53 protein-coding genes (1 of these 53 cut by a window edge) are annotated in these 57334 nt (G+C 70.3%); 23 read left to right on the forward strand and 30 right to left on the reverse strand.

Annotated features, from left to right (window positions below):
• The first annotated feature begins 147 nt into the window (after positions 1–147).
• From tatC to DEJ01_RS06220, 4 genes are all read left to right on the forward strand, one after another.
• The gene (tatC, locus tag DEJ01_RS06205) at positions 148–900 is read left to right on the forward strand and encodes a twin-arginine translocase subunit TatC (RefSeq protein WP_110863923.1); all 753 of its coding nucleotides are present in this window, start codon (positions 148–150) and stop codon (positions 898–900) included.
• Positions 897–3335: an RNA helicase gene (locus tag DEJ01_RS06210; protein WP_071244709.1), complete on the forward strand. Its 2439-nt coding sequence runs from the start codon at positions 897–899 to the stop codon at positions 3333–3335. Before tatC ends, DEJ01_RS06210 begins: the two co-directional genes overlap by 4 nt.
• A gap of 11 nt (positions 3336–3346) precedes the next feature.
• Positions 3347–4939 carry an apolipoprotein N-acyltransferase gene (lnt, locus tag DEJ01_RS06215; protein WP_258375653.1) on the forward strand — a complete coding sequence of 531 codons (1593 nt, stop codon included), beginning with the start codon at positions 3347–3349 and terminating at the stop codon, positions 4937–4939.
• 110 nt (positions 4940–5049) lie between these two features.
• Positions 5050–5400 (forward strand): RNA polymerase-binding protein RbpA, encoded by a 351-nt coding sequence (locus DEJ01_RS06220; RefSeq protein ID WP_027465636.1) that lies wholly within the window; start codon positions 5050–5052, stop codon positions 5398–5400.
• Positions 5401–5472: 72 nt separating this feature from the next.
• Here DEJ01_RS06220 and DEJ01_RS06225 read toward each other — a convergent pair whose 3' ends face one another.
• Positions 5473–6675: an SPFH domain-containing protein gene (locus DEJ01_RS06225; protein ID WP_111054244.1), complete on the reverse strand. Its 1203-nt coding sequence runs from the start codon at positions 6673–6675 to the stop codon at positions 5473–5475.
• A complete protein-coding gene (locus DEJ01_RS06230; RefSeq protein WP_071244706.1) occupies positions 6672–7145 on the reverse strand; it encodes an NfeD family protein in 474 nt (157 codons plus the stop codon). Before DEJ01_RS06230 ends, DEJ01_RS06225 begins: the two co-directional genes overlap by 4 nt.
• 154 nt (positions 7146–7299) lie before the next feature.
• Here DEJ01_RS06230 and DEJ01_RS06235 point away from each other — a divergent pair, with 154 nt between their 5' ends.
• From DEJ01_RS06235 to DEJ01_RS06255, 6 genes are all read left to right on the forward strand, one after another.
• A complete protein-coding gene (locus tag DEJ01_RS06235; RefSeq protein WP_111054243.1) occupies positions 7300–8061 on the forward strand; it encodes an SDR family oxidoreductase in 762 nt (253 codons plus the stop codon).
• Positions 8062–8071: 10 nt separating this feature from the next.
• Complete coding sequence (locus DEJ01_RS06240; RefSeq protein WP_111092508.1) at positions 8072–8524, forward strand: NUDIX hydrolase; 453 nt, start codon at positions 8072–8074, stop codon at positions 8522–8524.
• 91 nt (positions 8525–8615) lie between these two features.
• On the forward strand, positions 8616–11009 hold the full coding sequence (locus DEJ01_RS06245; protein ID WP_220038666.1) for an excinuclease ABC subunit UvrA: 2394 nt from the start codon (positions 8616–8618) through the stop codon (positions 11007–11009).
• 123 nt (positions 11010–11132) lie between these two features.
• Positions 11133–11399, forward strand: a complete 267-nt coding sequence (locus DEJ01_RS06250) for a DUF4190 domain-containing protein (protein WP_111039357.1) — start codon at positions 11133–11135, stop codon at positions 11397–11399.
• Between the two features lie 126 nt (positions 11400–11525).
• Entirely contained in the window at positions 11526–11681 is a 156-nt protein-coding gene (locus DEJ01_RS18075; RefSeq protein WP_181438370.1) for a hypothetical protein, read from the forward strand.
• 201 nt (positions 11682–11882) lie between these two features.
• The gene (locus DEJ01_RS06255) at positions 11883–12530 is read left to right on the forward strand and encodes a copper resistance protein CopC (RefSeq protein ID WP_111092509.1); all 648 of its coding nucleotides are present in this window, start codon (positions 11883–11885) and stop codon (positions 12528–12530) included.
• A 15-nt stretch (positions 12531–12545) separates the two neighbouring features.
• Here the strand turns inward: DEJ01_RS06255 and DEJ01_RS06260 are convergent, their stop codons facing one another.
• Both DEJ01_RS06260 and DEJ01_RS06265 read right to left on the reverse strand, forming a co-directional pair.
• Positions 12546–13577: an alcohol dehydrogenase catalytic domain-containing protein gene (locus tag DEJ01_RS06260; protein WP_111092510.1), complete on the reverse strand. Its 1032-nt coding sequence runs from the start codon at positions 13575–13577 to the stop codon at positions 12546–12548.
• A gap of 93 nt (positions 13578–13670) precedes the next feature.
• Positions 13671–17147, reverse strand: coding sequence for an SdrD B-like domain-containing protein (locus DEJ01_RS06265; protein ID WP_111092511.1), 3477 nt, complete (start codon positions 17145–17147; stop codon positions 13671–13673).
• A gap of 181 nt (positions 17148–17328) precedes the next feature.
• Here DEJ01_RS06265 and DEJ01_RS06270 point away from each other — a divergent pair, with 181 nt between their 5' ends.
• Positions 17329–17769, forward strand: a complete 441-nt coding sequence (locus DEJ01_RS06270; RefSeq protein ID WP_111045967.1) for a GNAT family N-acetyltransferase — start codon at positions 17329–17331, stop codon at positions 17767–17769.
• A 30-nt stretch (positions 17770–17799) separates the two neighbouring features.
• Here DEJ01_RS06270 and DEJ01_RS06275 read toward each other — a convergent pair whose 3' ends face one another.
• Positions 17800–18480 (reverse strand): SDR family NAD(P)-dependent oxidoreductase, encoded by a 681-nt coding sequence (locus tag DEJ01_RS06275; RefSeq protein WP_111092512.1) that lies wholly within the window; start codon positions 18478–18480, stop codon positions 17800–17802.
• Positions 18481–18582: 102 nt separating this feature from the next.
• Between DEJ01_RS06275 and DEJ01_RS06280 the strand changes: the two genes are divergently transcribed.
• Entirely contained in the window at positions 18583–19416 is an 834-nt protein-coding gene (locus tag DEJ01_RS06280; protein ID WP_181438371.1) for a helix-turn-helix domain-containing protein, read from the forward strand.
• Here DEJ01_RS06280 and DEJ01_RS06285 read toward each other — a convergent pair.
• Positions 19403–20623, reverse strand: coding sequence for a beta-ketoacyl synthase (locus tag DEJ01_RS06285; RefSeq protein WP_111092514.1), 1221 nt, complete (start codon positions 20621–20623; stop codon positions 19403–19405). The genes DEJ01_RS06280 and DEJ01_RS06285 overlap by 14 nt on opposite strands.
• A 54-nt stretch (positions 20624–20677) precedes the next feature.
• Here DEJ01_RS06285 and DEJ01_RS06290 point away from each other — a divergent pair, with 54 nt between their 5' ends.
• The gene (locus DEJ01_RS06290; protein WP_111092515.1) at positions 20678–21256 is read left to right on the forward strand and encodes a TetR/AcrR family transcriptional regulator C-terminal domain-containing protein; all 579 of its coding nucleotides are present in this window, start codon (positions 20678–20680) and stop codon (positions 21254–21256) included.
• A 62-nt stretch (positions 21257–21318) separates the two neighbouring features.
• Here the strand turns inward: DEJ01_RS06290 and dhaM are convergent, their stop codons facing one another.
• From dhaM to dhaK, 3 genes are all read right to left on the reverse strand, one after another.
• A complete protein-coding gene (gene dhaM / locus DEJ01_RS06295; protein ID WP_111092516.1) occupies positions 21319–22053 on the reverse strand; it encodes a dihydroxyacetone kinase phosphoryl donor subunit DhaM in 735 nt (244 codons plus the stop codon).
• Positions 22050–22676 carry a dihydroxyacetone kinase subunit DhaL gene (dhaL, locus tag DEJ01_RS06300; protein WP_111030104.1) on the reverse strand — a complete coding sequence of 209 codons (627 nt, stop codon included), beginning with the start codon at positions 22674–22676 and terminating at the stop codon, positions 22050–22052. The genes dhaM and dhaL overlap by 4 nt, the downstream gene beginning before the upstream one ends.
• Before the next feature lie 116 nt (positions 22677–22792).
• Positions 22793–23794, reverse strand: a complete 1002-nt coding sequence (gene dhaK, locus DEJ01_RS06305; protein ID WP_111092517.1) for a dihydroxyacetone kinase subunit DhaK — start codon at positions 23792–23794, stop codon at positions 22793–22795.
• 316 nt (positions 23795–24110) lie between these two features.
• Between dhaK and DEJ01_RS06310 the strand changes: the two genes are divergently transcribed.
• Both DEJ01_RS06310 and glpK read left to right on the forward strand, forming a co-directional pair.
• Complete coding sequence (locus DEJ01_RS06310) at positions 24111–24836, forward strand: MIP/aquaporin family protein (protein ID WP_111030103.1); 726 nt, start codon at positions 24111–24113, stop codon at positions 24834–24836.
• A gap of 83 nt (positions 24837–24919) precedes the next feature.
• Entirely contained in the window at positions 24920–26431 is a 1512-nt protein-coding gene (gene glpK, locus DEJ01_RS06315) for a glycerol kinase GlpK (RefSeq protein WP_071403832.1), read from the forward strand.
• Positions 26432–27350: 919 nt separating this feature from the next.
• Here the strand turns inward: glpK and trpD are convergent.
• Positions 27351–28406: an anthranilate phosphoribosyltransferase gene (gene trpD, locus DEJ01_RS06320; RefSeq protein ID WP_111030102.1), complete on the reverse strand. Its 1056-nt coding sequence runs from the start codon at positions 28404–28406 to the stop codon at positions 27351–27353.
• A gap of 70 nt (positions 28407–28476) precedes the next feature.
• Between trpD and DEJ01_RS06325 the strand changes: the two genes are divergently transcribed.
• The 5 genes from DEJ01_RS06325 (at position 28477) to DEJ01_RS06345 (ending at position 33859) form a co-directional block, all read left to right on the forward strand.
• Entirely contained in the window at positions 28477–29115 is a 639-nt protein-coding gene (locus tag DEJ01_RS06325) for a heme-copper oxidase subunit III (protein ID WP_027465617.1), read from the forward strand.
• Between the two features lie 21 nt (positions 29116–29136).
• On the forward strand, positions 29137–29946 hold the full coding sequence (locus DEJ01_RS06330; RefSeq protein WP_071403834.1) for a cytochrome c: 810 nt from the start codon (positions 29137–29139) through the stop codon (positions 29944–29946).
• Positions 29947–29979: 33 nt separating this feature from the next.
• The gene (locus DEJ01_RS06335; RefSeq protein WP_111092518.1) at positions 29980–31044 is read left to right on the forward strand and encodes a ubiquinol-cytochrome c reductase iron-sulfur subunit; all 1065 of its coding nucleotides are present in this window, start codon (positions 29980–29982) and stop codon (positions 31042–31044) included.
• Positions 31044–32732, forward strand: a complete 1689-nt coding sequence (locus DEJ01_RS06340) for a ubiquinol-cytochrome c reductase cytochrome b subunit (RefSeq protein WP_111092519.1) — start codon at positions 31044–31046, stop codon at positions 32730–32732. Before DEJ01_RS06335 ends, DEJ01_RS06340 begins: the two co-directional genes overlap by 1 nt.
• Before the next feature lie 167 nt (positions 32733–32899).
• On the forward strand, positions 32900–33859 hold the full coding sequence (locus DEJ01_RS06345) for a phosphodiesterase (protein ID WP_111045986.1): 960 nt from the start codon (positions 32900–32902) through the stop codon (positions 33857–33859).
• Between the two features lie 587 nt (positions 33860–34446).
• On the opposite strand, the gene DEJ01_RS06350 is transcribed toward DEJ01_RS06345, so the two are convergent.
• Genes DEJ01_RS06350 through DEJ01_RS06365 form a run of 4 tightly spaced genes read right to left on the reverse strand, consistent with a single transcriptional unit; the run spans position 34447 to position 38593 of the window.
• On the reverse strand, positions 34447–36000 hold the full coding sequence (locus DEJ01_RS06350; protein ID WP_071403837.1) for a stealth conserved region 3 domain-containing protein: 1554 nt from the start codon (positions 35998–36000) through the stop codon (positions 34447–34449).
• A 48-nt stretch (positions 36001–36048) separates the two neighbouring features.
• Complete coding sequence (locus DEJ01_RS06355) at positions 36049–36480, reverse strand: DUF6804 family protein (protein WP_111030098.1); 432 nt, start codon at positions 36478–36480, stop codon at positions 36049–36051.
• The gene (locus DEJ01_RS06360; protein WP_071403838.1) at positions 36480–37064 is read right to left on the reverse strand and encodes a GDSL-type esterase/lipase family protein; all 585 of its coding nucleotides are present in this window, start codon (positions 37062–37064) and stop codon (positions 36480–36482) included. Before DEJ01_RS06360 ends, DEJ01_RS06355 begins: the two co-directional genes overlap by 1 nt.
• Positions 37061–38593, reverse strand: a complete 1533-nt coding sequence (locus DEJ01_RS06365) for an SDR family oxidoreductase (protein WP_258375654.1) — start codon at positions 38591–38593, stop codon at positions 37061–37063. Before DEJ01_RS06365 ends, DEJ01_RS06360 begins: the two co-directional genes overlap by 4 nt.
• Before the next feature lie 43 nt (positions 38594–38636).
• Between DEJ01_RS06365 and deoC the strand changes: the two genes are divergently transcribed.
• The 3 genes from deoC to DEJ01_RS18080 all read left to right on the forward strand — a co-directional run bounded on the left by deoC (position 38637) and on the right by DEJ01_RS18080 (position 41211).
• On the forward strand, positions 38637–39368 hold the full coding sequence (deoC, locus tag DEJ01_RS06370) for a deoxyribose-phosphate aldolase (protein WP_111092521.1): 732 nt from the start codon (positions 38637–38639) through the stop codon (positions 39366–39368).
• Positions 39369–39488: 120 nt separating this feature from the next.
• A complete protein-coding gene (locus DEJ01_RS06375) occupies positions 39489–40442 on the forward strand; it encodes an ROK family protein (protein WP_110860105.1) in 954 nt (317 codons plus the stop codon).
• A gap of 196 nt (positions 40443–40638) precedes the next feature.
• Positions 40639–41211 (forward strand): hypothetical protein, encoded by a 573-nt coding sequence (locus tag DEJ01_RS18080; protein WP_181438372.1) that lies wholly within the window; start codon positions 40639–40641, stop codon positions 41209–41211.
• A 320-nt stretch (positions 41212–41531) separates the two neighbouring features.
• On the opposite strand, the gene DEJ01_RS06385 is transcribed toward DEJ01_RS18080, so the two are convergent.
• The 16 genes from DEJ01_RS06385 to DEJ01_RS06460 all read right to left on the reverse strand — a co-directional run.
• Entirely contained in the window at positions 41532–43856 is a 2325-nt protein-coding gene (locus DEJ01_RS06385) for a bifunctional (p)ppGpp synthetase/guanosine-3',5'-bis(diphosphate) 3'-pyrophosphohydrolase (RefSeq protein ID WP_228513657.1), read from the reverse strand.
• Between the two features lie 69 nt (positions 43857–43925).
• Positions 43926–44273, reverse strand: a complete 348-nt coding sequence (locus DEJ01_RS06390) for a rhodanese-like domain-containing protein (RefSeq protein ID WP_071403840.1) — start codon at positions 44271–44273, stop codon at positions 43926–43928.
• Positions 44273–45277, reverse strand: coding sequence for a protein translocase subunit SecF (gene secF / locus DEJ01_RS06395; RefSeq protein ID WP_071403841.1), 1005 nt, complete (start codon positions 45275–45277; stop codon positions 44273–44275). The genes DEJ01_RS06390 and secF overlap by 1 nt, the downstream gene beginning before the upstream one ends.
• Positions 45277–47028 carry a protein translocase subunit SecD gene (gene secD / locus DEJ01_RS06400; protein WP_111045997.1) on the reverse strand — a complete coding sequence of 584 codons (1752 nt, stop codon included), beginning with the start codon at positions 47026–47028 and terminating at the stop codon, positions 45277–45279. Before secD ends, secF begins: the two co-directional genes overlap by 1 nt.
• A gap of 91 nt (positions 47029–47119) precedes the next feature.
• Positions 47120–47521, reverse strand: coding sequence for a preprotein translocase subunit YajC (gene yajC, locus DEJ01_RS06405; RefSeq protein ID WP_051596726.1), 402 nt, complete (start codon positions 47519–47521; stop codon positions 47120–47122).
• Positions 47522–47611: 90 nt separating this feature from the next.
• The gene (ruvB, locus tag DEJ01_RS06410; RefSeq protein WP_071403843.1) at positions 47612–48655 is read right to left on the reverse strand and encodes a Holliday junction branch migration DNA helicase RuvB; all 1044 of its coding nucleotides are present in this window, start codon (positions 48653–48655) and stop codon (positions 47612–47614) included.
• Positions 48652–49272, reverse strand: a complete 621-nt coding sequence (gene ruvA / locus DEJ01_RS06415) for a Holliday junction branch migration protein RuvA (RefSeq protein WP_111092523.1) — start codon at positions 49270–49272, stop codon at positions 48652–48654. Before ruvA ends, ruvB begins: the two co-directional genes overlap by 4 nt.
• Positions 49269–49916, reverse strand: a complete 648-nt coding sequence (ruvC, locus tag DEJ01_RS06420; protein WP_035808297.1) for a crossover junction endodeoxyribonuclease RuvC — start codon at positions 49914–49916, stop codon at positions 49269–49271. Before ruvC ends, ruvA begins: the two co-directional genes overlap by 4 nt.
• Positions 49917–49918: 2 nt before the next feature.
• On the reverse strand, positions 49919–50686 hold the full coding sequence (locus DEJ01_RS06425; RefSeq protein ID WP_017887357.1) for a YebC/PmpR family DNA-binding transcriptional regulator: 768 nt from the start codon (positions 50684–50686) through the stop codon (positions 49919–49921).
• Between the two features lie 119 nt (positions 50687–50805).
• Entirely contained in the window at positions 50806–51417 is a 612-nt protein-coding gene (pdxT, locus tag DEJ01_RS06430; RefSeq protein ID WP_111092524.1) for a pyridoxal 5'-phosphate synthase glutaminase subunit PdxT, read from the reverse strand.
• Positions 51407–52327: a pyridoxal 5'-phosphate synthase lyase subunit PdxS gene (gene pdxS / locus DEJ01_RS06435; protein ID WP_071403847.1), complete on the reverse strand. Its 921-nt coding sequence runs from the start codon at positions 52325–52327 to the stop codon at positions 51407–51409. The genes pdxT and pdxS overlap by 11 nt, the downstream gene beginning before the upstream one ends.
• Positions 52328–52340: 13 nt before the next feature.
• Positions 52341–52994: an HIT domain-containing protein gene (locus DEJ01_RS06440; protein ID WP_258370549.1), complete on the reverse strand. Its 654-nt coding sequence runs from the start codon at positions 52992–52994 to the stop codon at positions 52341–52343.
• Positions 52994–55015 carry a threonine--tRNA ligase gene (gene thrS, locus DEJ01_RS06445; RefSeq protein ID WP_181433151.1) on the reverse strand — a complete coding sequence of 674 codons (2022 nt, stop codon included), beginning with the start codon at positions 55013–55015 and terminating at the stop codon, positions 52994–52996. Before thrS ends, DEJ01_RS06440 begins: the two co-directional genes overlap by 1 nt.
• A gap of 123 nt (positions 55016–55138) precedes the next feature.
• Positions 55139–55681: an adenine phosphoribosyltransferase gene (locus DEJ01_RS06450; RefSeq protein WP_111092525.1), complete on the reverse strand. Its 543-nt coding sequence runs from the start codon at positions 55679–55681 to the stop codon at positions 55139–55141.
• A 246-nt stretch (positions 55682–55927) separates the two neighbouring features.
• Positions 55928–56161 carry a hypothetical protein gene (locus tag DEJ01_RS06455; protein ID WP_146238520.1) on the reverse strand — a complete coding sequence of 78 codons (234 nt, stop codon included), beginning with the start codon at positions 56159–56161 and terminating at the stop codon, positions 55928–55930.
• A gap of 837 nt (positions 56162–56998) precedes the next feature.
• Positions 56999–57334, reverse strand: partial view of an ATP-dependent Clp protease ATP-binding subunit gene (locus DEJ01_RS06460; RefSeq protein WP_111092526.1) — the 3' end only. It continues 2274 nt past the right edge of the window; 336 of the gene's 2610 nt are visible here — the last part of the coding sequence; its start codon lies off the right edge, out of view; its stop codon occupies positions 56999–57001.

Genomic DNA, 57334 nt, shown 5'->3' on the forward strand with positions numbered 1-57334 from the left:
CCCACGGGGTGAGGAACCAGCCGCCGATCGCACCGACCCCCGGCGGACTGTCGGTCCCGACCCCGTAAGATCGAGCACATGGCTTCGACGACCGCGCGCGGGCGAGCGAAGCGGCAGGGGCGCCAGAAGACCGACGCCGAAGGCCGCATGTCGCTCGGGCAGCACCTCATCGAGCTGCGCAACCGTCTCTTCCGCGCAGTCGTGGCGATCGTCGTCGGTGCGATCGGCGGCTGGTTCCTCACCCCGTGGGTGCTCGACGCGCTCCGGGCACCGGTGACCGAGCTCGCCAAGGTCGGCGGACACACGGCCGAGCTGAACTTCCCGATGATCACCGGGGCGTTCGACCTCAAGCTGCAGATCGCGATCACCATCGGCGTCGTCATCGCGAGCCCGGTCTGGCTGTACCAGATCTGGGCGTTCATCGTGCCCGCGCTCGTCCGGCGCGAGCGGCAGTACGTCTGGGGCTTCCTCGGCACCGCGATCCCGCTGTTCTTCGCCGGGTGCTACTTCGGGTGGTACATCCTGCCGCACGTGGTCGGCATCCTCGGCAGCTTCGTGTCGAGCCAGGACACCTCGATCGTCGATGCGAAGGCGTACTACGACTTCGTCATCAAGCTCATCGTCGCGGTCGGCATCGCGTTCGTGCTGCCGGTGTTCATCGTGCTGCTGAACTTCGTCGGGGTGCTGTCGGCCTCCGCGATCATCAAGAGCTGGCGCGTCGCGATCCTCTGCATCCTGGTCTTCTGCGCCATCGTCACGCCGAGTGCCGACGTCATCTCGATGTTCCTGCTGGCCATCCCGATGACCGTGCTGTACGTCGCGGCCTGCTTCATCGCGTGGATCCACGACCGCCGTCTGGCCAAGCGCCAGGCGAAGCTCGACGAGGAGTACGACCTGTGAGTGGCACGAGTGCGGCCGAGCGGTTCGCCGCGGCCAAGGTGCGCAACCGGTCGCGCAACCTCGAGCTCTTCCGGACGGACCTGCGGTTCGACCTCGACCCGTTCCAGTTCGCCGCCTGCGACTCGCTCGACCAGGGCCGCAGCGTCCTGGTCGCCGCCCCGACCGGAGCCGGCAAGACGATCGTGGCCGAGTTCGCCATCTGGCTCGCCATGCGCCAGCCGACGGCGAAGGTCTTCTACACGACGCCGATGAAGGCGCTCAGCAACCAGAAGTACGCCGAGCTCGTCGACGTCTACGGCGAGTCCGAGGTCGGGCTGCTCACCGGCGACACGAACGTGAACCCACGCGCCCGCGTCGTCGTGATGACGACCGAAGTGCTCCGGAACATGATCTACGCCGACTCGGACCTGCTCGACGACCTCGCCTGGGTGGTCCTCGACGAGGTGCACTACCTCGCCGACCGGTTCCGCGGTGCCGTGTGGGAAGAAGTCATCCTGCACCTCCCGACCGAGGTCCGCCTGGTCTCGCTCAGCGCGACGGTGTCCAACGCCGAGGAGTTCGGCGACTGGCTGCAGACCGTCCGCGGCGACACCGACGTCATCGTCTCCGAAGACCGCCCGGTGCCGCTCGAGCAGCACGTCCTGGTCGGTTCGAAGATGGTCGACCTGTTCGACTCGAGCGGTGCCGCGGCGACGAACCGCGTGAACCCGGAACTGCTCCGCATGGTCGGCGGCGGTTCCCGCAGCGAGCGGAACGGCGGCGGCCACCGCGGCCGGCGCGGTCGTGGTGGCTACCCCGAGCGTCGCGGGCCCCGCACCGAGAAGGTGCACCGCGAACAGATCGCGCACATGCTCGACGAGCGGATGCTCCTGCCCGCCATCTTCTTCGTGTTCAGCCGCAACGGCTGCGACCAGGGCGTCCGCAACGTCCTACGCTCGGGCCTGTCCCTGACGACGGTGCAGGAGCGCAACGAGATCCGCGAGACGGCGGAGTACCACTGCCGCACCCTGCTCGACGAAGACCTGGCCGTCCTCGGCTACTGGGAGTGGCTCGAGGGGCTCGAGCGAGGGGTCGCGGCGCACCACGCCGGCCTGCTCCCCGCCTTCAAGGAGGTCGTCGAGAACCTCTTCCAGCGCAAGCTCCTGAAGGTCGTGTTCGCTACCGAGACCCTGGCGCTCGGCGTGAACATGCCGGCGCGCACCGTCGTGCTCGAGAAGCTCGAGAAGTTCAACGGCGAAGCCCGTGTGCCGATCACCCCGGGGGAGTACACGCAGCTCACCGGTCGTGCCGGTCGTCGTGGCATCGACGTCGAGGGGCACTCGGTCATCCAGTGGACCGACGGACTCGACCCGCAGGCCGTCGCGTCGCTGGCCAGCCGCCGCACGTACCCGCTCAACTCGTCGTTCAAGCCGACCTACAACATGGCCGTCAACCTGATCGACCAGTTCGGCCGGCAGCGCACGCGCGAGGTCCTCGAGACGTCGTTCGCACAGTTCCAGGCCGACCGGTCGGTGGTCGACCTCGCCCGCAAGGTCCGCTCGCAGCAGGAGTCGCTCGACGGCTACCGCGAGGCGATGCAGTGCCACCTCGGCGACTTCACCGAGTACTCGGCACTCCGCCGTGAGCTCTCCGACCTCGAGCGCACGAACGTGCCCGGCGGTCGCGAGGCGTCGCACGGCGCCCGCCAGGAACGCCAGGCCGCGATCACGGCGGTCCGCCGCCAGCTGCAGCGCCACCCCTGCCACGCCTGCCCGGAACGCGAGGCACACGCCCGCTGGTCCGAGCGCTGGTGGAAGCTCAAGCGCGCCAACGACAAGCTCGTCCAGCAGATCCGGTCCCGCACGGGCGCCGTCGCCACGACGTTCGACCGCGTCACCGAGGTCCTGCTCGAGCTCGGCTACCTGGTGGACGCCGGCAACGGCGAAGCCACGGTGGCCGCGGGTGGCCGTCGCCTGCAGCGCATCTACGGCGACCGCGACCTGCTGGTCGCCGAGTGCCTCGAGGCGGGGGTCTGGAAGGACCTCACCCCGGCACAGCTCGCCGCCATGGCCGCGACGATCATCTACCAGCCCCGCCGCGAGGACGCGCCCGGCACGGAGCACGCCCTGCCCCGCGGTGCGTTCCGCCCCGCGCTCGACGAGACACTGACGATCTGGTCGCGCCTCGACGACATCGAGCGTGCGGCGCGCCTGGCCGGTTCGCAGCCTCCGACCCCGGCGATGGCCGTCGGCATGTTCCGCTGGGCCTCCGGCTCGGCCCTCGACGACGTCCTCCGCACCCTCGACCTGCCGGCCGGCGACTTCGTGCGCTGGTCGAAGCAGGTCATCGACCTGCTCGACCAGATCCGGAACGCCGGCGACGACGAACTCGCCCAGACCGCCCGACGGGCGACGGACGCGGTTCGCCGCGGCATCGTCGCCTACGCGGCGGTCTGACAGGAGGCCCGGTGCGGGTTCCGGAGACCAGTGTGCGCGGGCTGCCCGCGCGCGTCGGCCGCGGGGCGGTCGCGACCGGCCCGTTCGCCGCGTTGCCGCTGGGCACCGCGGTGCCGTTGGCCGTCATCGGCGGGATCCTCTTCGCCCTCGCGTTCCCGTCGCCCGGGTGGTGGTTCCTCGCCTACCCGGCACTCGCCTGCATGCTGCTCGCGGTGATGGGACAGCGGGCGCGGCGTGCGGCGTGGATCGGCTACCTCGCCGGCGCGGCGTTCTGGATCCCGGCGATCTCGTGGGCCGGTCGCTACCTGGGCCCGGTCCCGTGGTTCGCACTCGCCCTGCTCGAAGCCGCGTTCTTCGCGCTCGGCAGCGTCGCCATCGCCCTGGCGTACCGCTGGGTCGCCCGTGTGGTGCCCTCGACCGCCGGACGCGTGTGGGGCCTCCCGGCCGTCGTCGCCGCACTCTGGACCGGACGCGAGTGGTTCTCGGGGAGCTGGCCGTACGGCGGTTTCGCCTGGGGGCGGGTCGGCCTGTCGCAGTCGCAGGGGCCGTTCACGCACCTGGCCGCGTACGTCGGCGTCCTCGGGCTGACGTTCATCGTCGTGTACTGCGTCGCGGTCGTGGTGTCGCTCGCGCTCGTGGCACCCCGCGTGCCGGGCGTGACGCTCCGGCTGCCCGTGCGGGTGGCGACGGCGGGTCTGCTCGTCGCGGCGGTGCTGGCCGTGCCGGCGTGGCCGACGGCGACGAGCGGCACGATCCGGGTCGAGGCGGTGCAGGGCAACGGTCCCGCAGGGTACTTCGACCGTGCGGAGCCCGGCGACGTCCTGGCCGCGCAGGTCGCGGCGACGGACGTGGACGCGAAGGGCGTCGACCTCGTCGTGTGGCCCGAGGCCGGTGCGGAGTACGACCCGCGGCAGCAGCCGGTCATCGCGTCCGCCCTCGACTCGGTGGTCGACACGCTCGACGCCCCGATCGTCGCGGGTGCCATCACGCAGACCCCGTCGGGGGTGCTGCACAACACGTCGTTCGTGTGGACCGCCGACGGCTGGCAGTCGTCCTACGACAAGAAGCGTCCGGTGCCGTTCGGCGAGTACGTGCCCGACCGCTGGTTCTTCTCCAAGCTCGCACCGTCGCTGATCGGTCTGCTGCAGCGCGACTACACGCCGGGGACGAAGCCGAACGTGCTCTCCGTCGCGGGCATCCGTGCCGGCATCTCGATCTGCTTCGACATCGTCGACGACGGTCTGACCGCCGACATGGTGCGCGGGGGAGCGCAGGTGATCCTCGCGCAGACGAACAACGCCGACTTCTCGGGCACCGACGAGAACCTGCAGCAGCTCGAGATCGCGCGGATGCGGGCCATCGAGACCGGTCGGTCGCTGGTGAACATCTCGACCGTCGGAGCGTCGCAGGTCATCGACCCGAGCGGCCGCACGATCGACCGGGTGCCGGAGTACACCGCGACGTCGATGGTGACCGACGTGCCGCTCGGCACATCCACCACCCCCGCGTCGATCCTGTCCGGCTCGATCACGCTCATGCTCTCCCTCGGGGGGCTCCTCGTGCTCCTCGCCTGCGCGCCCTGGGGTCGTCGCACCCGCTCCTGATCGGGCACGCCGCGCCCAGCCACTGGGAACGGACTGTGAATGCGCCGGTACGGGATTGATGGGGCGTGGGACAGTGTTGTGGAGGGCAGACGAGCGAGAGGAGCACACACATGGCTGATCGGAGTCTCCGCGGCATGCGGCTCGGGAGTCAGAGTCTCCAGAGCGAAGAGGGCGTCGAGCTCTCAGATCGCAAGCGCGCGGTCTACCAGACGGATTCGGGTGAGACGTTCGACATCGTCTTCTCGGCCGATGCGGACGTCCCCCAGACCTGGTCGGAGCCGCGCTCCGGTCGCGAGGGCCGCCTGCTCGGCGACGACGGGATCCCCGTCGAGGTCGCCGAAGAGGACGTGAAGGCACCCCGTACCCACTGGGACATGCTGCTCGAGCGCCGCTCGCGCGAGGAACTCGAGGAGCTCCTCGAAGAGCGCCTGCAGGTCCTCCGCGCACGACGCGGCGCCTGACACCACCGAACACACGACGACGCCCGCCCCGGTTCCCCGGGGCGGGCGTCGTCGTTCGTTGGTGCGGGACCGTCAGCGCCGGCCGGAGCCGTCGCTGGTCCGGTGACCGGACGCGTCGTCGCCCGGCGTGGCCGGAGTGTCCGCGACCTGTTCGGCGGTCGCGTCGTCGGCCGCCGCGAGGTGCGCATCGACACTGCGGTTCGACTCCGCCAGGCGCGCGTCGAGGTCGGACTCGGGGACGATGTCCGCGGCGGTGGCGTCTGCACGCGGCATCGTGGTGTCCGCGGCTGCGGTGTTCGCCAGGCTCTCGTTCGCGAGCTTCGAGATGCGGGACAGGAAGTCCGTGCCACCGGCACCGCCGGCGACCGGACCGGCGCCGCCACCGCGGCTGGCGCTGAAGCCCTTCGCGATGCCGGACAGGGCCTCGGTGAACTCGCTCGGGATCATCCAGAGCTTGTTCGACGTGCCCTCGGCGATCTTCGGCAGGGTCTGCAGGTACTGGTAGGACAGCAGCTTCTCGTCCGGGTCACCGGTGTGGATGGCCTCGAACACGGTCGCGATGGCCTGGGCTTCACCCTCGGCACGGAGCACCTGCGCCTTGGCGTCACCCTCGGCGGCCAGGATCGCTGCCTGTCGCTGCCCCTCGGCCTCGAGGATCTGGGACTGCTTGGTTCCCTCGGCCTGGAGGATCGCGGCACGTCGGCTGCGCTCGGCACGGAGCTGCTGCTCCATGGCGTCCTGGATGGACACGGGCGGCTCGATCGCCTTGAGCTCGACTCGGCCGACGCGGATGCCCCACTTGCCCGTGGCTTCGTCGAGGACGACGCGGAGCTGGCCGTTGATGTTGTCGCGGCTGGTCAGGGCCTCTTCGAGGTTCAGGCCACCGACGACGTTGCGGAGCGTGGTGGTGGTGAGCTGCTCGACGGCGCCGAGGTAGTTCGCGATCTCGTACGTCGCGGCACGGGCGTCGGTCACCTGGAAGTAGACGACGGTGTCGATCGAGACCACCAGGTTGTCCTCGGTGATCACGGGCTGCGGCGGGAACGAGACGACCTGCTCACGCATGTCGAGCAGCGGCCGCAGGCGGTCGATGAACGGCACCAGGAGGTTCAGGCCCGGGTTGAGGGTCTTGTGGTACTTGCCGAGACGCTCGACGATCCCCGCGGTGGCCTGGGGAACGATCCGGATCGCCTTCGCCAGGACGACGATCACGAAGATGACGACGACGAGGATGAGCACGATCAGTGCGATCGTCCCCGGGGAGATGCTGGTCACGAGGTGGCCCTTTCTGCGAGGCGCACGACCGCGGTCGACCCCTCGATCGACTCGACGACCACGGGGGTCCCGAGTGGCGGTGTGCGGTCGACGGAGTCCGCGGCGAATCGCGCACTCCAGGTCTCGCCGTTGGCCAGGCGCACCTGACCGGGACTGGAGGAGGTGAAGGCGACCGCGACCGTGCCGGCGAGCCCGATGAGCCCCTCGACGTTGGTGCGGTGCGGGTCGGCACCGCGGCCGAGCGCGACGAGCAGTCGCGGTCGGACGAGCGACAGCAGCACGAGGGCGGCCACCGCGGCGACGATGGCGGACAGCCACCACGGGGCGCCGAGCAGTGCGGCGATCAACCCGCCGGCGGCACCCGCCGCGAGCATGATGAAGATGAAGTCGAGGGTGAAGATCTCGACCACGCCCAGGAGCAACACCAGGCCGATCCAGACGGTGCTCTGGATCCAATCGATTCCGTTCACGCGATCTCCCTCCCTCGGTCGCGCGCGGCGGCTCGCTGCGTCGCGACAGCCGGTACAACTCCGTTCAACATATCAGGGCCGTCCGACGGTCGTGCAGGCGATTGGTAGGCTCGGTGCGCCCGACCGGCCGGAACCAGACCTGGAGAACACGACTGTGAGCAACCCCCTCGCCCCCGGATCCCTCACCGACAAGCGCGCCGTCGTCACCGGTTCGTCCCGTGGCATCGGCGCCGACACCGTCGGGTACCTCGCCGAGGCCGGGGCGAAGGTCGTCGTGAACTACCGCAACAAGGCCAAGCGCGCGGAGCAGATCGCCGAGAAGATCGTCGAGGCCGGCGGCTCCGCCCTGGCCGTCGGCGCCGACCTGACCGAGCACGACTCCGTGCAGACCCTCGTCGACACCGTCGTCCAGGAGTGGGGCGGCATCGACCTGCTCGTGCTCAACGCGTCGGGGGGCATGGAGTCCGGCGTCGGCGAGGACTACGCGCTCCGCCTGAACCGCGACGCCCAGGTCGACATGCTGCAGACCGCCGTGCCGCACATGCCCGCCGGCTCCCGCGTGGTGTTCGTCACGAGCCACCAGGCGCACTTCGTCGAGACCGCCGAGACGATGGACGAGTACGTCCCGGTCGCCAAGAGCAAGCGTGCCGGAGAACTCGCCCTCCGTGAGCTCATCCCGCAGCTCGAGGCCGCCGGCATCGAGTTCGTCGTCGTCTCCGGCGACATGATCGAGGGCACGATCACCGCGACGCTGCTGAACCGCCTGAACCCCGGCGCGATCGAGGGTCGTCGGCAGGAGGTCGGCAAGCTCTACAGCGTGTCCGAGTTCGCGGCCGAGATCGCCCTGGCCGCCGTCGAGCCGATCCCCGCCGACCACACCAAGCTGGTCGGCGACGTCAGCGGCTTCGTCGGCTAACGTCGGGCGGGTGACCGCCAAGCCCGGCCTGCGCCGCACCTCCCGCATCCTGCTGCTCGACCCCGAGGGCCGCGTGTTCCTGATGGACACGAATTCGCCCTCGTCGGACGGCGCCCACCGCTGGATCACGCCGGGTGGTGGGGTCGACCCGGGGGAGTCCCACCGCGACGCCGCGATCCGCGAGCTGCGCGAGGAGACGGGGATCGTCGTCGACGAACCCGGCGAGCCGGTGTGGTCCTGGGACTTCACGGTCGAGTGGGACCTCGCCGACCACGACCGCGGGCACGCCGAGTTCTACGTCGTCCGCACGCCCGGTTTCGAGCTGTCGGACGCCGAGTGGACCGACGACGAGCGCGTCGACATCCTCGCCTCGCGGTGGTGGACCGCCGACGAGCTCGAGGCGACCGACGAGGAGTTCGAACCCGCCGAGCTGCCGGACCTGGTGCGCCGCCACGGCGCCTGAGCACCGCACCACGGCCTGACGGCCGACCCAGGACCGGACGGGAGGCCCGTGGCGGCCCCGCCACGGGCCTCCCGTCGGTACGCTGACCCGCATGCACACCGATCCGGTCGACGACGACCCCACCGGCGCCGACGCGCACCCTGCCGACCGGCACGGCCGGATCCGGGTGCGCGGTGCCCGCGCGAACAACCTGCGTGACGTCGACGTGGACCTGCCGAAGCGGCGGCTCACGGTGTTCACCGGGGTCTCCGGCTCGGGCAAGAGCTCGCTCGTGTTCGGCACCGTCGCCGCCGAGTCGCAGCGGATGATCAACGAGACCTACAGCGCGTTCGTGCAGGGGTTCATGCCCTCGCTCGCGCGCCCGGACGTCGACCTGCTGGACGGCCTGACCACCGCGATCGTCGTCGACCAGGAGCGCATCGGCGCCGACCCGCGCTCCACCGTCGGCACCGCCACGGACGCGAACACGATGCTGCGCGTGCTGTTCAGCCGACTCGGTCAGCCGCACATCGGGGGGCCGAACGCGTTCTCGTTCAACCTCGCCACCGTGACGGCCGGGGGAGCGATCACGGTGCAGAAGGGTGCGGACGCGAAGGCCCAGAAGGTCTCGTTCACGCGGCTCGGCGGCATGTGCGCGGACTGCGAGGGTCGCGGGCTGGTGAACGACATCGACCTGACGCAGCTGTTCGACGACACGAAGTCGCTCGGGGACGGCGCCCTCACGATCCCCGGGTACGGGACCGACGGGTGGAACGTTCGGCTGTACGCCGAGTCGGGCTACTTCGACCGGGACACCCCGATCCGCGACTTCACCGAGCAGGAGCGGCAGGACTTCCTGTACCGCGAGCCGACGAAGCAGAAGATCGCCGGCATCAACATGACGTACGAGGGGCTCGTGCACCGGGTCCGCCGATCGTTCCTGCAGAAGGACCGCGAGGCGATGCAGCCGCACATCCGGGCGTTCGTCGACCGTGCGGTGACCTTCACGACGTGTCCGGCCTGTGACGGGACCCGGTTGAACGACACCGCCCGCTCGTCGAAGATCGCGGGCCGCAGCATCGCCGACGTCTGCGCGATGCAGATCACCGACGCCGTCGCCTGGCTGCGGGGTCTGGACGACCCCGGGGTCGGGCCGTTGCTCGAGGGGCTCCGCGACCTGCTCGAGTCCTTCGTCGAGATCGGCCTCGGCTACCTGTCGCTCGACCGCCCGACCGGCACGCTGTCCGGGGGAGAGGGGCAGCGCGTGAAGATGGTGAAGCACCTGGGCTCCTCGCTCAGCGACGTCACCTACGTCTTCGACGAGCCGAGCACGGGGCTGCACCCGCACGACATCGAGCGGATGAACGAGCTGCTCGTCCGGCTGCGCGACAAGGGCAACACCGTCCTGGTCGTCGAGCACAAACCCGAGGTCATCGCGATCGCCGACCACGTCGTCGACCTCGGACCCGGTGCCGGTTCCGGCGGTGGGACGCTCTGCTACCAGGGGTCCGTCGACGGGCTGCGTGCCAGCGGGACCGTCACGGGTCGGCACCTGGACGACCGCGTCACCGTGAAGTCCGAGGTCCGTCGTCCGGACGGGGCGATCGAGATCCGCGGCGCTTCGGCCCACAACCTGCACGACGTCGACGTGGACGTCCCCACCGGGGTGCTCACCGTCGTCACGGGGGTCGCCGGCTCGGGCAAGAGCACGCTCATCCACGGGTCGCTGGCCCGGCGCGACGACGTGGTCGCCATCGACCAGAGCGGGATCCGTGGCTCACGGCGGAGCAACCCGGCGACGTACACCGGTCTGCTCGAGCCGATCCGCAAGGCCTTCGCGAAGGCCAACGGCGTCAAGCCCGCACTGTTCAGCGCCAACTCGGAGGGCGCCTGCCCGGCGTGCAACGGTGCCGGTGTCGTGTACACCGACCTCGGCATGATGGCGGGCGTCGCGAGCCCCTGTGTCGAGTGCGACGGCAAGCGGTTCGACCAGTCCGTGCTCGGGTACCACCTGGGCGGGAAGGACATCAGCGAGGTCCTCGGCATGTCCGTCGCCGACGCGCTGGCGTTCTTCGCGGCGGGGGAGTCCGCACTGCCGGCGGCCCACACGATCCTCGCCCGGCTCGCAGACGTGGGGCTCGGCTACCTGACGATCGGACAGCCGCTCACCACGTTGTCCGGGGGAGAGCGGCAGCGGCTCAAGCTCGCGACGCACCTCGGTGACCGGGGTGGCGTGGTGGTGCTCGACGAGCCGACCGCGGGCCTGCACCTGGCCGACGTCGAGCAGCTGCTCGGCCTGCTCGACCGGCTCGTCGACGCCGGCCGGACGGTCGTCGTGATCGAGCACCACCAGGCCGTGATGGCGCACGCCGACTGGATCATCGACCTCGGGCCGGGCGCCGGGCACGACGGTGGACGGATCGTGTTCGAGGGGACGCCCGCTGCACTCGTGGCGGCGCGGTCGACGCTGACCGGGCAGCACCTGGCGGCGTACGTCGGAGCCTGAGTCGGGGGACAGGCTCGGACGGCGAATCTGGGCGCCAGCCGTGTGTGAGGACTACCGTTCTGACTGACGCTCACGATCGGCTGCCCGGCCTGGATCGGCGTCCTGACCAGAAGGAGCTCCACCATGTCCAACCCCGGCAACGCGCCCGCGCAGTCGAACACCTTCGCCATCGTCTCCCTGGTGCTCGGCATCATCGGGACCTTCGTGGGCCTGTTCGTGCCGATCGTCGGTGTCATCGGCGGCATCGTCGGTCTCGTACTCGGCATCTCGGCGCGCAAGCGTGGCGGCAGCCGCGGGATGATCACGGCGGGCGTCATCCTGTCGATCGTCGCCATCGTCATCGGTGTGATCGGTTTCATCATCAACGCGGTGGCGCTCTCGAACATGTGAGTGGTGCGCTTCGCATCGTGAGCAGCAATGGTCGAGTCCAGCGGATGGACTCGACCATTGCTGCTCACCAGGTGTCTCGGCGCCGAGCTTGCCGCTGTTCAGGAACGCGGGCGTACCGTCCGGCGCATGAGCTACAGCCAGCCTGACCCAGCCGAAGAGACCACCCAGAGCGAGCCGCCGGAGCAGCCCGACACCGACCAGGACACCCTGGAGGAACAGGGCGGCGAGCCGGCGGCGCTCGAGATCGACGCCGACGACGTCCCGACGAAGCCCGCCGACTGACACCGTCGTCATCCAGTGAGCAGAAGAGGTCGAGTCCGTGCAGCGGACTCGACCTCTTCTGCTCACGAAGCGTCGTACGGGGCGTCTGCCGGAGCGCCGATAATGCATATTATGTCAACTCAGGCTTATGTCGACTCAGGTGTTCCTGCCCTGCCCGCTCGGCTGACGGGACGCTCGACATCACTTCCCTAGCGTGGACCCGTGCACGATCACCGAGATGACCAACGCCGCTCACGAACCGTGACACCCCGGGTCCTGTTCGCCGTCGCCCTGTCCGCGTTCCTCGTGCTGATCGGCACGCCACCTGCATCGGCGCACGCAGCACTGACCTCGAGTGATCCGGCGGACGGCGCCACCGTGGCTGCCGACCTTGAGCGAGTGACACTCAGCTTCAGCGAGGCGCCGCTTGCCGGGCTCGAAGCCGGTCTGCGCATCGAGGTCCGGGACGACGGCGGGACCGACGAGTCGTCCGGAGCGGTGGCCGTCGAGGGCACCTCGATGTCCAAGGCGGTGTCGCTCTCCCCCGGCCCGCACACCCTCGTCTGGCGGTACGTCTCCCCTGACGGCCATCCGATCGAGGGGCAGCTCGCGTTCTCGGTGGAACCGGCCGCATCTCCGACCGTTCCACCCACGACGACGAGCCCGACGGCCGCGCCCACATCATCCTCGGAACCGTCGGCAGCGGCAGCGGCAGCGGGAGCCGCACCGAACACGGGTGCCGGAACGCACGCGCACGGCCACGGCGGCCCGGCACTCCTGGTCGGGGTCGTCGGGATCCTGGCAGTGCTCGTCATCGGCGCGGTCGTGCTCCGCATCCGCCGGGGCGCGGACGCGCGGACCGAGGGCTGACGGGACGCCCGAGCCTCAGAACACCGCGACGGTCATGCCCGACGAGGTCGCAGGGCGGTCCATCGCGACGAGCGCCTCGGGTAGATCGTCGAAGCCGATCGTGCGGCCGATCGTCTCCTCCGGACGCAGCCGCCCGGCCACGATGGCGTCGAGCATCGCGCCGTACTCCCCGACCGCTGCCCCGTGGCTGCCGAGCAGTTCGAGTTCGTCCGCGATGACCCGGCCCATCGGGATCGCCGGAGCGGCTTCGTCGTCGAGCAGCAGCCCCACCTGCACGTGCCGACCGCGCGGACGCAGGGACGCCACGGCGGCGACCGAGGTGGCACGGCTGCCGTAGGCGTCGAGCGAGACGTGTGCTCCGCCGCCCGTGCGGGACCGGACCGTGGTGACGACATCGGCGTCCATCAGCACGGTGTCGGCGCCGAGGGCGGCGGCGCGTTCGAGTGCTGCCGCGGAGACGTCGACGGCGACGACGTGCGCGCCGGCGGCCACGGCGACCATGACCGCGGAGAGCCCGACTCCCCCGCAGCCGTAGACCACGACCCACTCCCCTGCGGCGACGCGCCCTCGGGCGTGCAGGGCGTGGAACGCGGTGCCGAATCGGCATCCGAGCGCTGCCGCCACCGCGAAGTCCACGGCGTCGGGCAGCGCGACGAGGTTCAGGTCGGCGTGTGGGACGACCAGGGAGTCCGCGTACGAGCCCTGCAGGTCGAACCCGGGCTGCTGCTGGGCGGTGCACACCTGGGTGGCGCCGTCGAGGCACTCGGCGCAGGTCCCGCAGGCGAACACGAACGGTGCCGTCACCCGGTCACCCACGGCGAAGCGCTGGACGCCCGTGCCGATCGACGCGACGACGCCGGCGAACTCGTGGCCGGGCACGTGCGGCAGCCGGACGGAGTCGTCGTGGCCCTTCCAGGCGTGCCAGTCACTGCGGCAGACGCCGGTGGCAGCCACCCGGACGACGACGCCGTGGTCGGGTGCGACCGGTTCCGGCAGGTCGACGATCGAGGGGACGGAACCGAACTGGGCGTACTGGACGGCGCGCATGCCGCCATCCTGACAGACGGGAGGTCGCAAGACGACGGAGCCCCGACCCCGGGGGTCAGGACTCCGTTGCATCGCCGTGCTGCAAGTGATGGATCAGCGCTGCCGCCGCTGGTTCCGGTTCGTTCCGAGCATCGCGGCGCCGAGCGCCAGCAGGAGGAGCGCGACGCCGAGGACGAGTGGCGCTCCCGACGTGCCCGTGAAGGCGAGTTCCCCGACACCCGCGCGCGCACCGGGCGGCGGTGTGACAGGCGGAACGGTCGTCGCCCCGGAGCCGGGGACCGCGCCGGCGCCGGGGACCGCGCCGGCGCCGGGGACCGCGCCGGCGCCGGGAACCGTGCCGGGGTCGGGACCGGGGTCAGGCCCGGGTTCCGGCTCGGGGTGCGACGGCGAGTCGTCGACCTGCAGCCCCGCATCGACCGTGCGGTCGCGGGTGATCGATTCCTTCGCGCCTTCGTCGGAGCGTTCCCATGCGAGCGAGACCGCGGGTGTCTCGCCGTCCTGGCCGGCGTCCGAGTCGATGGTGCCGTCGGTTCCGACGTGCTCCTTCGTGAACCGACGGCCGTCCGGAGCCGTGAACGTCACGACGTAGGCACCCGGGCGGAGTCCGTCGAAGGAGTACTCCCCATCGGGTCCCGAAGTGGTCGCGCGTACGACATCGGCACCACGATCGTCGACGCCGGACAGCTGGACCGGTACGCCGTCGATGCCCGGCTCGTCGGAACCCTGGAGACCGTCACCGTCGCTGTCCGTCCACACCCGGTCTCCGATGCTGCCGGCGACGACCCGCACGGTGGCGCGGTTCGACAGCGCGGCGAGTTCGAGGTTCGAGGCGCGGAGCCCGAAGCGGTTCGTGTAGGTGTCGCCGTCCCGCTGCCCGTGGGTCTGCACCACGACGTGGTGTCGGACCGACTGGCCCGGGGCGACCTCGCCGGTCCGTTCGATCCGCACGGCGGTGACGTCGGCGAGTTCCGCGGACCCGCACGCGGCGTCGCCGAGGTCCGCCGCCGCGCACCAGAGCGTGCTGCCGCCCGGTTGGTTGGACGGTGCAGAGCCGTCGAGCGAGATGGAGGCCGGATCGCTCGTGGTGTAGCGCACGGTCTCACCGGCGCCGGGTGCGACGTCGACGCGGTCTGCCAGCGAGACCGTCCCGTGGAAGGCGGAGCCCTGAGGGTCGCCTCGGTGCGGCAGGACGTCGATGACGTCGAGCCCGCTGATGCTCCGGGCGTCGCGGTTCGTGTAGAGCAGGTCCCATTCGAGCTGGTCTCCCGTCGCGACGACCGGTTCGGTGGCGACCTTCTCGACACCGACACCGACCGCGGCGACGACCTGCACCGCTCGTTGGGTGTCGCGGCGGAACGCTTCGGAGCGGTCCGTCGGCGACGCGATGGTCGCGTAGTTCTGCACCGGTCCGGCTGGCGCGAGACTCGACACCTGCAGTTCGTAGGTGATCGGCGGGATCTTCGTGTTCGGCTGCAGGCCGTCGAGTGTCCACGTGAGGCGCTGGCGGAGGTTGCCGGCGTTGTCCGTGATCGTGTCGATCTCGGCCGGACGGGACGCACTCTCCGCGATGTAGTCGGTGTGCATCGGCAGCACGTCGCGGACCGTCACCGTGGTCGGTTGACCACCGGAGTGGCCGTTGGTGAGTGTCGGGTAGAGGGCGTACTCGAGAGTGCTCCCGGACCCGACGAAGCTCGTCTTGTCCGGTGTGTCCTCCGCGGTCGTGCCCGGGTCGACGATCTTCTTCCTGATGCGTGCGAGGTTCTCCGTGATCACGACGCTGTCGGCCATGGCTCCGGCGCCGTTCTCCGGCCGAGCCGTGTCGTGGGTCCAGACGTCGGTGTGTTCGCCGAGCAGGGCGTGTCCGAAGTCGTACGCGCGGGTCCCCGAGGGTGCGGCGGACACTGCGACGTACGTGTGCAGCACCGCTCTCGCCCCACCGTCGACGTCGCCGAGCGCGCGCACGGCGCCGACCGCGGCGCGACCGCCCGGAACGTCGTCCGGGCTGGTGAACCACGGTCCGTCGTCATCGTCGCACGTGCGTCCCTGGCCGGACGCGGGGCTCGTCATGTCGTAGGCCGCGTACTCGATCCGCGGTCTGCTCAACCCGCTGGTCCACGCCGTCGCCCCCGGGGTGCCCGCGCGCGTGAGGCGCTGGGTCTCGCGATCGAAGGTGTCGCAGAGGATCGTGCCGGTGTAACGGCTGTACCCGTCGTTGAGGACGGTGACGTCGCTCCGCAGGACCTGCCCTTGCGTCACCCACGGATCGCCGGCGCGGGCGGAACCCTCGACGGTGGTGCCGGCGCCGTCGATGACGCGCCAGAGTCGCTTGCCGGCAGTGCCGGACCCGAGACCCACCAGGTTGCGCGACGTGGTGTTGTCGGCGAGGGGCTCCTCGCTGCCGGGGTAGTTCTGTGCGCCACTCGCCGAGGTGGTCTGCAGGGCCGAGTACCGATTGGTCGACAGGACAGAGCCCGGCGGGTAGGGCAGCCAGAGGCTCAGGTAACCCGAGACGAAGTACGCCCTGGTGCCACCCGTGACCGGGCCACTGCTGAGCGACTGGGTGGGGATGCGGTCCGGATCGGTGACGGTGTCCGTGATCGTCACGTCGATGTCCGCGCCGGGCGAGGACTGCGCGCAGACGATGGTCCCCGAGTCGACCACGCTGCGCGGCCCGCCACCCCGTCCGCCCGGCAGGCCGTCGAAGCGCCAGGCGTTCGTCGCGTTCACGCCACAGGCAGGCGCGGTCCCGTTCCACAGCACGGCGGTCGACGGCAGGTCGCCGAGGATCTCGGACACGTCGTCGGTGAAGGTCATCGGGCCGGCGCTCGCTTCGAACCCGAGCAGGCCCTGTCCGGCGACGACGGGCTCCCAGTTGACCGCGATCGGGTAGACGAGGCGGAGGCCTCGATCGCCGTCGGGGCCGACGGCGTCAGGGGTGAGCGACGAACCGACGACGTCCTTGCTGAGGTTGTAGCGCGCAGCTGCCGAGACCGTCACGGTCGGTGCGACTGCCGTCACGACGCCGTTGTCAGCGTTGTCCGCGGTGGCTTCGACCGTGACGTCGATCTCGTCGCCGTGCCGCATGGTGCCGGAGACGTCGAGCACGACGGGGACCTCGACGAGGTTGCCTTCCGTCAGGTCACCGACCGAGCAGGTGAGCCGCTGCCCGTCGATGCGCGACGCGGCCCCGGTGCACGGCTTGGGCAGGCCCGCCCAGGTCGTGCCGGCCGGAGCGGTCGCGACGAACCGCTGGTCGACGCTGTCGCCGTCGTTCACGCTCATCTCCACGCTGTACGTGATCGCGTCGAGTGTCCGCACGATGCCGTTCGTTCCGCTCGAGTCGCCTCCGGGTCGGTCGTCCGGGCTGAACGGACCGTTCCCGTCCTTGGCGACCTTCGCAGCGAGACCGACCGTCCCTGCTGGGCGGGCGGTCGACCGCGGAGCGTCCGTCGCGGCCGTGCCGACCGCTCCCCCGGCTGGGGTCGCGCCCGCTGGGGCGACGGCGGCGAGTGGGAGCGTCATCGACAACGCCGTGGCGACGACTGCTCGGATCGGGATGCGTGTTCGCATGGGACTCCTCGTGCGGGCGGATGCGGGTGCACCCACTGCCCAGGAGTGTAGGAATCCATCTGGAATGCTGCAATGAATATGTCGTATTCGTTTTTGCGGGCTTCGCGGACGCATCGAGGGACGGTCCACCGGATCGGGATCGGACGTCGACCCTCCGCCGCGTCTCCGGTTGACTGAGGCGATGACCGATCTGCGCTTCTCCGCCGACCCCGAAGACCTCGACGTCGACCGCGTGCACCGCTGGCTGAGCGAGGAGTCGTACTGGGCCCGCGGCCGTGACCGGGCGACGCAGGAGGCGATCATCGCCGGCTCCCGGAACTTCGGCGTGTACGACGCGACGAGCGGCGCGCAGCTCGGCTACGCGCGCGTGATCACCGACGGCGTGACGTTCGGCTGGCTCGCCGACGTGTTCGTGGACCCCGACGCCCGGGGCCGCGGCGTCGGGGTCGCACTCGTGCGCGGCGTGACCGAGGCGGTCGAGCCGCTCGGCCTGAAGCGCTTCGCCCTGTTCACCGCGGACGCCCACGGGCTGTACGAGCGGTTCGGGTTCCGCCCGCTGCCCGATCCGGACGGCTGGATGATGCGTCCCGGGCCGGGGTTCGGCGCCGACGTGCACGACTGACGGGGCGCGGGTGCACACGCAGCGCTGCCCTCAGTACTCGATGCGGCCCTCGCGGTTGTGGAACTCTCCCGTCGGCCCGTCGGTGCCGATCGTCGCGAGCATGACCGTGGCGTCGGTGCCCTCGGTGATCGTCTGGTGTCCGCCGAACCCGTTGAACTCCGTCGCCGTGTAGCCCGGGTCGCTCGCGTTCACCCGGAAGTCGGGCAGGTTCTTCGCGTACTGCACGGTCAACGCGATCACGGCCGCCTTCGACGCCGCGTACGGCACCACCGGCACCCCGTACTCGTCGTGTCCCGGTGTCGTCAGCCAGCGCGGGAACCCCACCCCCGACGAGACGTTCACGATGACGGGTGCCGCCGAACGTCGCAGCAGGGGCAGCGCGGCCTGGGTCACCCGGACGATGCCGGTGACGTTGGTGTCGAGCACGGTCGCCATCGCGCTCGCGTCGAGGTCGTCGACCCCGAACGAGCTGCCGAGGATCCCGGCGTTGTTCACCAGGACGTCGAGCTCGGGGATCGTCGCGATCGCCGCGTCGATGCTGGCCTGGTCGGTGACGTCCAGCTGCACGACGTGGGCGCCGAGTGCGCGGGCGTCGTCGCCGCTGGCCGGGTCGCGCATGCCGGCGTACACGGTGTGGCCGGCCTCGAGCAGTCGGCGTGCGGTCTCGAGTCCGAGGCTGCGGTTTGCCCCGGTGATCAGTGTCGTTGTCATGCGCCCAGCCTGCCCCCGCCGGCCCGGCTCCCCCAGGCACGGTGCGACGGTGGGACCGGCAGTACCAGGACGGACAGGAGGCGCGGGGCGATGATGGTGGACATGAGCGAGTTCGCGAACGTGTTGCGTTCCTGGCGCGACCGGGTGCGTCCCGAGGCGGTCGGCCTGCCGGCCGGCCCCGGCAGACGGACCCCGGGCCTCCGTCGCGAGGAGCTCGCCGCGCTGGCGGGCGTGAGCGTCGACTACGTCGTCCGCCTCGAGCAGGGCCGGGCGACGAACCCGTCGCCGCAGCTGCTCGGCGCCCTCGCGACGGCGCTCCGGCTGTCGTCCGAGGAGCGGGACCACCTGTGCCGGGTGGCCGGCGTCGCCCCGCCGTCGCGTCAGGTCGTGCCGCGGCACATCACGCCCGGCGTGCAGCGGCTGGTCGACCGGCTCGGCGACGTCCCGCTCGCGGTGTTCACGGCGACCCACGACATCGTGCTCTGGAACGAGCTGTGGGCCGCGGTGAACGGCGACCCCTGGCGGTACGTCGGGCTCGATCGCAACCTGGTCTGGCGGCACTTCATGCAGGAGCGCGACGGGGTGGACTGGGACGACGAGCACCAGGAGGAGTTCTCGAGCGACCTCGCCGCCGACCTGCGACAGGCCTACGGCCGCTACCCGGCGGACCGCGACCTGGCGGACCTGGTCGAACGACTGCTGCGGGAGTCCCCCGAGTTCGCCCGCCGCTGGGAGACCGGCCGGATCGCCGAGCACCGTGCGAGCCGCAAGGTCGTGCACACGCCCGTCGGGCCGGTGGAGATCGACTGCGACGTGCTGAGCGTCCCCGGCGGTGACCTGCGGATCGTCGTCTACACGGTCGTCCCGGGCTCCGAGGACGCCGCGAAGCTCGACCTGCTCCGGGTCACCGGCCTGCAGGAGCTCACGCCGCGGTGAACACCAGCGACGCGTTCTGACCGCCGAACCCGAACGAGTTGTTCAACGCCGCACGGAGCGGCGCGGTCCGGGCTGTGCCGGAGACGACGTCGAGGTCCACCGCGGGGTCGAGCCGGTCGAGGTTCAGGGTCGGTGGAACGATCCCGGTCTCGAGCGCCCGCAGGGTCAGGATCCCCTCGACCGCGCCGGCAGCGCCGAACATGTGCCCGATCGCGCTCTTCGGAGCGGTGACCAGCGCGCCCGTCCCCACCGCACGGCTGATGGCGGCCGCCTCGCCGACGTCGCCGACCGGGGTACCGGTCGCGTGCGCGTTCACGTGGTCGACGTCGGCACCGGTGAGGCCCGCCATCCGGATCGCGGCGCGCATCGCCCGCTCCTGCTCGCTGCCGTCCGCCAGCGGGGCGGTGATGTGGTGCGCGTCCGAGGTGATCCCCCACCCGGCGAGCGTGCCGTGCGACCGCTGCCCTCGGGCGGCGGCATGGTCGGCACGCTCGAGCACGACGATGCCGGCGCCCTCGCCGAGGACGAAGCCGCGGCGGTCGGCGTCGAACGGCCGGGACAGGGTCGTCGGGTCGTCGCCGTCGGGCTTCGCGAGGGCCTGCGACTGGGCGAACGACGCCATCGTCACCGGGGTGACGGCGGCCTCGGTCCCGCCGGTGATGACGACGTCGGCCTCACCGGTGGCGATGAGTCGCGCGGCGGTGGCGATGGCCTCCGCACCGGAGGCGCATGCCGAAACCGTCGTGTAGGCGCCGCCCCGCGCCCCGAACGCGATGCTGATCTGCGCGGCGGCACCGTTCGCCATGAGCATCGGCACCGTGCGCGGTGAGACCCGCCGGGCACCGGACGCACCGAGCACGTCGTGGGCGTCGAGGAGCGTCTCCACTCCCCCGATCCCGGTGCCGATGACCACGGCGAGGCGGTCGCCCTCCACCGCGGGGGCACCGGCGTCGGCCCAGGCCTCGTCCGCGGCGACGAGCGCCAGCTGCTGACTGCGGTCCAGGCGATTGGCGCGGACCCGCCCGAGCGACCCCTCGGCGTCGAGTGTGGCATCGGCCCCGACCCGGATCGGCACCTGTTCCCAGAGTGCTCCGTCACGGTGCAGGGCTCGGACGCCGGAGCGACCGGCCACCAGGGCGTCCCAGAGCGGCGCGACGCCGTGGCCGAAGGGTGAGACCGCGCCGAAGCCGGTGATGACGATGTCCACGGGAACTCCTCTTGTACGTTGAACAAGTTGAGTTGTACCACGTACAATTCCGACATGGCAACCACGGTGGACGGCTCCGGCACGGCACGCGGCGCGGCGACACGGGCGAAGATCCTCGCCGCGACGGCCGGACTGCTCAGCGCGGGCGCTCGGAGCGTGACCGTCAGCGAGGTCGCCCGGGCCGCGGGTGTCTACCCGAACCAGATCACGCACCACTACGGCTCGAAGGACCGCCTGGTGCTCGACGCCGCGTTCGCGCTGTTCCTCCGCGACACCACGCGACTGCAGGCGGCCGGCCGTCGTGCCCGCTCGGCGGAGGCGTTCCGGCAGGTACTCGCCCGCACCGCGCTCGCGATGCCGTCGACCCCGCTCGTGGTCCGTGCGCTCGGGGCCGCCGGGGACGACCCGGCGCAGCGTGAGCGCGTGCGGTTGCTGCTCGCCGTGCTCTTCCGGCAGTCCGAGCGCTACCTGGAGCGCGTCGTCGCCGACCAGGGCTGGACGAGCCCGAGCGGTGTCGCCCGCGACGCCCGCACGTTCTGGAGCGCCGTGTTCGGTGCCACCCTGCTCGCGGACGCCGGGGTCACCGGCGGCCCCTCGGACCTCGACCTGGCGGGGACGATCTCGATCCGTTGACCGGGGCGGGCACCGCCGCCGGGGTCTCCCCCGGCGGCGCTGTCACTCGCCCGGCGGCGGTGTCACTCGCCGAAGCCGGACCGGACCAGTTCCACCAGGGCGTCGACCGCGGCCTGCGCGTCCTGCCCGGTCGCGTCGATCGACACCGTCGCACCCTTCGGTAGTGCCAGGGCCATGATCGCCAGCAGGCTCTTCGCGTCCACGCCGTTGACGTGCACGCTCGCGTCGTACTTCGCCGCCGTCTTCACGAACTCCGCGGCGGGCCGGGCGTGCAGCCCGGTCTCGTTCACCAGCTCGACCGACGCGCTGACGCGGTCGGAACCGGCCGCGTCGTCGACGGCGGCAGCCCCGTCGGCCGGCCCCGTGCCTCCAGACTGTTCACCAGACGGACGGGAGGCGGTGATCGCGTCCGCCTCGGAACCCGCGGCCGATGCAGCGGCGGCCAGCACCGCGTCGGCGTCGCCGCCCGTCTGGGCGGCGACCGCGGCCGCCACTGCTCCCTCGACCAACGGGGCCTGCGACACGTGGACGCGGGCACGGACGTCGTCGTCCAGGAAGTCGAGTGCGGTGTCGGTCGTCAGGTAGGCGGAGCCGAGGTCGCACAGGACCACGACGGCGTCCGCTTGAGCGAGTTCCTCGATGCCGGCGGTGATCGCCTCGAACGAGGTGCCGATGCCGCCGTCGTCCGTGCCGCCCGCGGCGACGAGCGGCACGTCCGCGGCCATCTGCCGTGCGAGCTCGACGGTGCCCGTCGCGATCGCCGCGCTGTGCGAGACGACCAGGATGCCGACGGTCACGCTGCGTCCACCGCTGCGCGCAGGATGTACGCGGTCGACTGCGCACCGGGGTCGCGGTACCCGATCGCGCGGTCGCCCAGGTAGCTCGCGCGGCCCTTGTGGGCGACGAGCGGCTCGGTGTCCGCCGCACCCTGCGCGGCGGCGTCGGCTGCTGCGGTGAGCACGGCCTTCGGGTCGTCGCCGGCACCGGCAGCCGCTGCTGCTGCGTCGACCGCAGGGCTCCACGCGTCGACCATCGTCTTGTCGCCGACCGCGGCCTTGCCGCGGGACACGACCCCGTCGCGGGCGGCGGTGAGGACGGCGACGAGGGTGTCCGCGTCGAGTTCGGCCGCGTCACCGGCGGCCTGCGCCGCCTTCAGGTAAGCCGTACCGAAGAGCGGGCCGGCCGCCCCGCCCACGGTCGAGATGAGCTTCGTCGCGACGGTCTTGAGCACGGCACCCGGGGTGTCGAAGGACCCGGAGTCGACGGCCTCGAGCACGGCCCGGAACCCGCGGTCGAGGTTCTCGCCGTGGTCGCCGTCGCCGATCTCACGGTCGAGCGTGACGAGCTCGGCGCGGTGTTCGTCGATCGTCGCGGCGGTGCGACGGACCCAGTCGATGGCCCATGCGGTGTCGAGCGCCAATGCGGTTCCCTTCGTGTGGCGGGCCCGGTGGCCCGTTGTCGTGGTCCGGTGGTCGAGCGGCCGTGGTCGGTCGCGCTTGCCGTTGCAGTCGCGGTCACGGCCGTGGTCGCGGTCGGTCAGCGTCCCCAGCGCAGGGCCGGGGTCTCCACCGGGGCGTCCCAGAGGGCCGTGAGTTCGTCGTCGAGCACCGTGACGGTGAGCGAGAACCCCTGCATCTCGAGGGACGTGACGTAGTCGCCGACCAAACTACGCGTGACCTGGTAACCGCGGTCCGAGAGGACCTCGGCGGCGCGTCGGTACGCGATGTAGAGCTCGGACAGCGGAGTGCCGCCCATGCCGTTCACCAGGAGCAGCAGCGACGAACCGGCCGGGGCCTCGAGGTCGGTCAGGATCGGTTCGAGCACGCGATCGACCAGCTCGTCCGCCGGTGCCATCGCGATCCGCTCGCGGCCGGGCTCGCCGTGGATGCCGATGCCGAGCTCGACCTCGTCGTCGGCCAGCACGAACGACGGCTCCCCCGCGTGCGGGACGGTTCCCGATGCCAGTGCGAGCCCCATCGACCGCGTGACGTCGTTGACGTGCCGGGCCACGGCGGCGACCGCGTCCAGGTCGTCCCCGCGCTCGGCGGCGGCGCCGGCGCACTTCTCCACCACGACGGTCCCGGCGACACCGCGACGACCGGCGGTGAACAGTGAGTCCTGCACCGCGACGTCGTCGTCCACCACGACGGACTCGACGCGGACGTCGTCCATCGCCGCGAGCTCGGCGGCCGTCTCGAAGTTGAGCACGTCGCCGGTGTAGTTCTTCACGATGTGCAGCACGCCCGCACCGCCGTCGACGGCCTTCGTCGCGGCGACGATCGGGTCGGGCGTCGGGCTCGTGAACACCGGACCGGGCACCGCGGCGTCGAGCATGCCGTACCCGACGAAGCCGGCGTGCAGCGGCTCGTGGCCACTGCCGCCACCGCTGACGATCCCGACCTTGCCGGCGACGGGTGCGTCAGCGCGGTGCAGGTGGATCGGGTCCTCGACCAGGACGACGTGTCCGGCGTGTGCCCGGGCGAAGCCCCGGACGGTCTCCTCGACCACGGCCTGCGGGTCGTTGATGAGCTTCTTCATGCGGTGCCTCCACGGGTACGGGGTCGAACCGTGGCGGTCACACCGCGCGTCGTCGACCGGAGTGCGCCCAATCTACATCGACGGCACGGGCAGCCGTCCGCTCCCGATGCACGTTCGTGCAGTGCGCCGAGGACGCGTCACCGCCTTGTGATCGTGCGGGGGACACTCGTCCTGCACGTTCGTGCACGATGCCGCACTTCGCTCACGAATTCATCGCCGGGCCGTGAACCGCATCACTATGGTTGGCCTCAATCACTCAACGGGGAGTGCGGCGCAGCACGGCCGGACCCCCACCCTCACGCACTGGAGGTCACCGATGGACGGCATCGGCGTCAATTTCCTGTCCGAGCTCGTCGGTACGGCGATGCTCATCATCCTGGGTGGCGGCGTCGTCGCCGCTGTCTCGCTCGCGAAGTCCAAGGGCTTCGGAGCCGGGTTCCTGATGGTCACCATCGGCTGGGGCTTCGCGGTCTTCGCCGGTGTCACCGTCTCGTACAGCTCGGGCGGTCAGCTCAACCCCGCGGTCAGCCTCGGGCTCGCCCTGCTCGGCAAGATCACCGTCGGCGAGATGTTCCTCTACTGGCTCGCTCAGCTGATCGGCGCGATCATCGGCGCGGTCATCGTCTGGCTCGCCTACAAGCAGCACTTCGACGAGGAGCCCGACGCGGCCGCCAAGCTCGGCGTCTTCTCGACCGGCCCCGCGATCCGGTCGTACGGCTGGAACCTCGTCACGGAGATCATCGGCACCTTCGTGCTGGTCTTCGTCGTCATCGCGTTCTCGAACGGTCAGACGCCGGCATCGCTCGGTGCGATCCCCGTCGCCTTCCTCGTGATCGCGATCGGTGTCAGCCTCGGTGGCCCCACCGGCTACGCCATCAACCCGGCCCGTGACCTCGGCCCCCGCATCGCGCACGCCTTCCTGCCCATCAAGGGCAAGGGCTCGAGCGACTGGGCCTACGCCTGGGTGCCGGTCGTCGGACCGCTGATCGGTGGCGCCCTCGCCGCCGGCCTGTCCGTCGCCCTGCTGCCCATCGTCAGCTGACCCACCCCCACCCCGAAGGCGTGGACGGCCGTTCCGTACGACCGCACACGCACCCGCACCGAACACACCCGTAAGGAGCACCAATGGCCGACTACATCGTCGCCATCGACCAGGGCACGACCTCGACCCGAGCAATCGTGTTCGACCACTCCGGTTCGATCATCTCGACCGGGCAGAAGGAACACGAGCAGATCTTCCCGCGCGCCGGGTGGGTCGAGCACGACCCCGCCGAGATCTGGGACAACACCCGCGAGGTGATCGGTCAGGCACTGTCGCGTGCCGACATCACGCGCCACGACGTCGCAGCCGTCGGCATCACCAACCAGCGCGAGACGGCCGTCGTCTGGGACAAGACCACCGGCAAGCCGATCTACAACGCGATCGTCTGGCAGGACACCCGCACGCAGGCGCTCGTCGACAAGCTCGCCGACGGCGACACCGACAAGTACAAGGCCATCGTCGGCCTGCCGCTCGCGACGTACTTCGCCGGCACCAAGATCATGTGGATCCTCGAGAACGTCGAGGGTGCTCGTGAGAAGGCCGAGGCGGGCGACCTGCTCTTCGGCACCACCGACACCTGGGTCCTCTGGAACCTGACCGGTGGCATCGACGGCGGCGTGCACAAGACCGACGTCACGAACGCGTCCCGCACGCTGTTCATGGACCTCGAGACGCTGCAGTGGCGCGACGACATCCTCGCCGACTTCGGCGTGCCGAAGTCGATGCTCCCCGAGATCGTCAGCTCCTCCGAGGTCTACGGCCACGTCGAGTCCTCGAGCCTGCTGCGCGAGGTCCCGATCGCCGGCATCCTCGGCGACCAGCAGGCCGCGACCTTCGGTCAGGCCGCGTTCGACCAGGGCGAGTCGAAGAACACCTACGGCACCGGCAACTTCCTGATCTTCAACACCGGTACCGAGATCGTCCGCTCCGAGAACGGCCTGCTCACCACCGTCGGCTACAAGCTCGGCGACCAGGAGACGCACTACGCCCTCGAGGGTTCGATCGCCGTCACGGGCTCGCTCATCCAGTGGCTCCGTGACAACCTCGGTCTGATCGGCAGCGCCCCGGAGGTCGAGGCCCTGGCCAAGACCGTCGAGGACAACGGTGGCGTGTACTTCGTGCCGGCGTTCTCCGGGCTCTTCGCGCCGTACTGGCGTCCGGACGCCCGCGGTGCGATCGTCGGCCTCACCCGCTTCGTCAACAAGGGCCACATCGCGCGTGCCGCCCTCGAGGCGACGGCGCTGCAGACCCGCGAGGTCCTCGACGCGGTCAACGCCGACTCCGGCGTGGACCTGACCGAGCTCAAGGTCGACGGCGGCATGACCGCGAACAGCGAGCTCATGCAGTTCCAGGCCGACATGCTCAACGTGCCGGTCGTCCGTCCGGTCGTCGCGGAGACGACGGCGCTCGGTGCGGCCTACGCCGCCGGTCTCGCGGTCGGCTTCTGGGCCAACCTCGACGAGCTCCGTGCCAACTGGCAGGAGGACAAGCGCTGGGAGCCCCAGCTCGACGCCGCCGAGCGCGAGCGCACGCTCCGCCTGTGGAAGAAGGCCGTCACGAAGACCTTCGACTGGGTTGACGAGGACGTGCAGTAACGAAACACGCGCACGCTGACCGCGTGCACTGAACGCACCGACGGGAGGCCCGGTGCCGGTTCCATGAACCGGCACCGGGCCTCCTGTGCGTTGCGTCTCCTGCGGGTGGGTCGCGGTCGGCTGGTCGGTCGGTCGTCGGGCGGTTGCCGGTGCGGCACGGTGCGGGCTTGTTGACCGGGTGCAGCGGTGACTGCCGGGTGCGCGCTCGTGGCGCAGCACCGAGCCGTCAGGCCCGCACCGGGTGACGCACCGCGCACGGTGCGGCTCACGCTGGGGTGGCACGGGATCGCGGACCGCGCACGGTGCGGACTGGAGGCGCGGGACGGGCCCGCCACGGGCTTCCGGTCCGGCAGGGGGCTGCCGACACGGCACGGTGCGGGTTTGTTGACCGGGTGCAGCGGTGACCGCCGGGTGCACGCTCGTGGCGCAGCACCGAGCCGTCAGGCTCGCACCAGGTGACGCACCGCGCACGGTGCGGCTCGCGCTGGGGTGGCACGGGATCGCGGACCGCGCACGGTGCGGACTGGAGGCGCGGGACGGGCCCGCCACGGCCCTCCAGTCCGGTACGGGGTTACCGGCACGGCACGGTGCGGGTTTGTTGACCGGGTGCAGCGGCAACCGCCTGGTGCGCGCTCGTGGCGCAGCACCGAGCCGTCAGGCTCGCGCCAGGTGACGCACCGCGCACGGTGCGGCTTGCGCGGAAGCGGCACGGGATCGCAGACCGCGCACGGTGCGGACTGGAGGCGCGGGGCGGGCCCGCCACGGGCCTCCGGTCCGGCAGGGGGTTGTCGGCACGGCACGGTGCGGGTTTGTTCACGGGGTGCAGCGGTGACCGCCTGGTGCGCGCTCGTGGCGCAGCACCGAGCCGTCAGGCTCGCACCGGGTGACGCACCGCGCACGGTGCGCAGGGCGGCGTGGACTACGCGGCGGGAGCTGCGCCGACCCAATCAGCCAGTTTGCGCGCACCGGCGCCGGAGTCGACCGCCTCGGCGGCGACGACCAGCTGCTCGCGGAAGCGCTGCAGGATCGGCCGGTCGGACTCGTTCGGGTCCTGCGCAAGGCGGAACGAGACGAGGCCGGCCGCGGCGTTCAGCAGGACGATGTCACGGACGGGTCCGGTCTCCCCCGCGAGCACCCGGTGGACGACGCCGGCGTTGTGCTCGGGGTCGCCGCCGAGCAGGTCCTCCGTGCGTGCCCGGGCGATGCCGAGGTCCCGCGGGTCGAGGTCGTGCTCGGTGACGCGGCCGCCCGTGACCTCCCAGATGTGGCTGTGCCCGGTGGTGGTCAGCTCGTCGAGTCCGTCGTCGCCGCGGAACACGAGGGCCGTCGCTCCGCGCGTCTGGAACACGCCCGTGATGATCGGGACGAGGTCGAGCTGGGCGACCCCCACGGCGTTGGCCTCGCACCGTGCGGGGTTGACCAGCGGGCCGAGGAAGTTGAACACCGTCGGCACGCCGATCTCGCGCCGCACCGGGCCTGCGTGGGCGAAACCGGGGTGGAACGCGTTGGCGAAGGCGAAGGTCAGCCCGACACGCCGGAAAGTGTCCGCGACACGCGCGGCGTCCATCGTGAGATCGAGTCCGAGGGCGGCGAGCACGTCACTCGAGCCGGACTTCGACGAGCTGGCCTTGTTGCCGTGCTTGACGACGGGGACCCCGGCGGCGGCGATCACGATGGCCGCCATGGTCGAGATGTTCACGGTGCCGACCACGTCGCCACCGGTGCCGACGATGTCGAGCGCCATCGGATCGACGTCGAGCGGAACCGCGGCGTCCAGGATCGCGTCGCGGAACCCGACGACCTCGTCGACGGTCTCGCCCTTCGCGCGGAGCGTCACGGCGAAGGCTGCGATCTGTGCCTGGGTGGCGCGCCCGTGCACGATCTCCTCCATGGCCCATGTGGATTGCCTGATCGTCAGGTCCTCGCGCGCCATGAGCGCGCTGATCACCGCTGGCCAAGAAAGTGCGTCAGGCATGGCTCGATCGTAGTGAATTCGAGAGACCCGCCAGTCTCCTGCGAAAACACTGTCGGGGGTTTCGGCCATAATGGAGGACGTGACTAGCACCTCTCTCTCCAGATCAGCCAGCGGTCCGGCCCTCAACAGGCCGAACGCCGTGGCCGTGGGGACGATCGTGTGGCTGGGCAGCGAGGTCATGTTCTTCGCCGGCCTGTTCGCGATCTACTTCACGCTCCGCAGCACGTCCCCTGAGCTCTGGGCGACCGAGACCGCGAAGCTCGAGGTGCCCTTCGCCTCCGTGAACACGATCATCCTGGTGCTGTCCAGCTTCGCCTGCCAGTTCGCCGTGTTCGCCGCGGAGCGCTTCCAGGTGCACCGGACGAGCTGGAACCCGCGCCACTGGGGCATGACGGAGTGGTTCTTCGTCACCTACGCGATGGGTGCGATCTTCGTCTGCGGCCAGATCTTCGAGTACGCCAACCTCTGGCACGAGGGCGTGACGCTCTCCTCCAGTGCCTACGGCTCGGCGTTCTACATGACCACCGGGTTCCACGGGCTCCACGTGACCGGTGGCCTCATCGCCTTCCTGCTGACGCTCGGCCGCGGTTTCGCCGCCAAGAACTTCGGCCACAAGGAAGCGACCACCGCCATCGTCGTGTCGTACTACTGGCACTTCGTCGACGTCGTGTGGATCTTCCTCTTCGCCGTCATCTACCTTCTCAAGTAGGAACTGGACACCCCCCAGCACATGTTCAACAGAACCAAGTCCAAGAAGGGCCGCCGTTCACCGATGGCGACCGTGTCGCTCATCGTCGTGGGTCTCATGACCACCGGTGGCGCGTACGCACTGTTCAGCTCCACGGCGAACGCCGACGACAGCACGAACACCGTCGCCGCCTCGAGCCAGTCGCAGGTGAACGAGGGCGAGAAGCTCTTCGCCTCGAACTGCGCCACCTGCCACGGTCTCTCCGCGCAGGGCACGAGCGAGGGCCCGTCCCTCATCGGTGTCGGCGCCGCGTCGGTCGACTTCCAGGTCGGCACCGGCCGCATGCCGATGGCCGCTCAGGGCCCGCAGGCCGAAGAGAAGCCCGCGCAGTTCACGGACGAGCAGGTCGACGCGCTCGCGCAGTACGTCGCCTCTCTCGGCCCCGGCCCGTCGGTCCCCTCCACCGAGCTCACCAACGGTGAGGACGGCGACGCTGCTGAAGGCGCCGAGCTGTTCCGCATCAACTGCGCCATGTGCCACAACGTGGCCGGCGCCGGCGGTGCGCTGACCGAGGGCAAGTACGCCCCGAACCTCGAGACGGTCTCCGGCAAGCACATCTACGAGGCCATGCTCACCGGTCCGCAGAACATGCCGGTCTTCAACGACCTGAACCTGACGCCGGAGCAGAAGGCCGACATCATCACGTACCTCAAGTACGTGCAGGACAACAAGTCCCCCGGTGGCTTCGCACTCGGCTCCCTGGGGCCGGTCGCCGAGGGTCTGTTCATCTGGATCTTCGGACTCGGCGCGGTCGTCGCGATGACCGTCTGGCTGACCGCGAAGTCCAACTGATCGTCCGTGTCGAACGACACTGAAGGGAACACCATGGCAGAGCACGACGACGAGACGCTGAACTCGTCCTCGGCTGTCGAGAAGCACGGCACGACCACCTCCCCCGGGATCGCGGTCCTCCCCGTCGACCCGTTCGAGAACCCGGGCGAGCCGCCGCACCGCCCGCGTCGCACCGACGTCGACCCGAAGAAGCAGCGTCTGGCCGAGCGCCAGGTCGCCGCGTACTTCTACCTGTCGATCGTCGGCAGCGTCCTGTCGATCGCTGCGTACGTCGCCTTCCCGATCGACCCGAGCGACTTCGGGACGGTCCGCACCGCGAACCTCTTCCTGGGCCTGTCGATCGCCCTCGCGCTCCTCGCCCTCGGCCTCGGCGCCGTCTACTGGTCGAAGTCGCTCGTCGTCGACCGCGAGATCACCGAGCTCCGCCACGGCACCCGCGGCGCCGACGCGACCCGCGCCAAGGCGGTCGAGGCGTTCCAGCTCGCCGACAAGGAGTCCGGCTTCAGCCGTCGCAAGCTGATCCGCAACTCGATGATCGGTGCCCTGGCCGCGTTCCCGCTCCCCGGCATCGTCCTGGTCCGTGACCTCGCTCCGGCCGAGGACCCCAACGAGCTGCTCCGCCACACCTTCTGGAAGCAGGGCCTGCGCCTGACGAAGGACCCGACGGGTCTGCCGATCAAGGCCTCCGACGTCACCATCGGTTCGGTGTTCCACGTCATCCCCGAGGGCATGCTCGAGTCCGAGCACATGCTGGAGGAGAAGGCCAAGGCCTCCGTCCTCCTCATGCGTCTCGACCCGAAGGACCTCAACCCGTCCAAGGGCCACGAGAACTGGGGCTACGACGGCATCGTCGCGTACTCCAAGATCTGCACCCACGTCGGTTGTCCCGTCGCGCTCTACGAACAGCAGACGCACCACCTGCTGTGCCCGTGCCACCAGTCCACCTTCGATGTCTCGAACAACTGCGAGGTCATCTTCGGTCCGGCAGCACGCCCCCTCCCCCAACTTCCGATCGCGATCGACGACGACGGCTACCTGGTTGCCCAGAGCGACTTCCACGAGCCGGTCGGACCGTCCTTCTGGGAGCGTGAACGCTGATGACCAGCACCACCACCACCGCACCGAACACGTCGACGAACAAGCCGGCTCCGGAGCGCGGATCCCGCATGATCGGCGGGGTCGCCAACTACATCGACGAGCGCACCAGCATCTCGGGCCTCGTCAAGGAAGTCGGCCGCAAGATCTTCCCGGACCACTGGAGCTTCATGCTCGGCGAGGTGGCGCTGTACAGCTTCGTCGTCGTGCTGCTCTCCGGGACCTTCCTGACGTTCTTCTTCCAGGCATCGATGACCGAGGTCGTCTACAACGGCTCGTACGTCCCGCTCAAGGGCGTGGCGATGTCGACGGCCCTGCAGTCCACGCTCGACATCTCGTTCGACATCCGCGGCGGGCTCTTCGTCCGCCAGGTCCACCACTGGGCAGCCCTGCTGTTCGTGGCGTCGATCATGCTGCACATGGCCCGCGTGTTCTTCACCGGCGCCTTCCGCAAGCCGCGTGAGCTCAACTGGGTCTTCGGCTTCCTGCTCTGGGTCCTCGCCATGGCCGAGGGCTTCACCGGCTACTCGCTCCCCGACGACCTGCTCTCCGGAAACGGTCTGCGGATCATCGTCGGCATGATCGAGGGTGTCCCGGTGATCGGCGTCTGGATCGCCTACCTGCTGTTCGGTGGCGAGTTCCCGGGGACCGACATCGTCGGCCGCCTGTACACGCTGCACATCCTGCTGCTGCCGGCGATCCTCGTCGCGGTGCTCGGTGTCCACCTCGTGCTCGTCGTGATCAACAAGCACACGCAGTTCGCCGGTCCGGGCAAGACCAACGAGAACGTCGTCGGTGTCCCGATCCTCCCGGCGTTCGCCGCGAAGGCCGGTGGGTTCTTCTTCATCGTCGCGGGCATCCTGGCCCTCATCGCGTCGCTGTTCACGATCAACCCGATCTGGAACTACGGCCCGTACGACCCCTCCCCGGTGTCCGCCGGTACCCAGCCCGACTGGTACATCGGCTTCGCCGACGGTGCGCTCCGACTGGTCCCGCCGCACTGGGAGGTCGTGTGGTTCGGCTACACGGTGTCGTTCAACATCCTGGCGCCGATCGCGGTCCTGGTGCTGCTCATCCTGGCGATCCTGCTCTACCCCTTCATCGAGGCGTGGGTCACGGGCGACAAGCGTGAGCACCACATCCTCGACCGCCCGCGCAACGCCCCGACGCGCACGGCGTTCGGTGCCGCTGGCATCACGCTCTACGCCAGCCTCTGGGCAGCAGCCTCGTCGGACATCATCGCGACGCACTTCCTGGTGTCGATCGAACACGTGATCCACGTGATCCAGGCAACGACGGTCCTCGGTCCGTTCATCGCCTTCTGGATCACGAAGCGTGTCTGCCTCGCCCTCCAGAAGAAGGACCGCGAGATCGTCCTGCACGGCTACGAGTCGGGCCGCATCGTCCGACTCCCCCACGGCGAGTACATCGAGGTGCACGAGCAGCTCGACGAGTACGAGCGCTGGAAGCTCCTGCAGTTCAACGAGTACAAGCCGCTGATGATCCGCCCGAACGCCAAGGGCAAGATCACGGGTCTGCAGAAGGTCCGCGCCGGCGTCTCCCGCTTCTTCTTCGAAGACCGCATCGAACCGGTCTCGAAGGCAGAGCTCGAGGCAGCACACGCCGCGCACCACGGCCCGAACCTCGAGGGCGGCCACCAGGCTCCCCAGGTCGGCCCCGGCGATCACTGATCGGTAGCGCACGAAGCAACCCCCGTCACGAAGTGGCGGGGGTTTCTTCGTGCACAGGGCAACACGCCGCCCCCAGTTCACGGCTGGTTCACTCTCGCGTGCTGGACTCGTCCAGGACGGTGTGGCAACGTGTTGCACCACGCATCCGCCAACGGAATGAGACCCCGATGGACAGCCGGACGGCCGAACACCCCAGGCCGAACCACTTCCTCCTCCACCTCAGCGACACGCACCTCGTCTCCGGGGACCGCAACCTGTACGGCGATGTCGACTCCGCCGCTCGGCTCACGCAGATCGTCGCGGACATCGAAGCCTCGGGCACGCGTCCCGAAGCGATCGTCGTCACCGGCGACGTGGCCGACAAGGGCGAGCCGGGTGCGTACGCCCGGGTCCGCGAGATCCTCGAACCAGCAGCGCAGCGCATCGGTGCACAGGTCATCTGGGCCATGGGCAACCACGACGAGCGCGGTGCCTTCCGCCAGGAGCTCTTCGGCCTGCAGCCCACCGACCGCCCGGTCGACTTCGTCTACGACGTCAACGGTCTCCGCGTGATCACCCTGGACACGAGCGTGCCGGGTCACCACCACGGTGAGGTCTCCCCCGAGCAGCTCGACTGGCTCGCCGAGGTCCTGTCCGAGGCCGCGCCGCACGGCACCATCCTCGCGATGCACCACCCGCCGGTGCCGAGTGTCCAGGACCTCACCGTCCTCGTCGAGCTCCGCGACCAGCAGGCCCTGGCCGAGGTCGTCGAAGGTAGCGACGTCCTCGCCATCATCGCCGGGCACCTGCACTACTCCACCAGTGCGGTGTTCGCCGGCATCCCGGTTTCCGTCGCCAGCGCCACCTGCTACACCCAGGACCTCACGGAGTTCCAGGGCGGCACCCGCGGACGAGACGGTGCGCAGTCGTTCAACCTCGTGCACGTCTACGGCCACAACGTCGTGCACTCGGTCGTGCCGATCGGGCACTACGCCACCGTCGGGCAGCCCGTCTCCGCGCTCGAGACCGAGGCGAAGCTCGCGGCGCACGGCGTGACGATCCCCGCGGCCGTCGAGCCGGCACCGGTCACCTCGAGCATCCCGGTGTTCACGCTCGACTCGGTGCCCGTCTCCCCCATCCACCGGTAGCCCCGCGCACTCCGAGTGCAGAAGGGGTCGGGTCCGCCATGCGGACCCGACCCCTTCTGCTCACCAAGCGCCGGCGCGTGCGGTCACGACTCCCCGTCAGTGCGCGGCGAGTGGTCACGTTCCGTCGGCTGGCGGCTCGGCAATCAACAGTTCGTGACCGCTCGGCGGGCAGCCAACGGGGTGTCTTGACCGCGCGGCGTCGTGTACGTCCCGACGGCACGCGCGGCGGCCGGGAGGCCCGTGGCGGGCCCGACCCGCGCCTCCCGGCCCGCGGGGTGGTCGCGACTCACCGCGGGTGCTGCGTCGCGTGGTCATGTTCCGTCGGCTGTGGGCGGCGCAGGCGACGGGCTGTGACCGCTCGGCGTGGGGGTGGCGGGGAGTCGTGACCGGTGGAGCGTGCGGGTGCGTCAAACTTCGTGGCTGGGTTCCGGCGCCGGGCTCGCAGGCTCGCCCGGAGCGCCCCAGGAGGCCGTTGGCGCGTCCTGAGCGCCGGGACGCTCCCAGCAGGCCGCTGGCGCGTCCTAGACGCCCCGTGGGACCGGGCTCGCAGGCTCGCCCGGAGCGCCCCAGCAGGCCGCTGGCCCGTCCTAAGCGCTGGGGCGCTCCCACGGCGCAGGGAACGGGAAGTAGCGCTCCAGGAAGCCCGTGACGCGCTGCGTGCGCTCTTCGTCGCTGACCTCGGGGAAGCTGCCGTCGTTCAGGCAGAAGAAGTCCACGTTCCGCTTCTTCAGCAGCTCGTCGAGGGCCTTGAGTCCGGAGACCATGGTCGTGTCGATGTACCCGACGGCCGCGTTCTCCTGGATGATCGCCCGACCGGTGAGCAGCGAGTAGTAGTGGTACAGCGAGTTCGTCACCGAGATGTTGTCGGCGGCGCGGAAGCGCGACGCCGCGGTGGCCGCGAACTCGTCGGCGAACTCGTGCTCCATCTCGGTCATGATCGAGGCGCGCAGGGGCGTCGGCGCGTGCTCGAGGTGCCGCGTCGTCACCGCACCGAAGCGCTGCTGCAGCAGGCGACGGTTCACGCGGGCGGAGTTCTCGAAACCGCTGCGTGCCGGGTTGTTGGAGCCGAGGCCGATCCGGGTCGACGCGAGGATGAACTTCGTGACCGATCCCGGGCTGTAGAACACCGAGGGGTCGACGAGGCGCCCGAAGAACATGTCGTCGTTCGAGTAGATGAAGTGCTCGCTGATGCCCGGGATGTGGTGCAGCTGCGACTCGACGGCCTGCGAGTTGTGCGTCGGCAGCACGGAGGGGTCGGCGAAGAACTCCTCGCTGCGGACGATCCGGACCTTCGGGTGCTCGGCGAGCCAGTGCGGCGCCGGGGAGTCCGTCGCGATGTAGATCTGGCGGATCCACGGTGCGAAGGTGTGCACCGAGCGGAGCGCGTACTTCAGCTCGTCGATCTGGCGGAACCGGGCCGGGGCGTCGTCGCCCTCGCCCAGGACGGCGTTCGACTGGGCGGCCTGGCGGGCGCGCTGGTACTCGATGGCGTTGCCGTCGACCCACGAGAAGACGATGTCGATCGGGAAGCGGATGTCCGAGACGTGGTCGTCGAACATGTGCTCGACGGTGCGCCAGGTGCGGCCGTAGCGTTCGATGTCGACGAGGACGAACTCGTCGATCGGCAGGCTGCGACGCATCAGGGCGTTCTCGACGGGTGCGAGGACCTCGATGTCGGTGACGCGCCAGAACTCGAGCTGGACGCTCGTCTCTGCGCCGTAACGCAGGCGTCCGAGCGGCTCGAGCCGCGGGCGGAACACGCGGAGCACTGGTTCTTCGACGGAGCCGAGTCCGTCGTCCTGCACGAGCACGGCCGGCTTGCCCGGGGGCTTCGCGTAGAAGGGCTCGTTGACGGCCGCGGACATCACGGCGCTCTCGGCACGCTGGCGGTCACGCTCGTCGAGGGCGATCACCGGGCGCTGGTCGTTGCCGCGGATGAGCAGGTGGTCGACGTCAGCCGCGGTGAGCGCGTCGTCGAGGAACAGCAGGTCCTCGATCATCGACTGCTGCGGCGTGAGGTGTCCGTTGATCAAGGTCAGTCGCCCCTTGCGGACGACGACGTCGGATCGGTCGAGACCGCCGGAGGACGGTCGAGGGTTCAGCAGAGGACTCTCGGTCACCGGCTCGGTCTCGTCGTTCATCCATGCCCTTCGGGTGTGCGGCCGGGTCCTGTACCCGACCTGCCGATCCTACCGTCCGTCCGACTCGCGGGGCACCTTGACCACGATGCCCACCACGATGAACAGCGCGGCGGCCACCAGCTGCAGTGCTGCCCAGACCTGCCCGGGGATCGGCACCGTGACGAGCGGGTTCCAGCAGACGGCGACTGCGGCCATGAGCAGGGCGGCCCACCAGACCTTCCCGCGCACGCTGAAGACCAGCACGATCAACGCGAGCACCGTGACGCCCCAGCGGGCGAAGACGAAGCCCGACGAGTCGACGATGGCGACGCAGGCCAGCAGCACGATCGCCGCGATCATCGACGGCGCCAGCGCGGGGCGGGTGAAGGGCGGCGTGGTGCGGGCACCGTTGACGGGTGCGGCGGCTGCGGGTCGAGGGGACCCTGCGGGCACGCCGTGCTGGGACGACCCCACCGGGGGCCGCCCCTTGCGTGCGGCCATCAGTCCGCGGAGCCGTCGAGGTCGATCGCCTGGATCGACCGCGACATCGGCGGCAGGTCGCGGACGCGCTCGAGCGCCGGCACCAGCTCGCCGACCAGCGCACGGTAGCCGTCTTCGGTCAGGTGCAGGCCGTCCTCGGTGAAGCGGGCGTCCAGGTGGTCGCCGTCGGCCAGGGCGGGCCAGGCGTCGAGGTACTGCGCGTGGCACGTGGCGACGAACTGCCGGAGGTGCCGGTTGGCCTGCTCGATCTTCGTGGCGTACTCGGCCTGCCGGGGCAGGATCGACACGAGCAGCAGGCGCACGCCCGGCAGCTCGCGGCGGAGCGTGACCAGGATGGTCTCGACGTTGCGGACCACGTGCTCGGCGCTGGCGCGGTGGTTGCCGAAGTCGTTCGTGCCGATGAGCAGCACGATCACCTCGGGCTGTTCGGCGACGACGGCGTCGAGGCGCGTCAGCACGCCGTCGGTCGTGTCGCCACCGATGCCCTGGTTCAGCGTGTGCTCGTCGGGGAGCCAGGTGTCCCAGTCGCCCTGTTCGGTGATGCTGTCCCCCAGGAAGAGGACGGGGCTGCGGTCGTCGGTCATGCTGCCTCCTCGTGCGCCGGCTCGGGGGTCTCGGTCTGCTGCGTCCGGTTGCGCTGCGTGGACTCGGTGTGGTCGGACTCCCGCTCGGCGGCGGCGGTGATGCGCTCGACCATACCGGGGAAGATGACGCCGTGGAACGGCAGGATGCCGTACCAGTACAGCCGCCCGGCCAGGCCCTGCGGGAAGTAGATGGCCCGCTGGTGGTAGTCGCTGCCGCCGTCGGGGTTCGGTGTGACGGTCATCTCGAGCCACGCACGACCGGGCGACTTGAACTCGGCGCGGAGTCGCAGGTACCGGCCGCGCTCGAGTCGTTCGACGCGCCACCAGTCGAGCGCGTCGCCCTGCTCCAGGCGCTGCTGGTCACGACGCCCGCGGTTCAGGCCGACGCCGCCGGCGATCTTGTCCATCCAGCCGCGGGCGACCCAGGCGAGCGGGAACGAGTACCAGCCGTTGTCGCCGCCGATCGACTCGACGACGCGCCAGACGTCCTCGGCGGAGGCACTGGAGTGCCGCTTCCGGTCGTCGACGTAGACCGTGTGCCCGGCCCAGTCGGGGTCGTTCGGCATCGGGTCGGCCGAGGCGCTCGAGAGCGTCGCGCTGCGCCAGCTCGTCTGGACCTGACCGCTGCGCATCTTGTTGAGCGCGAGGCGGACGGCTCGACGGTACGACGTGAGCCCGCCCTCGGGCTGCGGCACGACGTCGTCGATGTCGTGCTCGCGCTGCACGCACTCGAACTGCAGCGACTCGATGATCGGGGTCGCGAGCTTGCGCGGGATCGGGGTGACGGCGTTGAACCAGTGTGCGGCGAGGCGCGGGGTGAGCACCGGCAGGACCGTGATCGGGCGCTGTGGCAGCTTCGCCTCGACCGCGTAGCCGTTCAGCATCTGGCCGTACCGCAGGACGTCGGGTCCGCCGATGTCGAAGGTGCGGTTGACGTCGGCGGGGACGTCGAGCGCGGCCACCAGGTAGTACAGGACGTCGCGGACCGCGATCGGCTGGATGTGGTTGCGGACCCAGCGCGGCGCGGGCATCCACGGCAGGACGTCGGTCAGGTGCCGGATCATCTCGAACGAGGTGCTGCCCGAGCCGATCACGACCCCGGCCTGGTACGCCACCGTCGGCACGCCCGAGCTGAGGAGGATCTCCCCCACCTCCTTGCGGCTGCGGAGGTGCTTCGACAGCTCGCCGTCGGGGTGCAGCCCGCCCAGGTAGACGAACCGGCTGACGCCGGCCGCCTTCGCCTCGCGCGCCATGGTCTCCGCTGCTTCGCGCTCGGCCGACTCGAAGTCGCCGTCGGCGCCCATCGCGTGGGCGAGGTAGTAGACCGCCTCGATCCCGTCGACGGCGGCGCGCACCGCCTCGGCGTCCTGGAGGTCGCCCTCCGCGACGTCGACCTCACTGCTCCACGGGACGTCCTGGAGCTTCCGGGGGTTGCGCACGAACACACGGACGGAGTGGCCGGCTTCGAGGAGACGAGGGACGAGACGACCACCGATGTACCCGGTGGCGCCGGTGACGAGGACCTGCATGCCCTGCACGCTACGCGGCACGCCTGACGGGTAGGCTTGCCGGGTGGACAACGCAGCCTTCCCCGTCACCGTCGATGCCGTCCGCGGCCTCATCGACCACGCGATCCTGAAGCCCGAACTCACCCGCGCGGACGTCGACGCCCAGCTCGACGAAGCCGCCGCCCACCGCGTCTTCAGCGTCTGCGTCCGTCCGAGCGACGTCGCCCAGGCCGTCGAGCGCCTCACGGGCACCGGTGTCGGCGTCGGCACCGTGATCGGCTTCCCGCACGGCACGACGTCCACCGCGGCGAAGGTCGCCGAGTCGCTGCAGGCACTGGCCGACGGCGCGTTCGAGCTCGACATGGTGCAGAACATCGGCGCGGCGAAGTCGGGTGACTGGCAGCGCGTCGAGCAGGACGTCCGCGCGGTCGTCGACGCCGCCGGCGACACCGTGGTCAAGGTGATCCTCGAGACCGCGTTCCTGACCGACGACGAGATCGTCGCGGCCTCGCGTGCGGCACAGACCGCCGGCGCCGCCTTCGTGAAGACCTCGACCGGGTTCGCCGGCGGTGGCGCGACGGCCGAGCACATCGCCCTGATGCGCCGCACGGTCGGTGCCGACACCGGCGTGAAGGCCTCCGGCGGCGTCCGCGGGCTCGACACCCTGCTCGAGATGGTCGAGGCGGGCGCGAACCGCATCGGGACGAGCGCCTCGGCCCGCATCCTCGACGAGGTCGCGCACCGCGCCGAGACGGGCGCCGCGTCGGCGCTCGGCGACGACACGACGTCCTACTGAACCCGCGGGGCTGAGCCCACGCACCCAGCACGACCCACCCCGACCAGGCCGGTGCCCACCGGACGCGACGACGCGTCGGCGACCCGCACCGTGCCTCCAGACCGCCGCATCGGAGCGCGCATGTCCAGCACCGCACCCCAGTCCCCCGCCCTCGCTCTCGCCGTCGACCTCGGCGGCACGAAGGTCGAGGCCGCGCTCGTCACCGACCAGGGCGTCGTGCTGCCGGCGACCCGGTTCCGCAGCCCCACCGGGCCGCAGCGCACCTCAGACGAGCTGCAAGCCGCCGTCGACGAGGTCGTCACGGCCGCGCTCGGCGCGCTGCCCGCCGACGCGACGCTCGTCGGCGTCGGCGTCGGTTCCGCCGGCCCGGTCGACGAGGAGCACGGCCTCGTCTCCCCGCTCAACATGCCGGTCTGGCGTGGGCACCCGCTGCGCGACCGGATCGCGGCGCTCGTGCCGGACGACGTCCCGGTGACGCTCCGCATGGACGGCCTGGCGATCACCCTCGCCGAGCACTGGGTCGGCGCGGCCCAGGGCTACGAGCACGTCATGGGCATGATCGTCTCCACCGGCGTCGGCGGCGGGCTCATCCTGCACGGTCGCACCGTCAGCGGACCGACGGGCAACGCCGGCCACATCGGCCACGTCGAGTGCGGCGGCTACGACGACCCCTGCGCCTGCGGCGGCACCGGTTGCCTCGAGGCGATCGCCAGCGGCCCGAAGACCGTCGCCTGGGCACGTCGTCAGGGCTTCGCGGGCACGACCGGCGAGGAACTCTCGGCCGCCTACGCCGCGGGCGACGAGATCGCCGTCGCCGCGGTCCAGCGGAGCGGCCGTGCCCTCGGGCAGGCCATCGCCGCCGCCACGAGCCTGGTCGACCTCGAGATCGTCGCCATCGGTGGCGGGTTCTCGCACGTCACGCCGGACCTGTTCGAGTACGCCCGGCAGGCCGTGGCGGAGCGTGTCGAATTCGGGTTCGTCACGAAGGTGCAGATCGTGCCGACCGGGTTGTCCCAGGACGGTCCGCTCATCGGTGCCGCGGCGCTCGTGCACCGCGCCGACGTCCTGCGCTGAGCGCGCGCCTCGCGTCGGGCCGGGCCCGATCCGGTGCGCGGCCGTCGGCTGGTCGCGTCGTCGAAGCGGCCCACGCCGTGGAGGTGACCGGCGACGGCCTGGAGGCGCGGTGCGGGCCCGCCACGGTCCTCCCGGTCGGTGCGTGGCTTGTCCACAGGCCTGTCGGTCGCGTGCGCAGGTCGGGCAGGATGTGCGGGTGCCCCGCCCACGACTGCTGACCAGTGACGACTGGCCGGAGCCCGAGCTGCGTGCGGCGGTCCTGGCCGGTGAGCTGGTCGCCGTCGGTCCCTGCTGGGCCTCCCCCGCTGAGCCGCAGACGCCGTCGTTGCGCGCCGCCGCTGCCGCCTGGGTCCTGCGGGACGCGCGCCTGATCGCCTGCACGCTGACCGCCGCGTGGATCTGGGGTGCGGTGTCCCGGCCGCCGGCGCCGCTCGAGGCCTGCATCCCGCCGCAGGTGCGCGTGCACGTCGGGCCGGACGTGCGCCTGCGAGAGGTCCGGATCCACGTCGACGACACCGTCGAGCGCTCGCGGCTGCGGGTCACGGTACCGGCGCGGACCGCGATTGACCTGCTGCGGACGCCGGGCCCCTCGGCCGGTGTGTTCGGGGAAGCCGAGGCGACGGCCGTGCACGGGCTGCTCGCGATCGGGGCGGTCACGGCCGACGAGCTGCGGACGCGCCTGAGGTCGCTCGGGACGATCCCCATGGTGCGGCAGGCCGAGCGGCGGTTGCGGGGGCTGCAGGGCGCGGCTGGGGGTGCTGTGCGGTAGGGGTCGCGCGCTGGGTGCGGGCGCGGGTGGTCACAACACCCCGCTCACGTTCGCCGAGTGGTCATGAACCGTCGGTTGGCAGGGCCGCAGGCGACGGTTCGTGACCGGTCGACGGTGCCAGTGCCACGTGTCGTGACCGGATGACGGGCTGGAGACACGGGAGGCGCGGGGCGGGGCCGCCACGGGCCTCCCGGTCCGGCGCGTGCGGGCGGTCAGGACACCCCGCTCACATCCGTCGAGTGGTCGCGGACTGTCGGTTGGCGCGGCTGCAGCCGACGGTTCGTGACCGGTCGGCGGACGGGCCGCGCGGGGCGGGGCCGCTAGCCGGCGCTGACGCGGTAGACGTCGTAGACGGCGTCGATGCGTCGCACCGCGTTGAGTACACGGTCGAGGTGGATGGTGTCGCCCATCTCGAACACGAACCGGCTCAGCGCGAGACGGTCGGACGAGGTCGAAACCGTCGCGGACAGTATGTTCACGTGGTGGTCGGTCAGCACCCGGGTGACGTCGCTGAGCAGGCCCGACCGATCGAGCGCCTCGATCTGGATCTGCACCAGGAACACCGACTTCGACGACGGGGCCCACTCGACCTCGATCATCCGGTCGGGTTCGTTCATGAGTGACTTCACGTTGGTGCACGACGACTGGTGCACCGAGACGCCCTGGCCGCGGGTGATGAAGCCCACGATCTGGTCGCCCGGCACCGGCGTGCAGCACTTCGCGAGCTTCACGAGGATGTCGGGCGCACCGCGGACCAGCACGCCGCTGTCGCTCGTGCGCAGCTGCCGACTGGTGACCTGGCGCGGGAACGCGAGTTCGGGTTCGTCCGTCTCGGTCTCGGTCTGGACGTTGCCGAGGACCTTCTCGATCACCGACTGCGTCGAGACGTGGCCCTCGCCGATGGCGGCGTACAGGGCGGAAACGTCCTCGTACCGCATCGACGAGGCGACCTCGGCGATGCTGTCCTGGCTCATGATGCGCTGGAGCGGCAGGTTCTGCTTGCGCATCGCCCGGGCGATGGCGTCACGACCCTGCTCGATCGCCTCTTCGCGGCGCTCCTTGGTGAACCACTGCTTGATCTTGTTGCGCGCGCGGGGGCTGCGGACGAACTGCAACCAGTCCTGCGAGGGGCCGGAATCGGGATTCTTCGACGTGAAGATCTCGACGACGTCGCCACTGGACAGCTGGCTCTCGAGCGGGACCAGGCGGCCGTTGACCTTCGCACCCATCGTGCGGTGGCCGATCTCGGTGTGCACGGCGTAGGCGAAGTCGACCGGGGTGGCTCCGGCGGGGAGCCCGATGACCTTGCCCTGCGGCGTGAAGACGTAGGTTTCCTTCGCGCCGATCTCGTAGCGCAGGGAGTCGAGGAACTCGCCCGGGTCGCTGGTCTCGGCCTGCCAGTCGGTGATGTGGGCGAGCCACGCCATGTCCTGGTCGTCCGTGGTCGACGAGGTACCGGCGTCACGGCCGGCAGCACGCTGCTTGTACTTCCAGTGGGCGGCGACACCGAACTCGGCGCGCTGGTGCATCTCGTGCGTGCGGATCTGGATCTCGACCGCACGACCCTGCGGTCCGAGCACCGTGGTGTGCAGCGACTGGTACAGGTTGAACTTGGGGGTCGCGATGTAGTCCTTGAAGCGACCGGGCAGCGGGGTCCAGCGGGCGTGCACCGAGCCGAGCATGGCGTAGCAGTCGCGCACGGTCGGCACGAGCACGCGGATGCCGACGAGGTCGTAGATCTCGTCGAACTCGCGACCCCGCACGATCATCTTCTGGTAGATCGAGTAGTACTGCTTCGGCCGACCCATGACGTCGCCGCGGACCTTGGCGGCCTTCAGGTCCTTCTTCAGGGTCCCGATGACGTTCTGGACGAACTGCTCGCGCTTCGGCTGGCGTTCCTTGACCAGGCTGTCGATCTCGACGTAGAGCTTCGGGTGGAGGACGGCGAACGACAGGTCCTCGAGCTCGAGCTTGATCATCTGGATGCCGAGCCGGTGCGCGAGCGGCGCGTAGATCTCGAGCGTCTCCTTCGCCTTGCGCGTGGCGGAGGTCGACTCGACGAAGCCCCACGTGCGGGCGTTGTGCAGGCGGTCGGCGAGCTTGATGACGAGGACGCGGATGTCCTTCGACATGGCGATGACCATCTTGCGGACGGTCTCGGCCTGCGCGCTGTCGCCGTACTTGACCTTGTCGAGCTTCGTGACGCCGTCGACGAGCATCGCGATCTCGTCGCCGAAGTCGGCTCGCAGCTGATCGAGCTGGTAGTCGGTGTCCTCCACCGTGTCGTGCAGGAGGGCGGCCGCGATGGTGATCGTGCCGATGCCGAGGTCGGCCAGGATCTGCGCGACCGCGACGGGGTGCGTGATGTACGGCTCACCGGACTTGCGCTTCTGCCCGTCGTGCGCGCGCTCGGCGACCGAGTAGGCCCGCTCGATGAGCGTCACGTCGGCCTTGGGGTGGTGCGAGCGGACCGTGCGGATCAGTGTGTCCACGGCGCCGGCCGGCTGGGCGCGCGAGAACAGGCGCGGCAGCAGCGAGCGGAGGGAACCGAGGTTGCCGGTGGTGTTCGGACCGATCGGGCTCGAGGGCCGCGGGGCGGAACCCGGGCGGCTCGGCGCGGACGGCTCTTCGCGGGTGTCCGTCATGATGCGCCTCCCAGGACTCGGTCCGAGAGCTCGATCCGAGCTCGATCCGACAAGACTACGCGTCCCCGGTCAGTGCCCGTGACGCGGTTCGCCCTGGGCGTCGCGCTCCACCGGTGCCCCCGCCTGCTCCCAGGCGAGCATGCCGCCGGAGAGGTTGACGGCCGGGACCCCCGACTGCTCGAGCGCCGCGACGATGCGCGACGAACGGCCGCCGGAGTGGCAGACGATGATGGCCGGCTGGTCGCCGCCGTCGATCTCCTGCCAGCGGTCCACGAACTCCGACATCGGCACGAGCGTGGCCTGGGGAGCGTGGACCTCGTCCCACTCCCCCTGCTCGCGGACGTCGAACAGGCGGGCTCCGGCGTCGATGCGGCGCTGGGCCTCGGCGACGTCGATCTCCTGGATCTCGATGGGCATCAGACGTTCGCCTCCGCTGCGTCGACCTCACGCCGGCGCTTCTCGGCCGCCGCGGTCTTCTTGGCGTCCGACTCCTTGATCTTCGGCTCGTTCTCCCGCAGCTGCGCGTACATCGGCGACGCGATGAAGATCGTCGAGTAGGTGCCGACGATGATGCCGATGAACAGCGCGAGCGAGATGTCGCGCAGGGTACCGGCGCCGAGCACGTACGACCCGATGAAGAGGATCGCCGCGACCGGCAGCAGTGCCACGACCGAGGTGTTGATCGACCGGACGAGGGTCTGGTTGACCGCGAGGTTGACCGACTGCTTGAACGTCCGGATCGATTCCTGCGCGGTGTTCTCACGCACCTTGTCGAAGACCACCACGGTGTCGTAGAGCGAGTACCCGAGGATCGTCAGGAAGCCGATGACCGCCGCGGGCGTGACCTCGAGCCCGACGATGCCGTACACACCGGCCGTGATGAGCAAGTCGTGCAGCAGCGCCGCCATCGCGGACAGCGACATCTTCCAGGTGCGGAAGTACAGCGTCATGAAGACCGCGGCGAGGGCGAGGAAGATCACGAGACCACGGATGGCCTGCGCGAGCACGTCGGCACCCCACGTCGCGCCGATGAAGGTCGCGGCGACCTGGCTCTCCGGGACGTCGTAGGCCTTCGCCAGGGCGTCCTGCACCTCGGTCGTCTGCCGGTCGGTGAGCTGCCCGGTCTGCACGCGGATGCCGTGCGTGCCGAGCTGCGAGACGCGCGGGATCGACTCCGGGACGACGTCCTCGACGGTCTCGGTGGCGATGTTCTGGTCGAGCGTCTTGACGTCGGAGATCGTGAACTCCGAGCCGCCGGTGAACTCGATGCCGAGCTGGTACCCGCCACGGAGCCACGGGGTGACCAGGGAGATCAGGATCATCGCGAGGGCGATGAGGTACCAGGTCTTCCGGCGCCCGATGATGTCGTACGACCGCTTCCCCGTGTAGAGGTCGCTGCCGAACTGGCTGAAGCTGGCCATCAGTCGTCCTTCCCGTCCGGCGTCGAGCCGTTGTCGCCGGAGGCCTGCTGGGCCTTCCGCTCCGCGATCGTCTGTCGGCGCTGTGCCTCACCGGCACTGCGCTGGCGCTTGCCGTCCACGACGGGTGCGCGGAACTGCGCGCGCCCCCGGTAGACGGCACCGAGTGCTGCCGGGTCGAGACCGCTGAACCGGTGCCCCTCGCCGAAGAACCGGCTGCGGGCGATGAGCTGCATCATCGGGTGGGTGAAGAGCGCGACCACCACGATGTCGATGAGTGTCGTGAGGAGCAGCGTGAACGCGAAGCCCTTCACGTCGGCGACCGCGAGCACGTAGAGCGTCACGGCGGCCAGGAAGTTCACCGCGTCGGACGCCAGGATCGTGCGGAGGGCACGCTTCCAGCCGGACTCGACCGCGCTCTCGAGGGCACGGCCGTCACGGAGTTCGTCACGGATGCGCTCGAAGTAGACGATGAACGAGTCCGCCGTGATGCCGATGGCGACGATGAGACCCGCCACACCCGCCAACGAGAGGCGGTAGTCGACGCGCCACGACATGATCGCGATCACCAGGTAGGTGAGCACGGCGGCGATCCCGAGCGACAGCACCGTGACGAACGCCAGGGCCCGGTACTGGATGACCGAGTAGATGATCACCAGGATCAGACCGATCAGACCGGCGATGAGGCCACCGATGAGCTGCGCGGTGCCGAGTGTCGCCGAGATGTTCTCGTTCGACTGCACCTGGAAGTTGATCGGCAGCGCACCGTACTTGAGCTGGTCGGCGAGGGTCTTCGCAGACTCGGCGGTGAAGTTCCCGCTGATCTGCGCCTTGCCGTTGGTGATCGCCGAGTTCGTCGTCGGGGCTTCGATCACCGTGCCGTCGAGCACGATCGCGAACTGGTTCTGCGGCTGCTGGAGCGACACGAGACGGTTCGTGACGGTGCGGAAGTCCTTCGAACCCTCGCCGTTGAACGTCAGGTTGACGGCCCACTGGCCGGTCGACGTGCCCTGCGAGTCGGTGGCGAGACCCGAGGTGGCGTTGCTGACGTCGGCTCCGAGGACCTCGACCGGACCGAGGATGAACTTCGCCGCGCCCGTCTGGTCACAGGTGACGAGGGGCTCGTCATCGGGTGCCGCGGTGATGTCGTCCGGCGCTGCACAGTTGTAGTTGGTGTACAGGTCCTGCAGCTTCGGCGTGACCCAGTTCAGGTCGCTCGCGTTCGACGGCTTCGCGCTCGGCGTCGCGGCGAGCGATGCCGGGGGCGAGTAGGGAGTCGGCGACGCGGTGCCCTTGCCGTCGCCACCGACGGCCGAGCTCGATGCGGCCTCGGTGAAGAGCACCGGGCGGAAGGTCAGCTTGGCTGCGGCCTCGATGCGGTCGATCGTGGCCTTGTCGGGGCGACCCGGGATCGAGACCACGATGTTGTTCGCGCCCTGGGTGTTGATCTCGGACTCGGAGACACCGGTGGCGTCGATGCGCTGGCGGATGATGTTCACCGCCTGCTGCAGCTGCTGCGAGGTGACGGAGTCGCCCTCGGTGTTCTGCGCCGCGAGGGTCAGCTGTGTGCCGCCCTGCAGGTCCAGAGCCAGCTCCGGCACCCAGCTCGCGCCCTGGTACCACTTGTCGGTGTCGTCCTTCGAAGAGCCGGCGAGGACCGACGCGGCGGTGTTCACGCCGGCGAGGATCGCCATCAGGATCACCAACCAGGTGAGCGAGCGCAGCGCCTTCTTGACGGGTGTCGATCGTGCCACCGGTCGTCTCGTCTTTCTGTTCAGGACCGTCGGCACACCGTGCGACGGCAGAGGGAAGCCGCCGGGTCAGACGACCCGGCGGCCGAGGGCGTCAGTCGTCGGACTTGCGCTTCGTGGCGTCGGTCTCGTCGACGCGGTCGGTGTCGACCCGCTCGCCGTAGACCGGCTCACCGTTGAGCTCGGCCACCGGCTTCGGCTCGTCCTCGGTGGTCGTGGTGGTCTCGACGTCGGACGCGTTGTCGTCGACGACGCGCGACAGGGTCTGGCGGTGCACGGTGACGATGGTCCCCGGTGCGATCTCGACGTCAGCGGTGACCTTCTCCTCGTTCACGGAGAGGAGAGTGCCGTAGAGGCCGAAGGACAGCATGACCTTCGCGCCCGGGACCATCTTGTCCACGAGTTCGGCCTGCTGCTTCTTGCGCTTGCGGCTGTTGTAGAACATGAAGGCCGCGAACGCCACGACGATGACGATGAGGATGACTTCTTGACCCATGATGCGTTGCCTTCTCTGGTTGCTCGGTTTCGGGCCGTAGCAGTCTAGGGCACGCCGGTGTCCGTGGCATGTCACTCGACTGATCGGCGTTCAGTCGTCGGTGTCCTGGTCGTCGAAGAGCCCCGGCTGCCCGCCGTCGGCCTGTCCCGGGGTGAGACCGAGGTGCCGCCAGGCACGTGGTGTGGCGATGCGCCCACGGGGCGTGCGCGTCACGAGACCGACCCGGACGAGGAACGGTTCAACGACCGACTCGATCGTCTCGGACTCCTCGCCGACGGAGACGGCGAGGGTGTTCAGACCGACCGGCCCCCCGTCGAACCGGGTCAGCATGATCTCGACCACGGCCCGGTCGAGCCGATCGAGCCCGAGTTCGTCGACGTCGTACAGGTCGAGTGCACCCTGGACCGCGGCCATGCCGTCGGTGGTGCGGTGCACGAGGGCGTAGTCGCGCACCCGGCGGAGCAGGCGGTTCGCGATGCGCGGGGTGCCGCGGGAGCGTCCGGCGATCTCGCGCAGGGCGGTCCGGTCGATGTCGAGTTCGAGCAGGTGGGCCGCACGGATCAGGACCTGCTCGAGCTCGTCCTTCTCGTAGAACTCGAGGTGGGCGGTGAAGCCGAAGCGGTCGCGCAGCGGGTTCGGCAAGAGGCCAGCCCGGGTGGTGGCGCCGACGAGCGTGAACGGTGCGAGGTCGAGCGGGATGCTCGTGGCACCCGCACCCTTGCCCACCATCACGTCGATGCGGAAGTCCTCCATCGCCAGGTAGAGCATCTCTTCTGCCGAGCGGGCCATGCGGTGGATCTCGTCGATGAACAGCACTTCGCCCGGGACCAGGGACGACAGCACGGCGGCGAGGTCACCGGCGTGCTGGATCGCCGGCCCGCTCGACATGCGCAGCGGCCGGCCGGTCTCGTGCGCGACGATCATCGCGAGCGTGGTCTTGCCGAGGCCGGGAGGACCCGCCATCAGGATGTGGTCGGGCGTGCGCTCCTGCATGCCTGCGGCCTTGAGGAGCAGGTCGAGCTGCCCGCGCACCTTGCGCTGCCCGACGAACTCGTCGAGCGAGCGGGGGCGGAGCGCGCCTTCGAACGCGAGTTCCTCTTGCGACTCGGCGCCGGCGGACGTGATGCCGCTCACCGGCCGGCTGCCGCGGGTCGCAGGGCGCCGAGGGCGGCGCGGAGCAGGGCCTGGGTGCCCATCGCGGCGGCACCGGGCTCGTTGGCGACGGCGTCGTCGACCGCGGACTGTGCCGCGTCCTCGCGCCAGCCGAGGCCGATGAGCGCCGAGACGACGTCGACCGCGGCGGGGTGCACTGCGGTCCCCCGTGCGGCCGCGACCACGGCTGCCTGCTCGAAGGCCACGAGCTTGCCGGAGAGCGCGACGATGATGAGCTTTGCGGTCTTCGGGCCGATGCCGGAGACCTTGCGGAACGCGCCGTCGTCCTCGTTCGCGACGGCGTTCGCGATCCGTGCCGGGTCCATGTGGGCCAGGACGCCCATCGCGGACTTCGGGCCGACGCCGGAGACCCCGCGGAGCAGGTCGAACACCTGCAGCGCGTCGGTCGACTCGAACCCGAAGAGCAGGTGCTCGTCCTCGCGCACGATCATGGCGGTCCGCACGAACACCTCGGAACCGTGGCGCATCGTCAGCGCGTGTGCGGGGGTCACGGTGACGGCGTACCCGACTCCCCCGACCTCGATCACCACGGCCGAACCGGCGATGTCGATGCAGGTGCCCCGGAGACTCGCGATCATGCTCCGAGCCTAGGGCCGCCCACCGACGACGCCGACCTGCCACGCTGCGGGCGGGCCGCGGCGGCGGCCGCACGGGCCAGCGGCGAGTCGACGGTGCCGCCCTGGGCGTCCCGCCAGGCACGCTGTGCCGGGGTGAGGTTCGTAGCACGCGAGCCGGCGGCGTCGGGTGATCCGAGCCTCCAGGCATGGCACACGGCCAACGCGAGCGCGTCGGCGGCGTCGGCCGGCTTCGGGGCCTCGTCGAGACCGAGCACGCGCGCGATCATGGTCTGCACCTGACGCTTGTCGGCGTTGCCGTAGCCGGTGACGGCGGCCTTGACCTCGGACGGGGTGTGCAGGCCGACGGGCAGGCCGCGGGCGGCCGCGGCGTGCAGCGCCAGGCCGGCCGCCTGCGCGGTCCCCATCACGGTGCGGACGTTCGCCTGCGCGAACACCCGCTCGACGGCGACCGCATCCGGGTGGTGCTCGTCGATCTCGGCGGCGATGCCGTCGGCGATGCGGAGCAGCCGCTGTTCGAGCGGCATGTCCGGCGGGGTGCGCACGACCGTCACGTGGACGAGCCGTGCGCGCCGGTTCGGTGCGACCTCGACGACGCCGACGCCGCACCGGGTGAGCCCGGGGTCCACCCCGAGCACACGGAGCACGGTTACTCGCCCTCGTCCTCGTCGAGCTCGGCCTGGACGTCCGCGGGGATGTCGAAGTTCGAGTAGACGTTCTGCACGTCGTCCGAGTCCTCGAGCGCGTCGATCAGGCGGAACACCTTGCGGGCGGTCTCGGCGTCGACCGGGACCTTGAGACCGGGCACGAACTCGGCGTCGGCGGAGTCGTAGTCGATGCCGGCGTCCTGCAGGGCAGTGCGGGCGGCGACCAGGTCGCTCGCCTCGGTGATGATCTCGAAGCCACCACCCTGGTCGATGACGTCCTCGACACCGGCGTCCAGCACCGCGGTCATCACGGTGTCCTCGTCGAGGCCGTCGGTCTTCGTGACCGAGATGACGCCCTTGCGCGAGAAGTTGTAGGCGACGCTGCCCGGGTCGGCCATGGTGCCGCCGTTGCGCGACATCGCGGTCCGGACCTCGGCCGCGGCACGGTTCTTGTTGTCCGTGAGGCACTCGATGAGCATCGCGACGCCGTTGGGGCCGTAGCCCTCGTACATGATCGTCGTGTACTCGATGGTCTCGCCCGTGAGACCCGCACCGCGCTTGACGGCGCGGTCGATGTTGTCGTTCGGGACCGAGGTCTTCTTCGCCTTCTGCACGGCGTCGACCAGGGTCGGGTTGCCGGACATGTCGGCACCGCCCATCTTCGCGGCGACCTCGATGTTCTTGATCAGCTTGGCGAACGACTTGGCACGGCGCTGGTCGATGACCGCCTTCTTGTGCTTGGTCGTTGCCCACTTGGAATGCCCGGACACGGTTCTCCTTGCGTCTTGCGGAAAGTCCCGCTCAGTTTAGCGGCCCTGTGGGCCGAACACCGGCCTGGAGGCGCGGCGCGGCTTCCGTCCCGTCGGTGCGGCGGGTGGACGGTCACGCCTCAGGCGCTGCGCACCAGGTCGAGGAACCGGCGGTGGAAGCGGTCCTCGCCGGCGACCTCGGGGTGGAACGCACTCGCGATGACGTTGCCCTGCTGCACGGCGACGACCTGGCCGTCGGGCAGTGCGCCGAGGACGTGGACGTCGTCGCCGCGCTGCTCCACGACGGGGGCCCGGATGAACACGGCGTGCACCGGGGCCTCGCCGAGGTCGGGCATCGGGATGTCGATCTCGAACGAGTCGTTCTGCGCACCGAACGCGTTGCGGCGCACGGTGGTGTCGAGCACGTCGAGGGTCTGCTGGCCGCTGATGCCGTCGGTGATCCGCGACGACAGCATGATCATGCCGGCGCAGGTGCCGTAGGTGGGCAGGCCACCGCGGATCGCGTCGGCGAGGGGCTCGGCGACGCCGAACGCGCGGGACAGCTTGTCCATCACGCTCGACTCGCCCCCGGGGATCACGACGCCGTCGAGGGTCTCGATCTCCTCGGGGCGACGGAGCGGCACCACGTCGGCGCCGAGCTCGGTCAGCGAGGCGATGTGCTCGCGGAAGTCACCCTGCAGCGCCAGGACCCCGATGCGGGGCCGAGCGCCGCCCGTCGGACTACCAGCCACGCTCGGCGAGGCGGTGCGGTGCGGGGACGTCGGCGACGTTGATGCCGACCATCGCCTCGCCCAGACCACGGGAGACCTCGGCGATGACCTTGGGGTCGTCGTGGAAGGTCGTCGCCTTGACGATCGCGGCGGCACGCGCTGCCGGGTCGCCGGACTTGAAGATGCCGGAACCGACGAAGACACCGTCGGCGCCGAGCTGCATCATCATCGCGGCGTCGGCCGGGGTGGCGACACCACCGGCGGTGAAGAGGACGACGGGGAGCTTGCCGGTGCGGGCGACTTCCTGCACGACGTCGATCGGGGCCTGGAGCTCCTTGGCGGCGACGTAGAGCTCGTCGTCACGCAGGTTGCGGAGCGCCGCGATCTCCTTGGTGATGGTGCGGATGTGCTTGGTGGCCTCGGACACGTCGCCCGTGCCGGCCTCGCCCTTGGAACGGATCATGGCCGCGCCCTCGGTGATGCGACGGAGCGCCTCGCCCAGGTTGGTGGCACCGCAGACGAACGGGGTGGTGAACTTCCACTTGTCGATGTGGTTGAGGTAGTCGGCCGGCGACAGCACCTCGGACTCGTCGATGTAGTCGACGCCGAGCTCCTGCAGCACCTGCGCCTCGACGAAGTGGCCGATCCGGGCCTTCGCCATGACGGGGATCGACACCGCGGCGATGATCTCCTCGATCATCGAGGGGTCGGACATGCGGGCGACGCCGCCCTGCGCACGGATGTCAGCGGGGACGCGCTCGAGGGCCATGACGGCGGTCGCACCGGCTTCTTCCGCGATGCGGGCCTGCTCGGCGTCGACGACGTCCATGATCACGCCGCCCTTGAGCATCTCGGCGAGTCCGCGCTTGACGCGGTCGGAGCCGGTGATCGAGGTGCCAGGGGTGCCGGAGGTGCTGGTGCTGTCGCTCATGATGCCGACCAGTCTAGTGCGCCCGGGGCCACCCGTCGGCGACGAGTCGACGGGTCTCGCCGAGCAACTGCGACATGGACTTCGTCCGGGCGATGATCGGGAAGAAGTTCGCGTCCGACTGCCACCGCGGAACGATGTGCTGGTGCAGGTGTGCGGCCACGCCGGCACCGGCGACCTCGCCCTGGTTCATGCCGATGTTGAAGCCGTCGCAGTGCGAGACCTCGCGCAGCACCCGCATCGCGGTCTGGGTCAGCTCGCCGATCTCGCGCAGTTCGTCAGGAGTCGCCTCGTCGTAGAGCGGGACGTGGCGGTACGGGCAGACCAGCAGGTGCCCGTTGTTGTACGGGAACAGGTTGAGCAGCACGTAGGCGTGCTCACCCCGGGCCACGATCAGGGCGTCCTCGTCGGACTTCCGCGGGGCTTCGCAGAACGGGCAGTCGTCGTCGTGCCCGCGTCCCCGGCCTTCGCGGCCGGCGTCGATGTAGGCCATCCGGTGCGGGTTCCAGAGCCGCTGGAACGCGTCCGGGACGGCTGCGCCCGTGGCCGCGTCGCGGATCACCAGCGGATCGGTGTCCGCGCCTTCGGAGGGCGCGGCGGCGGTGGGGCCGGCCACGTCGTCGACGTGACCGGTCCCACCGGCCTGCTCCGGGCCTCCCGACTGCGCCATCAGACCTGCGTGCGCTCGCGGATCGCGGTGAGGATGCGGTCCACGGCCTCGTCGACGGGCACCGCGTTGTCCTGGCGGCCGTCGCGGAAGCGGAAGCTGACGGCGCCGGCATCGCGGTCGTCGCCACCGGCGATGAGCTGGAACGGCACCTTCGCCTTGGTGTGCGTGCGGATCTTCTTCTGCATGCGGTCGTCCGAGTGGTCGACCTCGGCGCGGACGCCGTGGGCGCGGAGCTTCGCGATGACCTCGTCGAGGTAGTCGCCGTACTCGGCCGCGACCGGGATGCCGACGACCTGGACGGGCGACAGCCACGCTGGGAACGCACCCGCGTAGTGCTCGGTGAGGACCCCGAAGAAGCGCTCGATCGAGCCGAACAGCGCGCGGTGGATCATCACCGGACGCTGGCGCGAGCCGTCGGCCGCGGTGTAGTCGATGCCGAAGCGCTCGGGCAGGTTGAAGTCGAGCTGCACGGTCGACATCTGCCAGGTGCGGCCGATGGCGTCGCGGGCCTGCACGGAGATCTTCGGGCCGTAGAACGCGGCGCCGGCGGGGTCCGGCACGAGCTCGAGACCGGACTCCTCGGCGACCTGGCGCAGGGTCTCCGTCGCGACGTCCCAGACCTCGTCGTCACCGACGTACTTCTCCGGGTCCTTCGTCGACAGCTCGAGGTAGAAGTCGTCGAGGCCGTAGTCGCGCAGCAGCGAGAGCACGAACGCGAGGGTCGTGGTCAGCTCCTCCTTCATCTTCTCCTGCGTGGTGAAGATGTGCGCGTCGTCCTGGGTCAGGCCGCGCACGCGGGTGAGGCCGTGGATGACGCCAGACTTCTCGTTGCGGTACACCGTGCCGAACTCGAACATCCGGAGTGGCAGGTCGCGGTAGGAGCGGGGCTGCGACCGGTACGCCAGGATGTGCATCGGGCAGTTCATCGGCTTGAGGTAGTAGTCGGCGCCCTGCCGGGTGACGTTGCCGTCCTCGTCCTTCGCCTCGTCCATGTGCATGGCCGGGAACATGCCGTCCTTGTACCAGCCGAGGTGCCCGGAGGTCTCGAACAGGTCGCCCTTGGTGATGTGGGGCGTGTAGACGAACGAGTAGCCGTTCTCCTCGTGCCGACGGCGCGAGTAGTCCTCCATCTCGCGGCGGATGATGCCGCCCTTCGGGTGGAAGATCGCCAGGCCGGAACCGATCTCGTCGGGGAACGAGAACAGGTCGAGTTCGGCGCCGAGCTTGCGGTGGTCGCGCTTGGCGGCTTCCTCGAGGCGCACCAGGTACGCCTTGAGCTGGTCCTTGTCGGGCCAGGCGGTGCCGTAGATGCGCTGCAGCTGCGGGTTCTTCTCGGAGCCGCGCCAGTACGCGGCGGCGACGCGCATGAGCTTGGCGGCGTTGCCGATCCAGCGGGTGTGCGGGACGTGCGGGCCGCGGCAGAGGTCCTGCCAGAGCACCTCGCCCGACTTCGGGTCGACGTTCTCGTACACGGTGAGCTCGCCGGCACCGACCTCGACGCTCTCGCCGGAGTCACCGTCGGACGCTGCACCCTTGAGGCCGATGAGCTCCTGCTTGTAGGGCTCCCCCGCCATCAGCTCGCGTGCCTGCTCGTCGGTGACGACCACGCGACGGAAGCGCTGGGCCTGCTTGACGATGCGGTCCATGCCCTTCTCGATCGCCTTGAGGTCTTCGGGGGTGAAGGGCTCGGCGACGTCGAAGTCGTAGTAGAAGCCGTCGGTGACGGGCGGCCCGATGCCGAGCTTGGCGTCCGGGTTGATCTGCTGCACGGCCTGCGCCAGCACGTGGGCTGCCGAGTGCCGCAAGATGTCGAGCCCGTCCTGCTCCTGCAGGGTGACGGCCTCGGCGGTCTCGCCGGCCTGCACGTCCGCCGCGAGGTCCTTCAGGACACCGTCGACACGGATCGCGACGATGCCGCGCTCACCGTCGAAGAGCTCGGTGCCGGTCGTGGTCGTCGTCGCGGTCCGGGGCTCGGGTGCCTGGGGAAGCTCGGCGGGCGCGGGTGCGACTGACTCGGTCACGATGATGGGACTCCTCGATCGAAATGGTGCGTCAAGACTAGTGCGAGACGTGCTCGCGTGCGGACGCCGGGGACGCACCTGTGGAGAGAACGGATGCCGCCCCGACCGCGCGGTTGCCCGCGATCAGGCCGGGACGGCGCCGAGCGTCGCGACGGGCAGGCGCGGCTCGAGACGCTCGCGCCCGCTCAGGCCGTCGAGCTCGAGCAGGGCGGCGAACCCGATGGCCTGGTAGCCGGCGCGTTCGAGCAGCGTGATGGTGGCTGCGCCGGTCCCGCCGGTGGCCAGGACGTCGTCGACGACGAGCACCCGGGTGCCGGCCGGTAACTGACCGGGGCGCAGTTCGAGTTCGGCCTCGCCGTACTCCAGCGCGTACTGCTCGCTGAGGACCTCGCCGGGGAGCTTCCCCGCCTTGCGCACGGTGAGCACGCCGACCTGGTGCTGGGCGGCGATGCCCCCGGCCAGTGCGAAGCCGCGGGCCTCGATGCCGGCGACGGCGTCGAACCCGGCTCCGATCGCGAACGGTGCCGCGAGTGCTTCGCACACGCGGCCGAACGCGACGGCGTCCGAGAACACGGGCGTCACGTCACGGAAGAGCACCCCCGGCTTCGGGAAGTCCGGTACGAGGGCGGTGAGGCGTTCGACGAGTGCAGCTGCGGTTTCGGTCACCCGCCAACGGTACGGGAGGCCCGGGGTGCGTCCGACACGTCGGCGCACGGTGCGAGGGTGGTCGCCTCGTGCGGGGCCAACCGTTCGCGGCACGGTGCGGGTTCCGTCGGACGATTTGCCGAAGGTGGCTCGGTGCGAGGTTGTTTCCTCGCACCGAGCCGTTCAGTCCGCACGGGCTTCGGAACGACGCACCGTGCGTGCGTGACGCCGACGACAGCGCCGGCGCCGGCGCCCCAGCGCCGCGGGTCAGCGCCACATCCGCATGGCGGCGCCCTGGGTGATCCAGTCGGCCTCGCGCTGTTGGCGTTCCCGCTCGAGGCGGGCCAGTGTGGCGAGGTCGACCTCGGGCCGCTCCTTGCGGGTGCGTCGGCTCCAGATGATGAGCGACATCCCGACCCGGAGTGCGATGCGGTCGGCGAGTGAGACCCGGCGGCGCACCGCGCGGGTATCGGGTGGACGGGTGGTGGTCTTCGTGGACACGGTGTTCCCCTTCAGGGCACGGCAGAGCTGCCCGGGTGTCGGGCAGGACGAATCCGCCCGGGTTGCGGGCAGCAGGAATTGAATGCGTGAGAATGCACTCCGGGATGGTCCGGAAATGTTCGGACAACGATCGCGGAATGCTCGTCGACACCGAGAGCGTCGCACTGTCCACCGACATTCTTCCGGCGTCGTCCGCGCAGATCGGACGGCACGCATCAACGTGCCGTCGAGCCGCTCAGCGGATGAACGAACCGGTGCTGCGCGAGCCTGATCGGCTCAGCGCACGGTGCCCGGAGGCACAGGTGTCAGGAGAGTGGGACGCCCCGGGTCAGCGGACGCGGAACGGGGTACCGACGCGTCCACGGATTCCACGGAACGGAGTGGTTGCGGAGATCATCATGGTCGGCCCCCTTTCGGTCTCGAGCTGGCGGAGTCGTCCGGGTCGAATGTTCGACCGTTCGCGACGAGTGAACACTATCGGCACCGCAATTCGGAGCGCAACCCCTTTTCCGGAAAACATCCGGAATTGCATTCCCGAACAGGCTGATCACGGTGCGACGTTCGTGGTCTCGCGTCAACTTGCCGGCTGTGTGCGGAGTTCCCGTCGCACACCGGTGACGGGCCTCCCGGCTGCACCGTGCGTCGTCCGCGGGCCGGTGGCAGCCTGCGCGCTCGGTGCGGGATGGCAGGCGCGCACGGTGCGGGCAACCTCGCACCGCGTGACGGAGCACGCACGGCGCGCGGCGGCGGCGCGCAGCGCAACACCGCGGCGGTCCGCGCACGCCGAAGGCCCGGTACCGAGTCGGTACCGGGCCTTCGTGCGTGCGTGCGACCGGACTAGACCGCTGCGTGCTCCGCGACGCTCGCCGTCAGGGCATCGCCCTCGACGTCGATCCGCACGGTGTCACCCGCGGTGACCCCGCCCTCGACCACCAGGGTCGCGATGCGGTCGTCGACCTCGCGCTGGATGAGCCGACGGAGCGGGCGTGCGCCGTACTCCGGCTCGTACCCGTGCTCGGCGAGCCAGTCGACCGCCGCGTCGGACACCGACAGGAGCATGTCCTGGGCGACCAGCCGGAGCGCCGTGTCCTGCAGCAGCAGCGACACGATCGACGCGATCTGGGACCGGTCGAGCTTGCGGAACAGCACGATCTCGTCGATGCGGTTGATGAA

The sequence above is a fragment of the Curtobacterium sp. MCLR17_040 genome (assembly GCF_003234735.1).
Lineage (GTDB): Bacteria > Actinomycetota > Actinomycetes > Actinomycetales > Microbacteriaceae > Curtobacterium > Curtobacterium flaccumfaciens.

What these genes read in the sequence shown, in the direction of transcription:
- trpD (WP_111030102.1), bottom strand. Translation starts at nt 28,406, where the DNA reads ATGCCTGACGCACTTTCTTGGCCAGCGGTGATCAGCGCGCTCATGGCG.
- DEJ01_RS06340 (WP_111092519.1), top strand. Translation starts at nt 31,044, where the DNA reads ATGACCAGCACCACCACCACCGCACCGAACACGTCGACGAACAAGCCG.
- ruvA (WP_111092523.1), bottom strand. Translation starts at nt 49,272, where the DNA reads ATGATCGCGAGTCTCCGGGGCACCTGCATCGACATCGCCGGTTCGGCC.
- DEJ01_RS06270 (WP_111045967.1), top strand. Translation starts at nt 17,329, where the DNA reads ATGACCGATCTGCGCTTCTCCGCCGACCCCGAAGACCTCGACGTCGAC.
- tatC (WP_110863923.1), top strand. Translation starts at nt 148, where the DNA reads ATGTCGCTCGGGCAGCACCTCATCGAGCTGCGCAACCGTCTCTTCCGC.
- pdxS (WP_071403847.1), bottom strand. Translation starts at nt 52,327, where the DNA reads ATGAGCGACAGCACCAGCACCTCCGGCACCCCTGGCACCTCGATCACC.
- secF (WP_071403841.1), bottom strand. Translation starts at nt 45,277, where the DNA reads ATGGCCAGCTTCAGCCAGTTCGGCAGCGACCTCTACACGGGGAAGCGG.
- DEJ01_RS06335 (WP_111092518.1), top strand. Translation starts at nt 29,980, where the DNA reads ATGGCAGAGCACGACGACGAGACGCTGAACTCGTCCTCGGCTGTCGAG.
- DEJ01_RS06325 (WP_027465617.1), top strand. Translation starts at nt 28,477, where the DNA reads ATGGAGGACGTGACTAGCACCTCTCTCTCCAGATCAGCCAGCGGTCCG.
- DEJ01_RS06390 (WP_071403840.1), bottom strand. Translation starts at nt 44,273, where the DNA reads ATGCCCATCGAGATCCAGGAGATCGACGTCGCCGAGGCCCAGCGCCGC.
- DEJ01_RS06360 (WP_071403838.1), bottom strand. Translation starts at nt 37,064, where the DNA reads ATGACCGACGACCGCAGCCCCGTCCTCTTCCTGGGGGACAGCATCACC.
- DEJ01_RS06355 (WP_111030098.1), bottom strand. Translation starts at nt 36,480, where the DNA reads ATGGCCGCACGCAAGGGGCGGCCCCCGGTGGGGTCGTCCCAGCACGGC.
- DEJ01_RS06345 (WP_111045986.1), top strand. Translation starts at nt 32,900, where the DNA reads ATGGACAGCCGGACGGCCGAACACCCCAGGCCGAACCACTTCCTCCTC.
- DEJ01_RS06385 (WP_228513657.1), bottom strand. Translation starts at nt 43,856, where the DNA reads ATGACGGACACCCGCGAAGAGCCGTCCGCGCCGAGCCGCCCGGGTTCC.
- DEJ01_RS06220 (WP_027465636.1), top strand. Translation starts at nt 5,050, where the DNA reads ATGGCTGATCGGAGTCTCCGCGGCATGCGGCTCGGGAGTCAGAGTCTC.
- DEJ01_RS06350 (WP_071403837.1), bottom strand. Translation starts at nt 36,000, where the DNA reads ATGAACGACGAGACCGAGCCGGTGACCGAGAGTCCTCTGCTGAACCCT.
- DEJ01_RS06260 (WP_111092510.1), bottom strand. Translation starts at nt 13,577, where the DNA reads ATGCGCGCCGTCCAGTACGCCCAGTTCGGTTCCGTCCCCTCGATCGTC.
- DEJ01_RS06250 (WP_111039357.1), top strand. Translation starts at nt 11,133, where the DNA reads ATGTCCAACCCCGGCAACGCGCCCGCGCAGTCGAACACCTTCGCCATC.
- DEJ01_RS06310 (WP_111030103.1), top strand. Translation starts at nt 24,111, where the DNA reads ATGGACGGCATCGGCGTCAATTTCCTGTCCGAGCTCGTCGGTACGGCG.
- DEJ01_RS06365 (WP_258375654.1), bottom strand. Translation starts at nt 38,593, where the DNA reads ATGCAGGTCCTCGTCACCGGCGCCACCGGGTACATCGGTGGTCGTCTC.
- DEJ01_RS06440 (WP_258370549.1), bottom strand. Translation starts at nt 52,994, where the DNA reads ATGGCGCAGTCGGGAGGCCCGGAGCAGGCCGGTGGGACCGGTCACGTC.
- DEJ01_RS06280 (WP_181438371.1), top strand. Translation starts at nt 18,583, where the DNA reads ATGAGCGAGTTCGCGAACGTGTTGCGTTCCTGGCGCGACCGGGTGCGT.
- DEJ01_RS06330 (WP_071403834.1), top strand. Translation starts at nt 29,137, where the DNA reads ATGTTCAACAGAACCAAGTCCAAGAAGGGCCGCCGTTCACCGATGGCG.
- DEJ01_RS06275 (WP_111092512.1), bottom strand. Translation starts at nt 18,480, where the DNA reads ATGACAACGACACTGATCACCGGGGCAAACCGCAGCCTCGGACTCGAG.
- DEJ01_RS06265 (WP_111092511.1), bottom strand. Translation starts at nt 17,147, where the DNA reads ATGCGAACACGCATCCCGATCCGAGCAGTCGTCGCCACGGCGTTGTCG.
- DEJ01_RS18075 (WP_181438370.1), top strand. Translation starts at nt 11,526, where the DNA reads ATGAGCTACAGCCAGCCTGACCCAGCCGAAGAGACCACCCAGAGCGAG.
- glpK (WP_071403832.1), top strand. Translation starts at nt 24,920, where the DNA reads ATGGCCGACTACATCGTCGCCATCGACCAGGGCACGACCTCGACCCGA.
- dhaK (WP_111092517.1), bottom strand. Translation starts at nt 23,794, where the DNA reads ATGAAGAAGCTCATCAACGACCCGCAGGCCGTGGTCGAGGAGACCGTC.
- DEJ01_RS06245 (WP_220038666.1), top strand. Translation starts at nt 8,616, where the DNA reads ATGCACACCGATCCGGTCGACGACGACCCCACCGGCGCCGACGCGCAC.
- DEJ01_RS06375 (WP_110860105.1), top strand. Translation starts at nt 39,489, where the DNA reads ATGTCCAGCACCGCACCCCAGTCCCCCGCCCTCGCTCTCGCCGTCGAC.
- DEJ01_RS06290 (WP_111092515.1), top strand. Translation starts at nt 20,678, where the DNA reads ATGGCAACCACGGTGGACGGCTCCGGCACGGCACGCGGCGCGGCGACA.
- yajC (WP_051596726.1), bottom strand. Translation starts at nt 47,521, where the DNA reads ATGGGTCAAGAAGTCATCCTCATCGTCATCGTCGTGGCGTTCGCGGCC.